Origin of the sequence: Gilliamella sp. B3367, from assembly GCF_026536825.1 — a bacterium.
Taxonomy (GTDB): Bacteria; Pseudomonadota; Gammaproteobacteria; order Enterobacterales; family Orbaceae; genus Gilliamella; species Gilliamella apicola_E.
In genome coordinates this window covers 1-57,671 of record NZ_JAFNNJ010000005.1, presented here as the reverse complement: position 1 = coordinate 57,671, position 57,671 = coordinate 1, and the positions used below count along the sequence as shown (strand labels likewise).

At 35.9% G+C, this 57,671-nt stretch carries 54 protein-coding genes, 1 tRNA gene and 1 pseudogene (1 of these 56 running past the window's edge); 29 read left to right on the top strand and 27 right to left on the bottom strand.

The features are described from left to right. The 5 genes from J3U23_RS08490 to asd form a co-directional block, all read left to right on the top strand. Positions 1-654 carry the 3' portion of an SIS domain-containing protein gene (locus tag J3U23_RS08490; RefSeq protein ID WP_267339014.1) on the top strand. It extends 432 nt beyond the left edge of the window, so only the last 654 of its 1,086 coding nucleotides appear in the window; the start codon falls outside the window, past its left edge; it ends in the stop codon at positions 652-654. Next, a complete protein-coding gene (locus J3U23_RS08485; protein WP_065562740.1) occupies positions 651-1,649 on the top strand; it encodes an SIS domain-containing protein in 999 nt (332 codons plus the stop codon). The genes J3U23_RS08490 and J3U23_RS08485 overlap by 4 nt, the downstream gene beginning before the upstream one ends. A gap of 11 nt (positions 1,650-1,660) precedes the next feature. Continuing rightward, complete coding sequence (locus J3U23_RS08480) at positions 1,661-2,092, top strand: PTS sugar transporter subunit IIA (protein ID WP_065733663.1); 432 nt, start codon at positions 1,661-1,663, stop codon at positions 2,090-2,092. Between the two features lie 146 nt (positions 2,093-2,238). Further along, positions 2,239-4,320: a prolyl oligopeptidase family serine peptidase gene (locus J3U23_RS08475; RefSeq protein WP_267339013.1), complete on the top strand. Its 2,082-nt coding sequence runs from the start codon at positions 2,239-2,241 to the stop codon at positions 4,318-4,320. 275 nt (positions 4,321-4,595) lie between these two features. Beyond that, a complete protein-coding gene (asd, locus tag J3U23_RS08470) occupies positions 4,596-5,699 on the top strand; it encodes an aspartate-semialdehyde dehydrogenase (RefSeq protein ID WP_267339012.1) in 1,104 nt (367 codons plus the stop codon). Between the two features lie 45 nt (positions 5,700-5,744). Here asd and J3U23_RS08465 read toward each other — a convergent pair whose 3' ends face one another. The 3 genes from J3U23_RS08465 to nagB are packed head-to-tail and all read right to left on the bottom strand — an operon-like array spanning position 5,745 to position 8,974. Then, complete coding sequence (locus J3U23_RS08465) at positions 5,745-6,977, bottom strand: ROK family protein (protein WP_267330803.1); 1,233 nt, start codon at positions 6,975-6,977, stop codon at positions 5,745-5,747. A 36-nt stretch (positions 6,978-7,013) separates the two neighbouring features. After that, positions 7,014-8,156 (bottom strand): N-acetylglucosamine-6-phosphate deacetylase, encoded by a 1,143-nt coding sequence (nagA, locus tag J3U23_RS08460; protein ID WP_220225425.1) that lies wholly within the window; start codon positions 8,154-8,156, stop codon positions 7,014-7,016. 11 nt (positions 8,157-8,167) lie between these two features. Beyond that, entirely contained in the window at positions 8,168-8,974 is an 807-nt protein-coding gene (gene nagB / locus J3U23_RS08455; protein WP_065562734.1) for a glucosamine-6-phosphate deaminase, read from the bottom strand. Between the two features lie 249 nt (positions 8,975-9,223). On the opposite strand from nagB, the gene nagE reads away from it, so the two are divergent. Further along, positions 9,224-10,693: an N-acetylglucosamine-specific PTS transporter subunit IIBC gene (nagE, locus tag J3U23_RS08450; protein ID WP_267330801.1), complete on the top strand. Its 1,470-nt coding sequence runs from the start codon at positions 9,224-9,226 to the stop codon at positions 10,691-10,693. A gap of 145 nt (positions 10,694-10,838) precedes the next feature. On the opposite strand, the gene tusC is transcribed toward nagE, so the two are convergent. The 3 genes from tusC to fkpA are packed head-to-tail and all read right to left on the bottom strand — an operon-like array spanning position 10,839 to position 12,589. Further along, positions 10,839-11,192, bottom strand: coding sequence for a sulfurtransferase complex subunit TusC (gene tusC, locus J3U23_RS08445; protein ID WP_065562732.1), 354 nt, complete (start codon positions 11,190-11,192; stop codon positions 10,839-10,841). A gap of 13 nt (positions 11,193-11,205) precedes the next feature. Then, positions 11,206-11,571, bottom strand: a complete 366-nt coding sequence (tusD, locus tag J3U23_RS08440) for a sulfurtransferase complex subunit TusD (protein WP_267339011.1) — start codon at positions 11,569-11,571, stop codon at positions 11,206-11,208. Positions 11,572-11,575: 4 nt separating this feature from the next. Next, a complete protein-coding gene (gene fkpA / locus J3U23_RS08435) occupies positions 11,576-12,589 on the bottom strand; it encodes an FKBP-type peptidyl-prolyl cis-trans isomerase (protein ID WP_267339010.1) in 1,014 nt (337 codons plus the stop codon). A 442-nt stretch (positions 12,590-13,031) separates the two neighbouring features. On the opposite strand from fkpA, the gene fabZ reads away from it, so the two are divergent. The 4 genes from fabZ to rnhB are packed head-to-tail and all read left to right on the top strand — an operon-like array spanning position 13,032 to position 16,036. Next, positions 13,032-13,478 carry a 3-hydroxyacyl-ACP dehydratase FabZ gene (gene fabZ, locus J3U23_RS08430; RefSeq protein WP_034882348.1) on the top strand — a complete coding sequence of 149 codons (447 nt, stop codon included), beginning with the start codon at positions 13,032-13,034 and terminating at the stop codon, positions 13,476-13,478. A gap of 40 nt (positions 13,479-13,518) precedes the next feature. Beyond that, positions 13,519-14,298: an acyl-ACP--UDP-N-acetylglucosamine O-acyltransferase gene (gene lpxA / locus J3U23_RS08425; RefSeq protein ID WP_065562729.1), complete on the top strand. Its 780-nt coding sequence runs from the start codon at positions 13,519-13,521 to the stop codon at positions 14,296-14,298. Continuing rightward, positions 14,298-15,452 carry a lipid-A-disaccharide synthase gene (gene lpxB, locus J3U23_RS08420; protein WP_267339009.1) on the top strand — a complete coding sequence of 385 codons (1,155 nt, stop codon included), beginning with the start codon at positions 14,298-14,300 and terminating at the stop codon, positions 15,450-15,452. Before lpxA ends, lpxB begins: the two co-directional genes overlap by 1 nt. Further along, positions 15,446-16,036, top strand: a complete 591-nt coding sequence (gene rnhB / locus J3U23_RS08415) for a ribonuclease HII (RefSeq protein WP_065733672.1) — start codon at positions 15,446-15,448, stop codon at positions 16,034-16,036. The genes lpxB and rnhB overlap by 7 nt, the downstream gene beginning before the upstream one ends. Here the strand turns inward: rnhB and J3U23_RS08410 are convergent. Then, entirely contained in the window at positions 16,033-16,641 is a 609-nt protein-coding gene (locus J3U23_RS08410) for a YiiX family permuted papain-like enzyme (RefSeq protein ID WP_267339007.1), read from the bottom strand. The two genes, rnhB and J3U23_RS08410, sit on opposite strands and share 4 nt — an antisense overlap. A gap of 100 nt (positions 16,642-16,741) precedes the next feature. Then, positions 16,742-18,031, bottom strand: a complete 1,290-nt coding sequence (locus tag J3U23_RS08405) for an NAD(P)/FAD-dependent oxidoreductase (protein WP_267339006.1) — start codon at positions 18,029-18,031, stop codon at positions 16,742-16,744. Positions 18,032-18,367: 336 nt separating this feature from the next. Here J3U23_RS08405 and J3U23_RS08400 point away from each other — a divergent pair, with 336 nt between their 5' ends. The 5 genes from J3U23_RS08400 (at position 18,368) to rraA (ending at position 23,214) form a co-directional block, all read left to right on the top strand. Further along, positions 18,368-19,339 carry an HlyD family secretion protein gene (locus J3U23_RS08400; RefSeq protein ID WP_065562724.1) on the top strand — a complete coding sequence of 324 codons (972 nt, stop codon included), beginning with the start codon at positions 18,368-18,370 and terminating at the stop codon, positions 19,337-19,339. Next, positions 19,321-20,460, top strand: coding sequence for an ABC transporter permease (locus J3U23_RS08395; protein ID WP_065562723.1), 1,140 nt, complete (start codon positions 19,321-19,323; stop codon positions 20,458-20,460). The genes J3U23_RS08400 and J3U23_RS08395 overlap by 19 nt, the downstream gene beginning before the upstream one ends. A 14-nt stretch (positions 20,461-20,474) precedes the next feature. Then, positions 20,475-21,662: an ABC transporter permease gene (locus J3U23_RS08390; protein WP_220225418.1), complete on the top strand. Its 1,188-nt coding sequence runs from the start codon at positions 20,475-20,477 to the stop codon at positions 21,660-21,662. Positions 21,663-21,730: 68 nt separating this feature from the next. Further along, complete coding sequence (locus tag J3U23_RS08385) at positions 21,731-22,633, top strand: 1,4-dihydroxy-2-naphthoate polyprenyltransferase (protein ID WP_267339005.1); 903 nt, start codon at positions 21,731-21,733, stop codon at positions 22,631-22,633. An 89-nt stretch (positions 22,634-22,722) separates the two neighbouring features. Then, positions 22,723-23,214, top strand: a complete 492-nt coding sequence (gene rraA, locus J3U23_RS08380) for a ribonuclease E activity regulator RraA (protein ID WP_220225416.1) — start codon at positions 22,723-22,725, stop codon at positions 23,212-23,214. Positions 23,215-23,306: 92 nt separating this feature from the next. Here the strand turns inward: rraA and dprA are convergent, their stop codons facing one another. Continuing rightward, positions 23,307-24,407 (bottom strand): DNA-processing protein DprA, encoded by a 1,101-nt coding sequence (gene dprA / locus J3U23_RS08375; protein WP_267339004.1) that lies wholly within the window; start codon positions 24,405-24,407, stop codon positions 23,307-23,309. Positions 24,408-24,570: 163 nt separating this feature from the next. Between dprA and def the strand changes: the two genes are divergently transcribed. After that, a complete protein-coding gene (gene def / locus J3U23_RS08370) occupies positions 24,571-25,083 on the top strand; it encodes a peptide deformylase (protein WP_267339003.1) in 513 nt (170 codons plus the stop codon). A 43-nt stretch (positions 25,084-25,126) separates the two neighbouring features. Here def and grpE read toward each other — a convergent pair whose 3' ends face one another. Continuing rightward, positions 25,127-25,711 carry a nucleotide exchange factor GrpE gene (gene grpE, locus J3U23_RS08365; protein WP_065562718.1) on the bottom strand — a complete coding sequence of 195 codons (585 nt, stop codon included), beginning with the start codon at positions 25,709-25,711 and terminating at the stop codon, positions 25,127-25,129. Positions 25,712-25,863: 152 nt separating this feature from the next. On the opposite strand from grpE, the gene nadK reads away from it, so the two are divergent. Continuing rightward, the gene (gene nadK / locus J3U23_RS08360) at positions 25,864-26,742 is read left to right on the top strand and encodes an NAD(+) kinase (RefSeq protein ID WP_267339002.1); all 879 of its coding nucleotides are present in this window, start codon (positions 25,864-25,866) and stop codon (positions 26,740-26,742) included. 47 nt (positions 26,743-26,789) lie between these two features. Here nadK and J3U23_RS08355 read toward each other — a convergent pair whose 3' ends face one another. Together J3U23_RS08355 and argF are read right to left on the bottom strand one after the other, a co-directional pair. Then, positions 26,790-27,287: a phosphatidylglycerophosphatase A gene (locus tag J3U23_RS08355; protein WP_267339001.1), complete on the bottom strand. Its 498-nt coding sequence runs from the start codon at positions 27,285-27,287 to the stop codon at positions 26,790-26,792. A gap of 98 nt (positions 27,288-27,385) precedes the next feature. Further along, the gene (argF, locus tag J3U23_RS08350; protein ID WP_267339000.1) at positions 27,386-28,393 is read right to left on the bottom strand and encodes an ornithine carbamoyltransferase; all 1,008 of its coding nucleotides are present in this window, start codon (positions 28,391-28,393) and stop codon (positions 27,386-27,388) included. A gap of 268 nt (positions 28,394-28,661) precedes the next feature. Between argF and carA the strand changes: the two genes are divergently transcribed. From carA to J3U23_RS08335, 3 genes are all read left to right on the top strand, one after another. Next, positions 28,662-29,816, top strand: a complete 1,155-nt coding sequence (gene carA / locus J3U23_RS08345) for a glutamine-hydrolyzing carbamoyl-phosphate synthase small subunit (protein WP_267338999.1) — start codon at positions 28,662-28,664, stop codon at positions 29,814-29,816. 1 nt (position 29,817) lies between these two features. Continuing rightward, a complete protein-coding gene (gene carB, locus J3U23_RS08340; protein WP_267338998.1) occupies positions 29,818-33,033 on the top strand; it encodes a carbamoyl-phosphate synthase large subunit in 3,216 nt (1,071 codons plus the stop codon). Positions 33,034-33,316: 283 nt separating this feature from the next. After that, a tRNA-Met gene (locus tag J3U23_RS08335) sits at positions 33,317-33,393 on the top strand. A 38-nt stretch (positions 33,394-33,431) separates the two neighbouring features. On the opposite strand, the gene metF is transcribed toward J3U23_RS08335, so the two are convergent. From metF to J3U23_RS08320, 3 genes are all read right to left on the bottom strand, one after another. Continuing rightward, complete coding sequence (gene metF / locus J3U23_RS08330; RefSeq protein ID WP_065562711.1) at positions 33,432-34,307, bottom strand: methylenetetrahydrofolate reductase [NAD(P)H]; 876 nt, start codon at positions 34,305-34,307, stop codon at positions 33,432-33,434. A 98-nt stretch (positions 34,308-34,405) separates the two neighbouring features. Then, positions 34,406-36,679 (bottom strand): 5-methyltetrahydropteroyltriglutamate--homocysteine S-methyltransferase, encoded by a 2,274-nt coding sequence (gene metE, locus J3U23_RS08325; RefSeq protein WP_267330787.1) that lies wholly within the window; start codon positions 36,677-36,679, stop codon positions 34,406-34,408. 184 nt (positions 36,680-36,863) lie between these two features. Next, positions 36,864-37,415, bottom strand: a complete 552-nt coding sequence (locus tag J3U23_RS08320) for a YagU family protein (RefSeq protein WP_065733689.1) — start codon at positions 37,413-37,415, stop codon at positions 36,864-36,866. A 183-nt stretch (positions 37,416-37,598) separates the two neighbouring features. Here J3U23_RS08320 and J3U23_RS08315 point away from each other — a divergent pair, with 183 nt between their 5' ends. The 6 genes from J3U23_RS08315 (at position 37,599) to J3U23_RS08290 (ending at position 43,049) form a co-directional block, all read left to right on the top strand. Then, entirely contained in the window at positions 37,599-38,063 is a 465-nt protein-coding gene (locus tag J3U23_RS08315; RefSeq protein ID WP_267338997.1) for an AraC family transcriptional regulator, read from the top strand. A 116-nt stretch (positions 38,064-38,179) separates the two neighbouring features. Further along, on the top strand, positions 38,180-39,841 hold the full coding sequence (recN, locus tag J3U23_RS08310; protein ID WP_267338996.1) for a DNA repair protein RecN: 1,662 nt from the start codon (positions 38,180-38,182) through the stop codon (positions 39,839-39,841). Between the two features lie 49 nt (positions 39,842-39,890). Continuing rightward, the gene (gene coaBC, locus J3U23_RS08305) at positions 39,891-41,120 is read left to right on the top strand and encodes a bifunctional phosphopantothenoylcysteine decarboxylase/phosphopantothenate--cysteine ligase CoaBC (protein ID WP_416380103.1); all 1,230 of its coding nucleotides are present in this window, start codon (positions 39,891-39,893) and stop codon (positions 41,118-41,120) included. Further along, a complete protein-coding gene (dut, locus tag J3U23_RS08300; protein WP_065733692.1) occupies positions 41,104-41,562 on the top strand; it encodes a dUTP diphosphatase in 459 nt (152 codons plus the stop codon). The genes coaBC and dut overlap by 17 nt, the downstream gene beginning before the upstream one ends. Positions 41,563-41,564: 2 nt before the next feature. Next, complete coding sequence (gene slmA, locus J3U23_RS08295) at positions 41,565-42,152, top strand: nucleoid occlusion factor SlmA (protein ID WP_255305725.1); 588 nt, start codon at positions 41,565-41,567, stop codon at positions 42,150-42,152. Between the two features lie 60 nt (positions 42,153-42,212). After that, positions 42,213-43,049 carry a mechanosensitive ion channel domain-containing protein gene (locus J3U23_RS08290; protein ID WP_065562705.1) on the top strand — a complete coding sequence of 279 codons (837 nt, stop codon included), beginning with the start codon at positions 42,213-42,215 and terminating at the stop codon, positions 43,047-43,049. A gap of 57 nt (positions 43,050-43,106) precedes the next feature. Here the strand turns inward: J3U23_RS08290 and cysE are convergent, their stop codons facing one another. Beyond that, the gene (gene cysE, locus J3U23_RS08285; protein ID WP_065562771.1) at positions 43,107-43,868 is read right to left on the bottom strand and encodes a serine O-acetyltransferase; all 762 of its coding nucleotides are present in this window, start codon (positions 43,866-43,868) and stop codon (positions 43,107-43,109) included. Positions 43,869-44,042: 174 nt separating this feature from the next. After that, positions 44,043-45,284 carry an oligosaccharide MFS transporter gene (locus tag J3U23_RS08280; RefSeq protein ID WP_218059968.1) on the bottom strand — a complete coding sequence of 414 codons (1,242 nt, stop codon included), beginning with the start codon at positions 45,282-45,284 and terminating at the stop codon, positions 44,043-44,045. A gap of 195 nt (positions 45,285-45,479) precedes the next feature. On the opposite strand from J3U23_RS08280, the gene J3U23_RS08275 reads away from it, so the two are divergent. Further along, on the top strand, positions 45,480-46,484 hold the full coding sequence (locus J3U23_RS08275) for a LacI family DNA-binding transcriptional regulator (RefSeq protein WP_065733694.1): 1,005 nt from the start codon (positions 45,480-45,482) through the stop codon (positions 46,482-46,484). A 36-nt stretch (positions 46,485-46,520) separates the two neighbouring features. On the opposite strand, the gene J3U23_RS08270 is transcribed toward J3U23_RS08275, so the two are convergent. Further along, a complete protein-coding gene (locus J3U23_RS08270; RefSeq protein ID WP_267338994.1) occupies positions 46,521-47,990 on the bottom strand; it encodes a glycoside hydrolase family 32 protein in 1,470 nt (489 codons plus the stop codon). Between the two features lie 273 nt (positions 47,991-48,263). On the opposite strand from J3U23_RS08270, the gene J3U23_RS08265 reads away from it, so the two are divergent. Then, positions 48,264-49,223 carry an aminoimidazole riboside kinase gene (locus J3U23_RS08265; protein ID WP_267332234.1) on the top strand — a complete coding sequence of 320 codons (960 nt, stop codon included), beginning with the start codon at positions 48,264-48,266 and terminating at the stop codon, positions 49,221-49,223. 4 nt (positions 49,224-49,227) lie between these two features. Continuing rightward, positions 49,228-49,779 carry a sugar O-acetyltransferase gene (locus tag J3U23_RS08260; RefSeq protein WP_267342338.1) on the top strand — a complete coding sequence of 184 codons (552 nt, stop codon included), beginning with the start codon at positions 49,228-49,230 and terminating at the stop codon, positions 49,777-49,779. Positions 49,780-49,785: 6 nt separating this feature from the next. On the opposite strand, the gene ispC is transcribed toward J3U23_RS08260, so the two are convergent. From ispC to J3U23_RS08215, 9 genes and pseudogenes are all read right to left on the bottom strand, one after another. Continuing rightward, positions 49,786-50,970, bottom strand: a complete 1,185-nt coding sequence (gene ispC, locus J3U23_RS08255; RefSeq protein ID WP_267338993.1) for a 1-deoxy-D-xylulose-5-phosphate reductoisomerase — start codon at positions 50,968-50,970, stop codon at positions 49,786-49,788. A 2-nt stretch (positions 50,971-50,972) separates the two neighbouring features. After that, the gene (deoR, locus tag J3U23_RS08250) at positions 50,973-51,734 is read right to left on the bottom strand and encodes a DNA-binding transcriptional repressor DeoR (protein ID WP_267338992.1); all 762 of its coding nucleotides are present in this window, start codon (positions 51,732-51,734) and stop codon (positions 50,973-50,975) included. 54 nt (positions 51,735-51,788) lie between these two features. Then, the gene (gene deoC / locus J3U23_RS08245; RefSeq protein WP_267337239.1) at positions 51,789-52,454 is read right to left on the bottom strand and encodes a deoxyribose-phosphate aldolase; all 666 of its coding nucleotides are present in this window, start codon (positions 52,452-52,454) and stop codon (positions 51,789-51,791) included. 495 nt (positions 52,455-52,949) lie between these two features. After that, a complete protein-coding gene (gene frr, locus J3U23_RS08240) occupies positions 52,950-53,507 on the bottom strand; it encodes a ribosome recycling factor (protein WP_065562696.1) in 558 nt (185 codons plus the stop codon). A 27-nt stretch (positions 53,508-53,534) separates the two neighbouring features. Continuing rightward, positions 53,535-54,269, bottom strand: coding sequence for a UMP kinase (gene pyrH, locus J3U23_RS08235; protein ID WP_065562695.1), 735 nt, complete (start codon positions 54,267-54,269; stop codon positions 53,535-53,537). 114 nt (positions 54,270-54,383) lie between these two features. Beyond that, positions 54,384-55,244 carry a translation elongation factor Ts gene (tsf, locus tag J3U23_RS08230; protein WP_267330774.1) on the bottom strand — a complete coding sequence of 287 codons (861 nt, stop codon included), beginning with the start codon at positions 55,242-55,244 and terminating at the stop codon, positions 54,384-54,386. A gap of 84 nt (positions 55,245-55,328) precedes the next feature. After that, positions 55,329-56,066 carry a 30S ribosomal protein S2 gene (gene rpsB, locus J3U23_RS08225; protein ID WP_034882419.1) on the bottom strand — a complete coding sequence of 246 codons (738 nt, stop codon included), beginning with the start codon at positions 56,064-56,066 and terminating at the stop codon, positions 55,329-55,331. A gap of 834 nt (positions 56,067-56,900) precedes the next feature. After that, the gene (locus tag J3U23_RS08220) at positions 56,901-57,236 is read right to left on the bottom strand and encodes a zinc ribbon domain-containing protein YjdM (protein WP_065733703.1); all 336 of its coding nucleotides are present in this window, start codon (positions 57,234-57,236) and stop codon (positions 56,901-56,903) included. 337 nt (positions 57,237-57,573) lie between these two features. After that, positions 57,574-57,671 (bottom strand): annotated as a pseudogene (locus tag J3U23_RS08215) (elongation factor Tu); the annotation flags it as partial.

Here is a 57,671-nt window from a genome sequence, read left to right as displayed (position 1 = left end):
TATGTCAGTGCCGGTTATAGTATCACTATTTTAGATTTGATCTTAATTAGCCTCATTATTGGACAAAAAACCGAAACCATTAATCAAGCCAAATTTGATGACTATATGAATCAGATTAAAACGATTACCCAATTATTACCACAAGTCATTGAGCGTTCACAAGCTTGGGTTAATCGCCTTGAAGATCAATATACTCTAGCTCAACGGGTAATATTGATCGGTTACGGTGCTACCTACGGGGTTGCAAGGGAAGGAGAAACTAAATTTACCGAAACCGTACGCAACACTGCGTTGGGTAAAGAGCTCGAAGAGTATATGCATGGCCCTTATCTGGGTTTGCATAGCGATGATCAAATCATTTTTATTGAACCGCAAGGAAGACTGGCGCAAAGAGCCGATTCCTTAAAACAATTCTTAAATCAGTATGTGAAAAATGTTGTAACAATTTATGCATATCAACAAGGCAACCGAACACAAAATGACTTATGTCTAGGTATCAGTTGTGATGAGCGATTAACTTCGCTGTTTATGACAATTCCTATTCACTTACTTAGCTATCAAGTATCACAGTTAAAAGGTCACAATCTGGAAAAATCAACATATCCGGAATTTGATGAAATTACTAAATCTAAAATTAAGAGGATTATAGCATGAGAAAATACGATGAAAAAAAAGAACTCGACAGCATGAATGGCGCATTAGCACTTCGTCCACAAATCAATGAATTTATCGATAAAATTCACTCCCGTGGTTACAGTAATGTGTGCTGGTTAGGTATTGGCGGAACTTACGCTTCATCGATGCAAGCAGTTGTCCATATGAAAGAAAAATCAGCCATTGAAACCTTTATTCAACATGCAGCGGAATATCTGGTGACCGGCAATAAGCGTATAACCAAAGACACCTTAATTATCATCTCATCTGTTACAGGCTCAACCCAAGAGGTCGTTGAGGCTATTAATAAAATTCAACAAGATGTGGGGGCAACAGTTTTAGCCTTTTTAGATAAAGCCGATTCACCATTAGGTAAAATGGCGCACCATGTGATTTCTTACCCAATGAATGAGCAATTGAAATTCTTTATGGCCGCTGATCGCTTAATGTATTTGGCCGGCGAATACCCTGACTATGATGAATTTTATCAACAAATGGATCAACATTTTGCTAAAAATATCGTCGAAGTGGCGAAAAAAGCTGATGCATTCGGGCAAGAAGTCGCATTGAAACATCATAACGATGCTATGCACTATTTTGTCGGCGCTGGCAACCAATGGGGTGCAACTTATTCTCATGCGATGTGCTACTGGGAAGAGCAACACTGGCTACGTTCAAAATCGATCGAGTCTGCTGAATTTTTCCATGGCACATTAGAAGTGATTGACCGTGATACAGCTGTAACTGTTTATGTTGGTGAAGATAGTCAACGTCCATTAAGTGAAAGAGTGGCGAAATTCTTACCACAAATTTGTGGTAACTACACCATTATTGATACCAAAGACTATCCATTACCGGGTATATCAGAAAAATATCGTGGTCATTTATCACCGTTTGTGTTTAGAACGATAAATAACCGAATTGATGCATACGTTGAACACTTAAATCGGCACCCAATGACTATTCGTCGCTACTATCGTTGCTTGGATTATTAAGGAGAGCAACAATGGTTGCGGTATTAATCAGTACTCATGGACCTACTGCTCAAAGTCTGATCGTAAGTGCCGAGATGATTTGTGGTAAACAAACCTTATGTGAAGCAGTGCCCTTTTTAATGGGGCAATCGTTAGATGAGTTTCAACAGCAGATTGAAAATCATTTAGCAAGCTTTGCTCAACAAGGTGAGGCAATATTGTGTTTGGTGGATTTAAAAGGCGGAACGCCTTTTAACACACTAACCAGATTAATGGCCAATTATCCAAATCTAGAAATTGTTACTGGGGTGAATATACCCATGTTATTGGCAACATTTATGCTAAGAACACAAATGGCGCTAGATGATTTACTATCAGAACTAATGCAAACAGCTCAACAAAGTATTGAGCACTATAATATGGTGTCAATGACGTCATCAATAATAGAAGATGAAGAGTTTTAATCTGGTCAGATATATAATCAATTAATTTAACTTTAATAAGGCAAATATATTTTTAACTCAAATAAAATTATATTTGCTTTTATTCATTACTAGTTATACCTTTTTATTTAAGCCTTGAATTATATAGAATTAATAGGTAGGTAAATTTGACAATATTTAAAGAGAAAACATTTATCATAATATTGATTCTCTTGTTAAGTAGTATTTGTTGCTGTTGTACAACTAATAATGAATTAACGTTAAAAAAAATCGAAGCGAACGATAAATACCGTTGGATGGAAAATCAGCCACAGTTAATCAGTAATTGGTTATTATCTGAGTCTGAACGAACCGTCAACATACTAGATGCATTACCATGGTCAAAAACTGTCAGTAAACGATTTAATCAATTAACTGATTTTGGTTCTGAACCTAGAATTTCTGATATTCAATATGTAGGCGATAATTGTTTTTATTTCAAACAAACAGCAGATTATCCGTATAATCGCCTTTTTGTTAGAGATCGCTACAATAATGAAAAATTGTTGATAGATCCTCCTATTGGCTATGGTATATATGATTTTTATCCGTCACGTGATGGGCAATATATTGCTTATAGCATTTATGAAAATGGTGCTGAGATATCATCAATAAAAATTATCAATGTAAAAACTAAATCACATCTTAATGATCATATAACAGGCATATCGGATCCAAGCATTATTTGGTCAAATGATAATTTATCTTTTTTTTATAAAAGAAATGATAAATATCAACAAAATAGCCCAAAATCGGGCACAGAAGAGTTATATTTCCACCATCTAAATACTAAGACAAAAGATGATGTCTTAATCTTTAGTAAAAATCAAATAACTGGTTATGACCCCGTTACCGATCAAAATATAGCCTTATCTTTTTCTAGTAATTGGGCTATTGCGTCTATCTCATCTTCTATATCTGGTTATAGTATCGATTTATACCTTACACATTATGATAATCTCAATAATACTAAAGTTCATTGGCAAAAAATCATCGATAGAAAACAAAAAGTTACCAATTTTATTCTAAAAGATGATTGGTTATATTTAGCTAAATACAATGCGTTGTCTGGTTATACTATTTCGCGCGTGAATTTGAATAAAAATAGCCAATTAGAAGAAAAAATTATGGAATGGCAAAATGGAGATTTGCTCCAATTTGCAGCAAGCAAAGATGCTATTTACTTAGCTTATCATGAGTCAGAAACACCCAAGTTTGTTGCTATTCCTTTTACTGACCCTCATTATGTTAAATCGATTTCTCTTACAAATAGTCAAGAAATAACAGCCATTTTTAGTGATACTGATCGCAAAGAAATATTATTTACTGCTCAAAATTGGACTGTTCCTCCGAAAATATTTACCTATAACCCCGATAATGGATCAATTCAAGATTCAAAAATGATTAATCCCAGTGCTTTTTCGTTTGCAAACTATGAGGCTGAACAACAATGGGTAAAATCAAACGATGGAACACTTGTTCCTATGACGATTATTCATCCTAAAGGGATCAAATATGATGGTACTGCTCCTACATGGTTAACTACCTATGGTGCATATGGTGTAAGTCAGCGCGCTTTTTTTGATGCTACACGTTTAATTTGGCTTGAAAGAGGTGGAATAATTGCAATTGCTCACGTTCGAGGAGGTGGAGAATTAGGCGAAGATTGGCATATTGGCGGTAGCTTAGCTAATAAACAAAACTCAGTTGATGACTTTATAACATGCGCACAATATTTAATTAATCATAATATTACTCAACCATCTAAGCTAGTTATCAGCGGTGAGAGTGCAGGTGGTATTATAATTGGAATGGCATTAGCTAAACATCCTGAACTTTTTGCTGCGGCATCTATTAATGTGGGTATGTTAAATATGAGTCGATTAGATAAAATCGCCATTGGTAAAGCAAACTTTGCTGAGTTTGGCTCGCCATTAAACTCAAAACAGTTAAAGGATTTATCTAAAATAGATGCTTATTTAAATTTAAAAGATTATGTTACGTATCCACCGGTTATGATTTCGGTAGGTTTGAAAGATGAACGTGTAGCACCATGGCAAAGTGCTAAATTTATCGCTCGTCTTAATGAGATAAACCATACCCAAAAACAGCAGGTATTAGTTGTAGCAGATCAATATGAAGGGCATTTTTTTGATAATTTTCTAAATACAGTCGAGTTTTTTATTTGGAAAACCATGCCAACACCATAATTAAAAAATAGTTAATATTAGAGTTAATATTATTTATGACAATCCTCATCATCAAATAAGTCATTTGGGTGTACTTATCATCGTGAAAAATTATCTGGAAAAGGAATATCAATAAAAACTAGCCAGCAATTTAAATAACGATAGTTTTATATAATTCGCTATTATCTTTTAATACTCTTAAAAAATAATTCTTATCTCACTTGTTTTATGGTGATATTTTGTTTTAATAGTCAATAAAGATTTCTTTATATAACATCTATCGTTGGAAATAAAATATGAAAAATGTTGGTTTTGTTGGTTGGCGTGGAATGGTTGGTTCCGTCCTTATGCAACGTATGGTTGAAGAGCATGATTTTGATTATATCAATCCTGTGTTCTTTTCTACTTCTCAAGCTGGTCAAGCTGCCCCTACCTTTGGTGGTAAAACAGGAACATTACAAAGTGCCGATAATATTGATGCTCTGAAAGCATTAGATATTATAGTGACTTGCCAAGGTGGTGATTATACTTCTGAAATTTATAAAAAATTGCGTGCAACTGGCTGGCAAGGTTACTGGATTGATGCGGCATCAACATTGAGAATGGAAGATGAAGCAATCATTGTTCTTGATCCAGTCAATAAAGCTAATATTCATGCAGCTTTAGATAGAGGTATCAAAACCTTTGTTGGTGGTAACTGTACTGTAAGTTTAATGTTAATGTCGCTTGGTGGATTGTTTGCTGAAAACTTAGTTGATTGGGTATCAGTATCAACTTATCAAGCTGCTTCAGGTGGCGGTGCGCGTCATATGCGTGAATTGCTTACCCAAATGGGCATGTTAAACGCCGAAGTAGCTAAAGAGCTACAAGATCCTAATTCTTCGATCTTAGATATTGAACGGAAAGTGACGCAAAAAATGCGTGTTGGTAGTTTACCAACAGATAATTTTGGTGTGCCATTAGCGGGTAGTTTAATCCCTTGGATTGATAAAGCTCTTGATAATGGTCAAAGTAAAGAAGAATGGAAAGGCCAGGCTGAAACGAATAAGATTTTAGGTACTAGCCAAATTATTCCTGTTGATGGACTTTGCGTGCGTATTGGTGCATTACGTTGCCATAGTCAATCATTTACCATCAAACTCAAAAAAGACATCAGTGTGCCAGAAGTTGAAAAATTACTTGCTGCACATAATGATTGGGTTAAAGTTATACCTAACGATCGTGATTTATCAATGCGTGAGCTGACTCCAGCAGCTGTTACTGGTACATTAACTACGCCAGTAGGACGTTTACGTAAACTTAATATGGGTAAAGACTATTTATCAGCCTTTACTGTTGGCGACCAGTTATTATGGGGAGCTGCCGAACCATTAAGAAGAATGCTTCGTATCTTAGCTTAATCAAAAAAAGCCCGGTAGCCGGGCTTTTTTTCTGATATACGCACATTATAATGTAATGTTGTTTTCTAACAATGTCATTAATAATGAACCATTAAATAACGCTTGTTGTATCAATGCAAATGCACCAATTGCTGAACGGTCATTAAGCGATGAACAATTGATAGTAAGATTTTTTCTCAACTCTTCTAAACTTTGTGCGTTTAACGCGCTGTTTACCGCATTTAACAACACTTCTGATGATTTAGTTAATTCACCCGCTAACACAATTCGTTGTGGATTAAAAATATTCACCATCATAGCAACAGCACGACCAAGATTTTCACCAGCATCTTTGACTAACTTAATTGCCAGCTCATCGCCTTGATTAGCATATTTACAAATAGTGGAAATATTACAGTTATCTAAACTTAATTTAGTTGGATAACCTTGCTCAATCATCTGTTTAGCTCGAAACTCGATTGCTTTATTAACTACACGATTTTCCAAACAGCCAAAATTTCCACAATGGCAACGCTCTCCTAACGCATCGATTTGGATGTGTCCAACTTCACAAGCACTTTGATTATGGTTTGTTAATAGTTGCTGATTGACAATTACACCCGATCCCACACCGCGATGTACACGAATCAAAATTGAGTCATCAACATCTTGAGTTGAGCCAAAATAACTTTCGGCTAAAGCTAAACTTTGAATATCATTGCCAATAAAAATCGAAATGTTAAATTTATTACGAAGAGCATCAGCTAGAGGCCAAGCTTTAACTTGAATATGAGGTGTATAACGAATAATCCCGCGAACAGAGTCAATCAAACCTGGTAATACCACTGATATAGCAACAAGATGTTTTATTTTTTTGCTATTTTGCTCTATGAACTGTTCAATTAATGCAATTAAATATTCTTCAGCTGATTCTTGGGTAAACGAGGTTAATGGATAAACTTCAGATACTAAACAGTTAGCACCAAGGTCATATAGTTCAATGGTAACATGGGAACGACTTAATTGAATGGCAATAGTCTGATAGTAACCAAATTTTGCTTGTATTGACACAGCCGGACGCCCACCAGTTGATTGCTGTGCATCAACTTCTTTGATTAAATTTTTTTTAATAAGTTGGCGAGTAATTTTGGTTATACTGGCTGGTGCTAATTGACTAATTTCGGCGAGTTGTATCCGTGAAACTGGGGCTTGCTGAACAATCAAACGGTAAATCATAGCGTAATTTAATTGTTTGATTAGCTCAGCATTGCCAACTAGGTGTAGATAATTAAAGGTCATATTTTATCTCAATATTTTCATTAACTATCTAACATTCTAGCGGGTCATTACTCCATTAACAACCGTTTTCACGTTTGAAAAATCACGATTAAAAATAACTAAGTTCGCAATTTTACTTTCACTAATTGTACCAAGTTGTTTATCAACACCAATTGCTTTTGCAGGATAAAGCGTTGCCATTCTTAGAGCTTCATCTAAAGCAATACCAACATATTCAACTGCATTTTTAACTGCTTCAATCATAGTTAATGCTGAACCACCTAAAGTGCCATTTTCATCAACACAACGGCCATCTTTATAATAGATAGTTTTATCAGCAAATACGCCAGAGGTTAGATTAGACCCTGCTAATAACATAGCATCGGTAATCAAGATTAAATGATCTTGTTTAATTTTATGACTATTACGAATATTAGCCCAACTTACGTGTTGACCATCAGCAATAATACCGACATAAACTTCGGGTTCATCATAAATTGCGCCAACAACACCGGGCTCTCGTCCAGTGATATAAGGCATTGCATTAAATAGATGCGTTCCTAAACGGATACCAGCATTAAAACCACGACGACAATCTTCATAATGACCGTTAGAATGACCGACAGAAACATGAATACCAGCATCAGCTAATTGCTTAATATAGTGAGATTCAACTTTTTCTGGGGCTAACGTAATGATTTTTATGACATCAGCATTTTCACAAAGAAAGTCGATCATTTTTTGTGAAGGTTGGCGGATGTAATTTACATTATGAATACCCTTCTTTTCTGGATTAATGTAAGGGCCTTCAAGATGCAAACCTAATGCCTGATTTGGATGTTTAGCCAAATACTCACGCATAACGTTTACTGCTTTAATCATAAATTCATCAGTTGATGTGATTAAAGTTGGTAAATAGCTTGTACAACCATAAACTAGGTTAGTTTTTTGCATTTTTTCTAATGTCTCAACACTTAACGCATCGAGGGTCTCATTAAATTGTACACCACCACAACCATTGACTTGAATATCAATAAGACCCGGTGCAACAATGGCACTTTGTAAATCTTCAGTAGTGATATTAGCTGGTAGTTCTTCTTGTTTACAAACTTTGGCAATCTTATCGCCGTCAATAATAACGGCGTGATTTTCAAGAATTTCATAACCAGTGTAAATACGACAATTTGTTAATGCGTACATTGAGTTATCCTTTATAAAACGGTCACTTTAAGGTTATCAGCTTCCATTTGTTTAAAATATTTTAGTGTTTTCACTTTAAGATCATCAGTACTTGGCTCATCACAAACAATAATTGATGCTGGATGCATTTGTAATGCGGTAACTGTCCATAAATGATTAACGCATCCTTCAACACCGGCTTGTAACGCTAAACTTTTGTTGTGTCCACAAACTAATAAGATCACTTCCTGTGCATCCATTAATGTTGCAACACCGATCGTTAACGCATGTTTTGGAACTTGTTTGATATCATTATCAAAGAAGCGTGAGTTAGCGATAATTGTGTCTTCAGTCAAAGTTTTAATTCGAGTTCTTGAACAAAGTGAAGAACCTGGTTCGTTAAATGCAATATGTCCATCTTGACCAACACCGCCAACGAAAATATTGATTTTACCGTAAGATTTAATCTTTTCTTCATATTCGCGGCATTCTTGATCGATATCTGGTGCATTACCATTTAATATATGGATATTGTTTTTATCAATATCAATATGGTTGAAGAAATTTTCATACATGAAAGTGTGATAACTTTGAGGGTGATCTTCTGGAAGACCGACATACTCATCCATATTAAAGGTAACAACGTGTTTAAAACTGACTTTACCTGCTTGATATTGTTTGATGAGTTGTTGATACATAACTAGCGGAGAACTACCTGTAGGTAAACCTAATAAAAACGGACGTTCCGCTGTCGGTTTAAATTGATTAATTTTGTTAACAATGCGCTGTGCTACCCAAGCGCCGACTTCTTGCGCATTTACTAAAGGAATAAGTCTCATAAGATACAGCCTCTTCTGATATAATTAAATAAAATCTTTTTTTTTAACGTAAAATATGTTGAGCATATTCTACTATATTAAACTAATTAATCAAAAATAAATCGTGATATAAATCACAAAAAGCAAACATTTAATTTGCGAAGTAAAATAATATAATGTGAAATATAGTTGACTTACTTACATTTACTTAAAGATGTGAAATTTCATTATTTTTTAAGTAACCCAAAATAATAATATGAGGTAAAACTTATGGGAATTTTAGCTTATTTACAACGCATTGGGCGCTCGTTGATGGTGCCTGTGGCAGTATTACCTGCTGCTGCAATTCTTCTTGGTGTTGGTTATTGGATTGATCCTGTTGGTTGGGGAGCAAATAGCAGAGTCGCCGCTTTTTTAATTAAATCTGGTGGGGCCATTATCGATAATATGGCTATACTGTTTGCTATTGGTATCGCATACGGTATGTCTAAAGATAAAGATGGTGCTGCGGCGTTGAGTGGATTGGTTGGTTTTTTGGTTATAACAACTTTATTATCTACAGATACAGTAGCATTATTAACTTCTACACCAAAAGCTGAAGTTTCAAAGGCTTTTGATAAAATCCATCAAAACCAATTCATCGGTATTTTAGTTGGAATAATTTCTGCTGAAATATATAACCGCTTTAGTAATATTGAGTTACATAAGGCATTTGCTTTCTTTAGTGGAAGGCGTCTGGTACCAATTATTGTTTCATTTGTAATGTTATTTGTTTCTTTTGGAATGCTTTATGTTTGGCCACATATTTATGAATTTTTAGTCACATTTGGTAAAGAAATTAAAGGACAAGGTGCAATTGGAGCGGGTATTTATGGGTTCTTTAACCGTTTGTTGATTCCGGTTGGTTTGCATCATGCACTTAATTCTGTATTTTGGTTTAATGTTGCTGAAATTAACGATATCCCTAATTTCTTAGCAGGACAAAATGCAATTGATAGTGGTAAAGCGATTGTTGGTATTACTGGTCGTTATCAAGCTGGTTTCTTCCCAATTATGATGTTTGGTTTACCAGGTGCTGCTTTAGCGATGTATCATACAGCGAAAGAAGGTAATAAAGACAAAACAGCTTCCATTATGTTAGCCGCTTCTTTTGCTGCCTTCTTTACAGGTATTACTGAACCATTAGAATTTGCCTTCATGTTTGTGGCTCCAGTGCTTTATGTTATCCATGCAATTTTAACGGGTATCTCTTTGTTTATTGCAGCAACATTGCAATGGATATCTGGATTTGCCTTTAGTGCTGGTTTACTCGATATGTTACTTTCAAGCCGCAATCCTTTAGCTGTACATTGGTATATGCTTATTCTTCAAGGTGTCGTATTTTTCTTTGTATATTATATTGTGTTCCGTTTTGTTATTGTTAAATTCAATCTTAAAACACCGGGACGTGAAGACGATGTGACCGATACTTCAGCTGAAGAGAACGTACCAACTGTAGGTGATACTTCTAAGCTTGCTGAACAATATTTAGTTATCGTTGGTGGTAAAGAAAATCTAACTAATATTGATGCTTGTATCACACGTTTACGTTTGAATGTTCATGATTCAGATTTGGTTGATGAACAAGCAGCTAAAGCACTTGGTGCAATGGCAGTGATAAAACTAGGTAAAACAGGCGTTCAAATTGTTGTTGGTCAACAAGCTGAGAAGATTGCCGATAAAATGAAAAAATTAGTTTAATATCAATTTTATTAAATAAGTTTTATCAATATTCTCCTCGTGGTAGTAATGATAAAAGCCACGAGGATTTTTATTATCTTTGGCAAGCATAGATTTTGTTTATAGAATTATAAAAAAAGTTGAGGAGCGGGGTTTTTGAAGCTAATTAAAAGCGTAAAATAGTGTCTTGATCCGCAAGTAACTGATGAAACTGGGTAATTTCGATTTGTTGGTTAGGAATGTTGAGGGCAATCTGGCTTAAATTCCGCTCATCTAAAGCTGTTTTACAAACATAAACATCTTCAATGTCATAAAGTTCTAACATATTAAAGGTTGCTATGTAATCTCGCATTAAAATCTCTTCTGGATGTTGATTAGGTAACAGATGAAAAACACCATCGCCCATAAAAAAGACAGAAATATGATTAAATGTTGATAAGGCTAAAGCGGTATCCAATGCTTCTCGGCCTTTTGCATTGCCGTGTGGTGGAGTACTAATAATAATTGCTACATTTTTCATCTAATCTACCTTTTTAAAATTGTAGAACTCGATCAGAACTTGCTACTGCCTCACTCAATTCACCAAGGCCGGTTAGTTCAAAATGTTCAGCAAGGTTTTCTATACTAATTCCCCTTCTTTGTGCTGCTGCTACGCAAACCTTAAGCTTTAAAGCATTTTGTTTTGCTAAGTCTTGCCATGCTTTGACGAGATCAAATTCATCATTGGCCGGATCAGTAAAATGATTAGCGTTATAGACACCGTCAGCATAAAAAAAGATGCTATTGATTGAATGATTTGTATTTGAAGATAATGTTTGAGCAAATTGATAAGCACAATAAGCAGATTGGGTCCCATAAGCGGGACCCATAATAACCAGCGTATAACTTAATGGTTTCATCAAATTAGTTTGGTGCTTGTACTGGCCGAGCAGTTGGAATAGCTTCTTCGGTGTTATCTTTATCAATACCAAGCAATTCAACTTCAAAAACTAAAGTTGACGCAGGAGTAATATTGGCATTGTCACCTTGGCTTGGCAAGCTTTTATCTTCATAAGCTAATTCTGGTGGGACAACTAATTTAATTCTACCGCCAACACCAATGAGTTGAATTCCTTCAGTCCAACCTTTGATTACACCGTCAAGTGGGAAGGTTGCTGGCTCGTTTCGGTCATAAGAACTATCGAATTTACGACCATCAGTTAAGGTACCAACATAGTGAACGATAACAGTATCTTTGGCAGTTGGGTGAGCTCCAGTACCTTTTTGAATAACTTTATATAATAAACCTGATTTAGTTTTTATTACTCCAGGCTCTTTGGCAAATGCTTCACGGAATTTTTCACCCGCTGCGGTATTTTCAGTTTTTTGCTTTTCAAATCGCGCTTGGCTTTCTTCTTGGATACGTTTACCGAAAGCTTCTAGAATTGTGTTCACTTCTTCTTGATTAAGTTGTGAATCACCTTTCATGGTTTCATTAAATCCGCTGATTAGATATTCTTGGTCTGCTTTTACTTCATTTTGTTCTAAGTTTGATTTTAGGTAGTTAGCAAATGAAGAACCTAGTGCATAAGACTCTTTTTGGGCTTCAGTGGTAATTTTTATTTTATTGTTCAAAGAATCAGCTTTTTCAGTTGAAGTTGAAACTGTGTTTTCAGCTTTATCATCGGTTTTAGCAGGCTCGGCTTTATTTTCTGCTGGTGCAGGCTCTGCTTTATTTTCTGCTGGTGTAGGCTCTGCTTTATTTTCTGCTTGCGCAGGTTCTGCTTTATTTTCTGCTGGTGCAGGTGCTGTTTCGGTAGCATTTGTCGTTGTAGTAGCAGGTGTTTTGTTTTCTTCGGTAGTTTTTTTATCATCACAACCTGCAAGTGCTAATACGATAGCACTACTTATCAATGTCATTTTAATAAATGATTTCATTTCACTCTCCAAGTTAAAAGATCTTTTAGCTAAATATTCACGGTATTATATATGATCTATTATATGATAATATAGTTTTTACGTATCTTTTATCTAATTAATTTATATAAAATTAGCTTTATTTGTTATTGAAAACTGTAAAAACACACAGGAAAATCACTACAGCCTGTAAGTGTTAATAAGATAGTACTGCTTATTAATGTCAATTTAATAAATGAGTTCAATTCACTCTCTAAGCTAAACGACCTTTTAGTTAAATATCAATCGTATTATATGATCTACTATAAGACAAAATATTTTTTAAGCATCTTTTATATAAAATTAGGTTTATTTGTTATTGAAAACTGTAAAAATACACTGAAAAATCACTCCTTGAGTGAAAGTGGTATCCTCAGTTATAATAGATCCAATTTATAGTAAATATTGTATAAGGATAGCTATTTTGACTACCGAACTTAATACCCTTGATATTGAAGAAATCATAAGTTTACTGCCTCATCGTTACCCATTTTTAATGGTTGATCGCGTACTTAGTTATGAAAAAGGCAAAACATTAAAGGCCATTAAAAATGTTACTTTTAATGAACCATTCTTCCAAGGTCACTTTCCAAATAAACCGATTTTCCCTGGTGTATTAATTTTAGAAGCGATGGCGCAAGCGACTGGAATTTTAGCTTTTAAAAGTATTGAAGAGTTATCGCCAGGACAGCTTTATTATTTTGCTTCAATCGATAAAGCGCGTTTTAAACGTCCTGTAGTACCAGGTGACCAAATCGTACTTGATGTTGAATATATTAAAGAGCGTCGTGGTATTGCATTGTTCCATGGTGTTGCAACAGTTGATGGTAAACTGGTTTGTGAAGCCGAAATGATGTGTGCTCGTAAATAATATTGATTTTGAAATATCCCAAATGTATTAAGGAATTGCTATGGCAACGGAAATACACCCAAGTTCAGTAATAGAAAAGGGGGCAAAGATTGGTGATAACGTCAAAATCGGGCCTTTTTGTTATATTGGTGAACATGTTGAAATTGGTGATGGCACTTTTTTAAAATCACATGTTGTCGTTAATGGCCACACCAAAATTGGTCAAAATAATCAAATCTATCAATTTGCTTCAATCGGTGAAGTTAACCAAGATCTAAAATATCGTGGAGAACCAACTCGCACTGAAATTGGTGATCGTAATATGATTCGTGAAAGTGTGACGATTCATCGTGGCACTGTTCAAGGAGGGGAGTTAACGCGTATTGGTAGTGATAATTTATTCATGATTAATGCACACGTTGCTCATGATTGTATTATTGGTAATAATTGTATTTTAGCGAATAATGCAACGCTTGGCGGTCATGTGCAATTAGACAATCATGTTATTATTGGTGGTATGACAGCTGTACATCAATTTTGTGTTATCGGATCTCACGTAATGGTTGGTGGTTGTTCTGGTGTTGCCCAAGATGTTCCTCCTTATGTTATTGCACAAGGCAATCATGCAACACCACATGGCGTTAACTATGAAGGATTGAAACGTAGAGGTTTTAGTAAAGAAGCACTACAAGCTATTCGTAATACTTACAAAATTCTTTATCGAAATGGGTTAACCCTTGACGATGCCAAAGTTGAAATTGAATCGTTAGCTAAACAGTACCCTGAAGTTCAACTGTTTACTGACTTTTTTGCTCGTTCGACTCGTGGCATTATTCGTTAATGACTGATAAAGCTTTAACTGTAGCACTTGTCGCTGGTGAAACATCTGGTGACATTTTAGGTGCAGGTTTAATTCGTTCTCTCAAAAAACACCATCCAAATATTCAATTTGTTGGAATTGCTGGACCACAAATGCAAGCTGAAGGCTGTAAAGCTTGGTATGAAATGGAAGAGCTGTCTGTGATGGGCATTGTCGAGGTATTAGGTCGATTACGTCGTATTTTAGCTATTCGTCGAGATATCACTAAACGTCTTATTGAACTAAAACCTGATATATTTATTGGTATTGATGCGCCTGATTTTAATCTTTCATTAGAAGGTAAACTCAAACAAGCTGGTATTAAAACTATTCATTATGTGAGCCCATCAGTCTGGGCTTGGAAACAAAAGCGCGTGTTTAAGATTAAACGAAATACTAATCTTATCTTAGCTTTTCTTCCTTTTGAAAAAGCCTTTTACGATAAATTTGATGTTCCTTGTCGTTTTATTGGTCATAAAATGGCTGATGACATTCCTTTAGAACCAGATCAAACCGCAATGCGTCAACAATTAGGTATCCCGCTTGATTGCCAATGCTTAGCACTTTTACCTGGCAGCCGTCATGCTGAAGTGACGTTATTATCTGAGCCTTTTTTAAAGGCGGCTCAATTGCTAAGTGACAAATTTCCTGATTTACATATTGTGGTTCCTTTAGCAAATGAGAAAAGGAGACAAGAGTTTGAGCGAATTAAAGCTGAAATCGCACCACAACTTAATGTGCAGTTATTAGATGGTCATGCTCGTGAAGCAATGATTGCCAGTAATGCGGCAATTTTAGCGTCTGGAACGGTTGCTCTTGAATGTATGTTAGCTAAATGCCCAATGGTTGTCGGTTACAAAATGAAAGCTTTTACGTTTTGGTTGGCTAAAAAGTTAATCAAAACGCCTTATGTGTCGTTACCAAATATCTTAGCAGGTAAAGAAATAGTACCTGAGTTGCTACAACATGACTGTACACCAGAAAATATCGCTAATCATGTTCTTCCTTTTTTAGAAAGTGATAATATCGAATTAAAAGCGACATTTTTAGCTTTGCATAAACAAATTCGTTGTAATGCAGATGAACAAGCAGCACAAGCTGTACTTGATGTATTAGAGGATACCCCTTGTTGTTAGAATTTACCTACCCTGATGCCACTTTAATTGCTGGAGTTGATGAAGTTGGACGAGGCCCTCTGTGTGGTGATGTTGTTACTGCTGCTGTGATTTTAGATCCAAATAAACCGATAGAGGGATTAACCGATTCTAAAAAGCTGACAGAAAAAAAACGTGAAGCTTTATTTGATATTATCAAGCAAAATGCATTAGCGTGGAGTGTTGCAAGAGCATCAGTCGATGAGATTGATAAGCTTAATATTCTTCATGCCACTATGCTGGCTATGCAACGGGCGGTGTCTGGCTTAAAAATCAAACCCAATTATGTTTTAGTGGATGGCAATCGTTGTCCTGAATTTGGTATTCAAACACAAGCCGTCGTTAAAGGCGATTTACTTGTTGCTGAAATTAGTGCTGCGTCGATTCTTGCGAAAGTGACTCGTGATCGTGAAATGGTTGAATTAGACAAATTGTATCCACAATACGGATTGGCAAAGCATAAAGGATATCCCACTAAAGATCACCTAATGGCTATAGAATCACACGGTATCAACCATTTGTATCGTAAGAGTTTTGCTCCAATTAAGAGATTGTTACTTATCTAATTCGACCAATGTTGATCTACCGTTATTAATAATGGTGAATTGAATATAGCGACTGGTGAAATAACGGTTTCTTGATAAGGGATCTTATCTCCATAGCGTTCAGTTAGTTTTTGTTTAACTGCTGGTGCTGACAGATTAAAATCTTTAATCTTTTGTAATTGTCCAATTTTCAAGTTAAGAGCTTTATTATAAATTTTCCAAACTAGTTCTGAGCAATAAATATACTTATCATCCCAGCCAAACCAAATATCGTAAGGCTTATTTTCAAATGAATGAGCAACTCGTTTTAAATTAGCAATTTCTTTTTGTGATAAAGCGTGATCTTTTAGGCGTTTAATTATATATTTTCTGTTTTTTCCTCGATTTACCCATTTATCAAACGGTGTATAGACCACTTTAGATGCTGCTTCAAAGACATAAGGTTTTCCATTTTTAATAAAAATTATTCCCATGTGACTATAAGGTGACTTGGTTGCTAGCTCAATCGCCTTGCTTTGGTTTGATTGAGAAGATTGGAAAATAATATCGCCATCAAGTGGTTGATAATCTGCTGTGGCCGCTGTGTAAGTAGCGAAGAGTAATGTAATAATTAAAATAAAACGCATAATTTTATAATTAAAAAAAAATCAAGGTAATATTATAAAATTATTAGCTAAAATAGCTACTTAAATAAATTTTAAGTAGCTTTTAGGCGTGTTTCAGTCATTAATCCCGATTACTGAAAATAGATGTCGATTTTGTTTTGTACATAACTTTACTGGCACGAGCAAAACGAATCGTTTTGAAAATACCTAACAAGCTAGCTTGATGCATTCGATACAACAATCGATGAATAATTAGCGCAAACCATCCCTTTACACCCATTTCACTTTTTCCTGCTATTTTAACCACACCTTGCGCGGTATCATGTAAAGAAATGATTGTGCCATTATCGGTATACTTAAACGATTTTAATGGTGTATTATCGAGCATGTTGATAATGTTCTCGTAACAAATTTTTGCCATTTGATGTGCGGCTTGAGCAGTAGGTGGTGAAGCATGACCATTGTCTTGCATAGCGTAAGCACAATCGCCGATAACAAAAATATTGTCATCACGAGAGGTTTGCAATGTTGGTTTTACCACCAATTGATTTGAACGACTTGACTCTAACCCAGCAATTTCTTTCAAATAATCAGGTGCTTTTACACCCGCAGTCCAGATCATAATATCGGCTTTGATAGTATCACCTTCTTTTGGATAAAATCCATCACTTTCAGCCTTAGTAATCATGGTCTTGGTTAATACATGGATACCTTGTTTTTCAAGTGTTTTAGTAATACTTGCCGCTGTCTTTTCTGGGAGGGCTGGTAAAATACGATCTGTTGCTTCAATAACCGATACATCTAGAAGATCGGAACACATCTTATTACGACCGCAGGCACCAAAGGCTTGCACCATATGTGGTAGTTCAGAAGCTAATTCAACACCGGTTGCACCACCACCAACGATAGCAATCCGAATTTTGTCTTCATCCGTGCTTTGATCATTATCGATGATTGAACAAAAACTGGTAAATTTATTAATTAAGGTTTCTCGCAAGCGAATCGCTGCATTTTGATCGTCTAAGAAGATACAGTGTTCTTTAACACCAGGTGTACCAAAATCGTTAGAAGTACTACCAATGGCAATCACTAAAATGTCATAATCAATAGCGACTGATTCATCTTGATGATTGATAATCGTGATTTGTTTTTGGTCCCGATTAAGGTCAGTAAAGGTACCTTGGATAAATTCAAAATTATGCTGTTGTCCTTGAGATGCATAATAAATATTATCAACTTGCTCATCAAGTACACCCGTTGCTACTTCATGTAATAATGGTTTCCATAAATGATAACTGTTTTTATCAATTAAGGTAATTTGAGCTTTGTCCGTTTTGCCTAACTTATCACCTAGGTCAGTAGCGAGCTCTAAACCGCCGGCACCACCACCAATAATAATTATTTTTTGCATATTTCAAGCCTTATTATTTCAATTGTAAAATATCATACTAAATAAGTAGGTTTTTATCTATTTCTTTTGACTGATAACATTTATAAATGAAATCTATTAAAATGGAGGTTTACAATTATTGAAATTTATTTAAGGGTGAAATAGAATATCAATCAATATAGTTGTAAATAATCCCGTTTAGCCTTATTTGGGCATAGAAATATAGCTTAGATTGTTTAAATAAAGCGTTATATCGTATGATATAGTAATCATTTTTGAAGTATGTTAATTCTTGATTGCATACAATTATCCTAGTTCTTTAGGCCTTATCTTACAATTGTCACTCAAAACAAATTTATGAATAAAAAAATTTTTATTGTTATTGCATTGATTGTTATTTTAATTTCAATGACGATCTTAATACGTGCTCATAGCAGCCAGCTTATTTTGCAAGGCGAAGTTGATGCACCTAATGTCAGCATATCCTCTAAAGCCAAGGGGCGAGTGCAAGTAATTCATGTCAATCGTGGCGATGATGTTAAACAAAATGATGTCTTAATTACGCTTGACAGTCCTGAGCTTTTAGCTCAAGTTAAAGCTGCTGAAGCTGGGCGAGATCAAGCAAAAGCGCAAGTTGAACTTTCTCAAAACGGTACTCGTGAAGAAAGTATTCGCTATTATGAAGCGTTATTGGAACAAGCAAAAGTTTCTTATGATAATGCTTCGAAAGAGTACAATCGTAATAAAGCCATTTCGGCAAAAGGTTTTGTTTCTCAATCAATATTAGATAATGCCCTTAAAACGCGTGATGCAGCTCATCAGCAGGTTTTGTCAGCCCAAGCCAATTTAGATCAAGCGAAAAACGGTGATCGTATTGAACAGCGTGAGATCTATAATGCTAAATTGCAAGAGGCTGAAGAGCAACTTAAACAATTACAGATTCAATATGATGATCTGCAAGTCAAGGCGCCTGTAGATGGTGAGGTTGGTTCAATCCCTGCCGAAGTAGGCGAGCTGTTTAATGCAAATAGCCCACTATTAACAGTTATTCGATTACCACAAGCTTATTTTGTGTTTAATATTCGTGAGAATATTATGCCGAATATTCACAAGGGGGACCATGTTAAGTTGGAAGTACCAGCGCTTGGCAATAAAGAAGTTGAAGCGGAAGTTCGTTTTATTTCACCAATGGGCGATTATGCAACTAAACGTGCTACTCGAGCAACGGGTGATTTCGATTTGAAAACCTTTGAAATTAGACTTTATCCAACTAAACCTGTTGAAGGCTTACGCGCAGGTATGAGTACATTATGGAAAATAGACAACTAATTTCAGATTTCTGGCATCGATTTAAAGAAGCATTTAACGATGAAATTCCTGTTATATTTAAGCGTTTTACTTTCCATTGGTTAATGTGGATTTTACCGCTGATTATTTTTGTGATCATCAGCAGTATATTTTATCGAGGTGTATTATTTGATCTTCCAGTAGGTTATGTTGATCAAGATAAAAGTACCTTATCTCGTGAAATTATTCGGGATCTTAACGCTGGCGCGCACGCAAATCTAATTAATTATGATAATCAGTTAAAAATGGCTGAACGTGATTTAGAAAAAGCTAAAATCTACGCCATTCTCTACATACCGCCTAATTTTGAAGCCGATGTATTAGCTGGTCGTCAACCAACGCCGATGCTTTATTATAATGCTTTATATTATAGTGCTGGCTTATACTCTATTATGGACTATTCCGGCCTAATTGCTTCATTAAATACGCAATATCGGACGACCATGGCAACCAGTATTGGTTTGCCCGTACCTAAGCTTTCTCAAGTTAATTTCAATTATGATGGGTTATTTAATGCCAGTGGTAACTCAATGTACTTCCAGCAATTTTCCGCGGTAGTTCATTTGTTACAATTATTTGTAGTGACCACAACAATTCATATTTTATCGCGATTACCTAAACGGACTCGGCCTAATTATCCATTTGTATTAGGTAAACTAGCTCCTTATACCATCTGGTATACCATGTTATTGATGTTTGAAATAGCTATGCTGGTTTTATTTTCTGATGCGCGCGTATCTGGTTCGCCATTTGCTATGATGCTGGTGGTATTCTTTTATGTTATTGCTGCGCAAAGTATTGGTATTTTGCTTTATACATTTACTAAAACAGTATTAGATGCATATACCTATATTGGGGTATTGGTGGGGCTTGCGTTGACCTATTCAGGAGTAGTGGTGCCTGAATTGTCGATGCCTTGGATAGCAAGATTTATTTCGTCACTTGAGCCTTTAACCTATGCACTGAATAAATTATTCGATCTCTTTTTACGACATTCCAGTTATCTATCTGTATTAAAAACATGTGGGATTTTAATGATCTATCCAATAATTATTACAGTGTTAGTTAGAAAACGTTTAGTCAAACGTTTACATTCACAGTAAGAGGCAATATTTGGATGCTTAAGCTATTTTTATCTTCAGCTATAAAAATGTTTTTTTATATGCTAATGCGACCAATGTGGTTATTGCTATTAGTTTCTGTTTCATTAATGAGCTTAGTTTATATTAATGGCACCATCACCAATTTGCCGGTTGCAATTGTTGATCAGGATCATAGCGCTACAAGTCGAAGTTTGATTCGATCTTTAAATACCAGCTCTAAAATCGATGTGCTTACTTATGAAAATTCATTAGAAGCTTATGATGATATTAACAGTCGTAAATTATTTGCGGTATTTACCATTCCAAGAAATTTCGAAAAACGTCTTTTAAACGGTGAAGAGGTGACAATTCCTGCTTATGGTGATGCCTCTAGCCGTCTAGCTAATGGTCTAATACAAGTTGATATTAGAGGAATATATCAACAAATATTAACCGAATATAATACGCGGGTAATGCGCAATGCTGGTTTTTCTGATCCGCAGATTAATATCATCTTATCGCCAATAAAAGGGCAAACGATGCCGCTTTATAATGCCGGGATTAGTTTTGCGGCGATAACTTTTCCTGGATTACTCGTCATGTTGTTGCAACACTCCTTTTTGATTGCCTCAACGCGTACCAATATCACCTTGCACTCCTTGCCCCAAGGTAAACCACCAAAGATTGTTATATTCGGAAGTTTATGCGGTCTTATACCAATATGGCTCTTTTTGTCTTTAGTCCTTTTTGGATTATGGCCTTGGGTTCTTGGCTATAGGCAATTAGCAAGCATACCCGAAATTATTATTATGACATTTCCGCTATTATTAGCGGTGTTGGGGTTGAGTAAATTACTCACTGAATGTTTACATCGAACCGAGATGATTTACCTAACCTTAGCCTTTTTGACTACCCCCGTATTTTACCTATCCGGTACTATATGGCCTCTTGATGCTATGCCGTTATGGGTACAAACGGTATCGCGAATGTTACCATCTACATGGGCAACAAATATGATTGCTGGTGTAAATCAGATGGGGTTAGGTTTGTCAGATAATGTATTTAATATATTTATGATTCTATTTCTCGGAGTCATATATGGTTCGCTAGGCTTTTTTATTGCAGCACTACGCGAAGGAAAGATGAGAAGATATTTCAAAAAAATAAAAAACTTTGTGCGTTCAAATACTAAAAAAGTTAATAATAAACCTTCAATTAGTTAATGCTAAAACGTGAATATACAATCAATAGCTGTTATGATGAATGCTTAAATTTTTCAAATAAATAACGTATGTCCAATAAATATTATCCATGGATTATTAGTTTACGCCCTAAAACGTTAGTATTATCGCTTTCGGCTATTTTGATGGGAAATTCGCTAGCATATTGGCAACGGTCTTTTGACCCATTGATTATGCTACTATCAATCATTACCGCATCGTTATTACAAATTTTATCCAATTTGGCTAATGATTACGGTGATGCAATTAAAGGCAGTGACCAACAAAATTTAACAGGGCATAAACGGGGATTACAATTAGGTTTAATCACGCTTAATCAACTAAAAATAGCGCTTTGGATTACCGTTTTATTATGTATTACTTCAGGGCTTGCATTACTTATTTTAGCCTGTAACAACTATCGACAACTTCTGATTTTTGTCTTGTTAGGATTATGCTCAATCATTGCAGCAATTACCTATACGATGGGGAAAAAACCTTATGGTTATATTGGATTAGGTGATTTCTCTGTCCTTATCTTTTTTGGGCTGGTTGGGGTAATTGGCAGTGATTACTTACAGACTAAAGTGTTATCGACACGACTCATCTTACCTGCAATTGCTAGTGGATTATTAGCGGTTGGAGTACTTAATATTAATAATCTACGCGATTATGAAAGCGATAAACAACATCATAAACGAACATTGATTGTGCTAATTGGTAAAACTTACGGTTGCTGTTATCACTTACTTTTATTAATTATATCATTGTGTCTATTTAGTTTATTTGCTTACAAAAATCTACATACTTTTTGGAGTGGACTATTTTTATTAACATTGCCACTATATATAAAACATATCAATGCGGTATTTAAATTTAAGACGGTTAATGACGCTGCACCGTTACTAATACAAATGGTCAAACTTGCTTTATTAACTAATTTACTTTATTGTTTGGGTATTATTTTGAGCTAGCTCACGTTTATTCTAAATTTATATCGTTTTACTTAATGTTAGCGTTATACTAGAATCGAATGAATATTACAGTTAAAGGAGACTCTACCATGGAGTTTGAAACATCAATTCTTTGTGATTACTACCCAGAAGATGTTAATGTCGTAGAACCGATATTTAGTAATTTTGGTGGTGTAGCTTCGTTTTCAGGCCAGGTCGTCACAGTGAAATGTTTTGAGGATAACGGTATATTGTACGAAGTATTACAATCCAATGGGGCAGGTAAAGTATTGGTTATTGATGGTGGTGGTTCTGTGCGCCGAGCATTGATAGATGCGGAATTAATCGATATTGCACTGCAAAACCAATGGGAAGGTATCATCGTCTATGGTGCTGTGCGCCAAGTTGATTATATTGCTGATGCTGAAATTGGTGTTCAAGCACTCGCAGCAATTCCTGTTGGCTCAGATGATCAAGGCGTTGGTGAAATTGATATTCGTGTTAATTTTGGTGGCGTGACTTTCTTTTCTGGTGACTTTATTTATGCTGATAATACCGGCATTATCTTATCTGAAATCGCTCTTGAAGTAGACGATAAATAAATCACTTATTATTTTCATAAACCGCTGTGGTTTTACAGCGGTTTTTTATGCTCAAAAACCCCGCTCCTCAACTTTTTTTGCAATACAATTTTCTATTTTGTCCGATTACGAATGTAACCACCAGTAACGGTGATAATCAATCCTGCTATCTCCATATCTAATAATTTAATAGTGAGTTCAGGAATGGGTAAATTAACCAGGGCCGCAATTGTATCAACTGGAATTGGGTGATGACGAATAACGGCAAAAATTTCAGGGTATAAAACTGTATTACTCTCTTTATTCTCAACACTATTTTGTCTATCTATTGTTGATAAAAAGCCACTATAGTGTTCTAAAATATCAGTTGGGTGAGTGACTAGATAAGCCCCTTGCTTGATTAAATAATGGGTTCCATGACTATTTTGATTATCGATATCACCCGGTAAGGCAAATACATCGCGATTTTGTTCAAGCGCATAACGAGCAGTGATTAGTGATCCACTTTTTTCAGATGCTTCAACCACAAAGGTTCCTAAACTTAATCCACTAATAATACGATTGCGACGTGGAAAGTATTCGGATCTTGCTTTTTCAAATGGATAAAATTCTGAAATGATGGCGCCATTTTGTGCCAAAATATCATTTGCCAATCGGAGGTTTGAGCGTGGTGAGATTTGAGCTAATCCACTACCTAAAACAGCTATAGTATTTCCTGATACCTCAAGAGCCCCTCTATGGCAAATAGCGTCTAAACCCAACGCTAATCCGCTAGTGACTGTTAAACCATTAATTGCTAATTCGCCAGCGAAATATCTTCCCCATTGTGCACCATATTCACTAAATTCACGGCTACCAACCATGGCAATTTGTGGTGAATGTAATAATTGCCTATTACCCATAACAAATAACAATAATGGTGGTGAACTAATTTGCTTAAGTAACATTGGATAATCGGAATCACAATACGCGATCAAATGTTTGGCTGGGTAAGGTGTTGCCAACCAATCGAGTATTGGCTCAAAATGAAGATAAGATGTTTCAAAAAAACGATCTTGGAGAGTTTTGGATAAACCTATTTTTTCTAATAATAGCGATACATCTCTTATTTTATTAGGTAGACCAGTACTAAAATAGTGAGCAATTTGCTCGAAATATCCCTTTCTTTTCTGACCAAGCATTGAAATTCGTAACAAAAACTCATATTTACTCATTACAGTCCTTTTTCCTCTACATTGTTGCTTTGTGCCATATCTAGAAGGATTGATTAGATATATTTTAGTAATAGTCAACTAAATCTATTCATAGGCATAATAAATGTTTACAATGTAGGCGAATTTGAAAAAATACAAAATTGAGGAGTAGATCGAAGAATTTATGGCTATTTTACCGGTATTACGTTTCCCAGACGAACGACTTCGCAAAATTGCAAAGCCTGTCTCTAATTTTACACCAGAGCTACAAAACATTATCGATAACATGACTGAAACCATGTATGCCGAAAATGGTATTGGACTTGCAGCTACACAAGTAGATGTACATGAGCAGATTATTGTGATTGATGTGTCGGAAGATAGAAGCCAACTTTATGTGATTATCAATCCTGAGGTGATAAGCCAAGAAGGTGAAACTGGCATTGAAGAGGGATGTTTGTCGATACCTGACTGCCGTGGATTTGTTCCAAGATCAGAAAAAATCAAAATCAAGGCATTAGATTGTAATGGTAAACCTTATGAAATTGATGCTGATGAACTATTGGCAATTTGTATCCAGCATGAAATGGATCACTTAAAAGGTAAACTCTTTGTCGATTATCTCTCGCCATTAAAGCGTCAACGTATTGAGCAAAAGATGAAAAAGCTAGCTCGTGAAGAGCAAAAGAATCGATAAATTAAACCGCCATTAATTTGGCGGTTTTTTATTTAAGCTTTCATTATTTAGCTACAATCACCATAGCAGGTCGGATAAGTCGACCATTGAGTGTATAGCCTTTTTGGATAGTATTGACGATCTGTCCTGATTGATGTTCTGGTGATTCAACCATACTAATCGCTTGATGTAGATCTGGGTTTAATTGTGAATCAGCAGTATTTATCACTTCAATACCAAATTTTTTGACCGTATCTAAAAACGATTTTAATGTTAACTCTAATCCTTCTACAGTTGCTTTGTGTTCTGGATTATTTTTATCTGTAGATTCTAATGCGCGTTCAAGATTATCAATTACAGGTAAAAGCTCATTTGAGAATTTCTCAAGAGCATATTTACGTGCTTTGTCCACATCTTGTTCAACACGTTTGCGCACGTTATCAATTTCAGCTCGAGCACGTATCATTGCTTCACTTTCATTTTTTTTAGCAATTTCTAATGCTTGTTCAAGTTCAGCAATACGTGTATCTTTGGCTTTTAACTGCTCTTCAACACTTGGTTGAGATGGCGTTTGTTCTTCAGTAGTTTGCTCAGCTGGGACTTCAATGTTTGTTTCATTTTCTGACATATTATTCTCTTGTTCAGTCATACGGTACTCCAAATTTAGTCGAAAACTTAATGAATAACAGTTATTATGGGGGCAATTTTTATTATTACAAGTTTAACGATAAGATGATATCGTGTTTTTTAATCGGTAACTAAAAAATCTTTATATTTAAGTTAAAAAAACAAGGATATTTTATGGGTATACCATTTAAATGTATTGGTTTGGTTGGGATTCCACGTAAATTAGAGGCGATTGAAACTCATCAGGTTCTATATGACTGGCTAGTTAACTTAGGTATTCAAGTTTTAGTTGAAGATCGGTTAGCGCAGTATATAAAATTTCCTAGTAGTGTATACGCAACTTTAGATACGATTGGTGAGCAAGCCGACTTAGCCATTGTTGTCGGTGGTGATGGTAATATGCTACGTTCGGCACGTCAATTGTCGCACTATAAAATTAAAGTGATTGGAGTAAATCGAGGTAATTTAGGCTTTTTAACCGATATTTCCCATGATCATGTTATTGAGCAATTAACCCCTGTTATCAAAGGGAACTATGATGATGATCCTCGGTTTTTATTGGAAGTGTCTATCTACAGTGATGGTCGGTTAATTAATTCTGGTTTTGCTGTAAATGAAATTGTAGTTACACCTAATACTGTTGCGCATATGATTGATTATGATGTGTATATCAATGAGCGCAATGCATTTTCACAACGAGCTGATGGTTTAATTATTGCAACGCCCACAGGATCGACTGCTTACTCGTTATCAGCTGGTGGACCAATCCTTGCGCCGCACTTAGATGCGTTAATTATCACACCAATGTTTCCACACTCTTTAGCGGTCAGACCATTAGTGATTAAGAGTGATAATCCTATCCATCTTAAATTTCCAACAACAGCTTTGGATCTTAATGTTGCTTGCGATAGCCAAATTATCTTGCCTGTTAAACCAACACAAGAGGTAATTATTCGTCGCTCAGATTATGAGTTTAATTTAATTCATTCTAAGGATTATGATTATTTTAATAATCTTTCAAGCAAACTAGGTTGGTCACAAAAGATGTTTTGAATTTAATCGTTATGTTAAGAAAATTATCATTTAAAGGTAAACTATCTTTAAATGATAAATGTTAATAAATAAACAGATAAAGAAGAGAATATGGCGGCGATAACATCGTCGACCATAATACCAAAACCGCCCGGCACACGCTTATCAAACCAACGAATAGGCCAAGGTTTGGCCATATCAAACAATCTAAATGCGACAAAAGCAATCGTCACCCATAGTATTGAAAATTGAGGAATGAAATACAGCGTTATCCACATACCGACAAATTCATCCCAAACAATATGACCCGAATCATGAGTATGGGTATCATCCGACGTTTTTTGGCAAATATAACAACCAAACACAAACGTCACTAAAATAAAAACCCAATATAAAGTAGGTTGTAAACCCAAAAATAAAAGCCACAGTGGTATCGCCATTAATGAACCCATAGTACCAGGCATAATTGGCGATAGCCCACTGCCTAATCCGACCGCTAAAAAATGAATTGGATTTGTGAGTTTTAGGTATTTTTTAAAATCTTTATTGCGCGCTTGTTTCGTCATTCTGATGATAATCGGTTGATAAAATTATGCCGACTTGAGGTCGGCAAAAAATTTGCTTAGCTAATTTTAGCCAGCACTAATAATATTTAGCTATATTATTAGTCTTTAGCTAAGGTTGCAACCATTACTGCTTTGATCGTGTGCAGGCGATTTTCGGCTTCATCAAAAACGATACTATGTTTAGATTCAAAGACTTCATTTGTTACTTCTAAACCATTTTTCAAACCATACTGGGCAGCCATTTGTTGACCTACTGTGGTATTCATATCATGGAAAGCCGGTAAGCAATGCATAAATTTAACATTTGGATGCTCTGTTAATTTGATTACATTTTGATTGATTTGGTATGGGGTTAATAATTTTACTCGCTCATCCCACACTTCTTTCGGTTCGCCCATGGAAACCCATACATCGGTATAAAGAAAATCAACGCCTTTCACACCTTCAGCGACATCTTCAGTTAAAACGATTTTAGCGCCTGTTGTTTTAGCTATCTCTTGGCACTTTTGAACAAGCTCTGATTCAGGTTGGCACGCTTTAGGCGCCACGAGTCGGATTTCCATACCCATTAAGGCTGCGCCTTCCATTAACGAATTGCCCATGTTATTACGAGCATCGCCTAAATAAGCAAATTTAACGCTATTAAGTGGGCGCTCACCGATATGCTCTTTCATGGTCATAAAATCTGCTAAAATTTGCGTTGGATGCGCTTCAGTCGTTAAACCATTCCAAACCGGCACACCGGCATATTTTGCCAAAGTTTCAACAATATCTTGCCCATAACCTCGATACTCAATACCGTCATACATGCGTCCGAGCACTCGAGCTGTATCAGCAATCGACTCTTTATGCCCAATTTGGCTACCACTTGGCCCTAGATAGGTGACTTGAGCGCCTTGATCATATGCACCGACTTCAAAAGCACAGCGCGTACGGGTGGAATCTTTTTCGAAAATTAAGGCAATATTTTTGCCAACTAAATGTTGTTTTTCGTTACCTTGTTTTTTTGCTTTTTTTAATTCAATAGCAAGTTGAATCAGCTGGTTAATTTCTGTTGGGGTAAAGTCGAGTAAACGTAAAAAATGACGTTGATAAAAACCGTACATATCAAGCTCCTAATAGCGGTAAGTATTGTTACGATTCTATTTGAATAATTATGCAATTTCAAGTTAAACGTTTTAAATTTATAAAATGTCCTTTTTAGTTATTGAATTGTCTAAAAAATTAGATTTTATTATTTAATTATTTTTTATAATAACGCTTTTTTTGTTTAAAAAATTGTAATAAAATGACCAATTAATGAGTTACTGAAAAAGCATTTATGTGAATTATTATTCATAAATAGTGTTTATTTAATCAAAAGGTCTCTTAGCCATGCAAACTTATGCCCTCCTTATATTACAAGACGGTTCACAATTTATCGGTAAATCAATCGGTGCTGATGGAGAAACTGTTGGTGAGGTTGTTTTTAATACCTCAATGACCGGTTATCAAGAAATACTCACCGACCCTTCCTATTGCGAGCAATTGGTCACGTTAACTTACCCCCATATAGGTAATGTCGGCACTAACAATGCCGATGCTGAATCTAATCAAGTTTATGCAAAAGGGCTGATTATTCGTGATTTACCACTATTAGCCAGCAATTATCGCAATGAGCTCGATCTATCGAGCTATTTAAAACAGCATAATGTTATTGCCATTGCCGATATCGATACTCGCCGTTTAACTCGAATCTTGCGTGAAAAAGGGGCTCAGCATGGCGTGATTATCACCGCAAACGATAGAGAAACTTTACTTGAAAAAGCCGATACCGCTAAACAAATAGCGATCGATTTTAAAGGATTATCCGGACTGGACTTAGCCCAAAAAGTCACCTGCACAAAAAGCTATTTGTGGACACAAGGTGTATGGACAAGAGAGCAAGAACAGCCAGCAGCAAAAAACGCCTTGCCTTATCATGTTGTGGCTTATGATTTTGGCGTAAAACGTAATATCTTACGGATGTTAGTTGAACGGGGTTGTAAATTGACCATTGTTCCGGCTAAAACCCCTGCGCAGGAGGTATTAGCATTAAATCCTGACGGTATATTCCTATCAAATGGTCCAGGTGATCCGGCACCTTGTACTTATGCCATTGATGCTATAAAACAGTTTTTAACGACAGATATTCCAGTATTTGGCATCTGTTTAGGGCATCAACTGTTAGCGTTGGCTTGTGGTGCAAAAACCATAAAAATGAAGTTTGGTCACCATGGTGGAAATCATCCTGTTAAGGATCTTGAAAATAATCGAGTCATGATTACCGCCCAAAATCATGGTTTTGCCGTTGATGAAATGAGTTTACCGACTCACTTACGTGTGACGCATAAATCACTGTTCGACGGTTCGCTACAAGGCATTCATCATAATCAAAAATCGGCTTTTAGCTTTCAAGGCCACCCCGAAGCGAGTCCCGGGCCTCACGATGCCGCCCCACTATTTGATCACTTTATCGAATTAATTAAAATTTATAAGCAGGAGCAATAACATGCCTAAGCGAACAGATATTCATAGCATTCTCATTATTGGCGCTGGCCCAATTGTTATTGGTCAAGCTTGTGAATTTGATTATTCCGGCGCTCAAGCTTGTAAGGCTCTGCGTGAAGAAGGTTATCGGGTTATTTTAGTCAATTCTAACCCTGCTACCATTATGACCGATCCGGAAATGGCGGATGCAACCTATATTGAGCCGATTGATTGGACAACGGTGAGTAAAATTATTGAACAAGAAAGACCTGATGCCATTTTGCCCACCATGGGCGGACAAACAGCGCTCAATTGTGCGTTAGAACTAGATAAAAGAGGCATTTTAAAACAATATAATGTCGAGATGATCGGTGCTACCGCTGATGCAATTGATAAAGCTGAAGATCGCAAACGTTTTGATCAAGCCATGAAAAAAATTGGTCTTGATACTGCCCGTTCCGGCATTGCTCACTCATTAAAAGAGGCTTATGCCGTACTTGAACAAGTTGGCTTTCCTTGCATTATCCGCCCTTCTTTTACTATGGGGGGAACCGGTGGCGGGATTGCTTATAACACTCAAGAATTTGATGAAATTTGTACCCGAGGACTTGATCTGTCGCCCACCAATGAACTCCTCATTGATGAGTCATTAATTGGTTGGAAAGAGTACGAAATGGAAGTGGTACGAGATAGAAATGATAACTGCATCATCGTCTGTTCGATTGAAAATGTTGACCCTATGGGCATTCATACCGGGGATTCCATTACCGTTGCGCCAGCTCAAACACTAACTGATAAAGAGTATCAAATCATGCGTAACGCATCGATAGCGGTACTTCGTGAAATTGGCGTTGAAACAGGTGGTTCGAATGTACAATTTTCGGTTGATCCTAAAACCGGACGCTTAATTGTGATTGAAATGAATCCAAGGGTATCACGCTCATCAGCATTAGCATCTAAAGCAACCGGTTTTCCAATCGCAAAAATTGCGGCCAAACTTGCGGTCGGCTTTACCCTTGATGAGCTATCTAATGATATTACCGGAGGTAAAACGCCAGCGTCATTTGAGCCTTCGATCGACTATGTGGTGACAAAAATACCCCGCTTTAATTTCGAAAAGTTTGCCGGGTGTAATGATCGTCTAACAACCCAAATGAAATCAGTGGGTGAAGTGATGGCTATTGGGCGGACTTTTCAAGAATCATTACAAAAAGCGCTACGAGGGCTTGAAGTCGGTGCCTGTGGTTTTGATCCGAAAATTGACAATTATGATGATGAAAAAAATCTCAGCAAAATACGTTATGAACTGCAAGAAGCGGGCGCTGAACGAATTTGGTATATTGCTGACGCTTTTCGAGCCGGCTTTAGTTTAGATGAAATTTTCACATTAACGAATATCGATCGCTGGTTTTTAGTGCAGATTGAAGAACTTATCAACCTTGAAAACCAACTGAAATCGCAATCATTCGCTCGCCTTAATTCAGAATCGTTATGGCAACTTAAGCGCAAAGGTTTTTCAGATTTACGTATTGCTAAACTGTTGAATGTTGAAGAACAAGACGTTCGTGATCGACGAAACCAATACGATATTCATCCTGTATATAAACGAGTTGATACCTGCGCGGCGGAATTCTCGACCGATACAGCTTATCTTTACTCAACCTATGAACAAGAGTGCGAAGCTAAACCACAATTCATTCGCCCTAAGATTATGATATTAGGCGGTGGACCGAATCGAATTGGACAAGGTATTGAGTTTGATTACTGTTGTGTACATGCAGCGCTGGCGCTCCGTGAAGACGGTTATGAAACAATTATGGTTAACTGTAATCCGGAAACGGTATCTACCGATTATGATACCTCAGATCGACTCTACTTTGAGCCAGTCACACTGGAAGATGTGCTTGAAATTGCTCATGTGGAAAAACCAAATGGCGTAATCGTACAATACGGCGGGCAAACACCATTAAAATTAGCCAGAGCGCTTGAAGTCGCTGGGCTACCGATTATTGGTACCTCGCCAGATGCGATAGATCAAGCTGAAGATCGCAAACGTTTTCAGTCGATTGTCGATAAGTTAAAGTTAAAACAGCCAGTTAATGCAACGGTTACCGATATTGAAGATGCGGTGATTAAAGCAGAACAAATTGGCTATCCATTAGTGGTTAGACCGTCTTATGTGCTTGGTGGTCGAGCAATGGAAATTGTGTATAACGAGCAAGATTTAAGACGTTATTTTAAAAACGCAGTCAGTGAATCGAATAATGCTCCCGTACTACTTGATCACTTTTTAGATGATGCTATTGAAGTTGATATTGATGTGATTGCCGACGGCGAGCAAATCGTAATTGGCGGCATTATGGAGCATATTGAACAAGCGGGTATTCACTCGGGTGACTCAGCTTGTTCATTACCAACATATACTTTAAGCCCGGAAATTTTAGATCAACTGCGCAAGCAAGCTAAACAGTTAGCGTTAGAACTTAATGTAAAAGGGCTTATGAATGGGCAATTTGCCGTCAAAGATAACCAAATTTATTTGATTGAAATCAACCCTCGAGCCGCTCGCACCGTGCCATTTGTGTCGAAAGCTACCGGTTTGCCATTAGCGAAAATTGCTGCACGAGTTATGACCGGGCAATCACTGGCTAAACAAAATATCACCAAAGAAGTCATACCGCCTTATTACTCAGTCAAAGAGGTGGTTTTACCGTTTAATAAATTTAGTGGCGTGGACCCAATTTTGGGGCCTGAAATGCGTTCAACCGGTGAAGTGATGGGAATTGGTAAAACCTTTGCCGAAGCCTTTGCCAAAGCACAACTTGGTAGCTTATCAAGTATGAAAAAATCAGGAAAAGCTCTGCTATCTGTTCGTGATCAAGACAAAACTCGCTTATTAGAGATCGCTAAACGATTAATTGCGCATGGTTTTAGTATTGATGCTACTTTGGGCACCGCTAAGGCATTACAACAAGCTGGCATACCCTGCCAAATGGTCAAAAAAGAGAACGAAGGACGCCCCAATATTCATGACCATATTAAAAATGGCGAATATAGCTATATTCTCAATACCACATCTGGACGGGCTGCTATTGAGGCATCGAAAATCCTACGCCGTAGTGCTATTCAATATAAAGTTCATTACGATACCACGATGAATGCGGCTTATGCCACAACGTCGGCGCTTAATTATGATCCAGCTCATAGCGTGAAACCATTACAGGCACTTTATCAATAGAGACGAGTAAAGCTCGTCTCTTTTCACTAATCTGGTTTACGGTGTCGTACAAATAAGATCTCTTATTCACTTGAAAAAATATTTCTTTTTCCTTTGAACTATTTTATCTAATTAGGAGAGTTTGAGCATAATCAACGATAATTAATGTAAAAAATATTGAGGAGTGTATACCGTTTCGTACAAAAATCGTCCTTATTTGTTAAGGAATGTGTAAAAATAGGCCGTTTAGGCTAGAAGGGTATTGCTTTATTATTTTATTACTATAATATAGCCACCTCTTTGACGCGGGGTGGAGCAGCTTGGTAGCTCGTCGGGCTCATAACCCGAAGGTCGTTGGTTCAAATCCAGCCCCCGCAACCAATTCTTCTAAAATCTATTTTAAATTATTCTTAATAAAACTATTCTGACTTTGGTACTGCAAGTAGCGTTGATACAGCTTCACTAATTCTTCTAGCGATATAGCTATTATTCATGGTGTACAAATGGATACCGTCAACATTTTGTGAAACTAAATCAACAATCTGATCGATAGCATAAGCAATACCGGCATCACGGAACGCATCAGGGTGATGCTCGTATTTCTCCATCATCTGTTTGAATTTCTTCGGTAGATTTACGCCACACATCGATACCATACGTTCAATTTGGTTTTTGTTCGTTACCGGCATAATCCCTGCTTCAATTGGTACATTAATTCCCATATCACGGGCTTTGTCTAAGAAAGTATAAAAATAGTCATTATCAAAAAATAGCTGTGATATCAGTTGATCTGTTCCGGCACTCACCTTTTCTTTTAAATGTATTAAATCTTGTTTTAGCGTTGATGCTTCAAGATGTCCTTCAGGATAACAGGCCCCAATCACATTAAAATCACCATTTTCTTTAATAAATGAAACCAGCTCGCTGGCATAGCGAAAATCATCTTTAGGTGTAACTGTCGGGCTAATATCACCTCGCAAAGCAAGCACATTATCGATACCGGCACATTTAAGATCATGAAGAATTTTCTGCATTTCTGCTTTATCAAAATTAATTCCCGGCAAATGAGCAACACTTTCAATGCCATAAGTATGTTTGACAGCGTGGGCGATATCAATTGTCGTTTGACCATTCAAACTACCACCAGCGCCATAAGTAACACTGATAAAATCAGGTTTGAAGTAACCAAGTTCACGCAATGTGCTATAGATTGTCTCTAAAGGTGACGTTTTTTTAGGGGGAAAAACTTCAAAAGAGAACACGGTTTTTTTATTAAAGAGTAAATTTGTTTTCATCTGTATCATCCATTGGTGTGATTACTATTATCCTTACTGACATTTCCGCCGCCAAAATCGGCGGCGGAAATTAAGGTAAAGCAAACTAATTAACGCTGTTAATTAAGTGTTTTTCGAACTTCTAATGTTGCTTGAACTAAATGTTCTAAACTTGCAACAACTTCTTTCTCACCACGAGTTTTTAAACCACAATCCGGATTAATCCAAAGTTTTTGCTTGTCAATTTTTGCCAGTAACTTCTCAATTGTTGCTTTGATTTCAGCAACCGGTGGTACACGTGGTGAATGGATATCATAAACACCCGGTCCAACTTCAGTTTTAAAATTATTGGCTTTAAGCACATCAATCAATTGTAGATTAGAACGTGATGCTTCAAATGAAATCACATCAGCATCCATGGCATCGATATCTTTGATAATGTCAGCAAATTCGCTATAACACATATGTGTATGAATTTGTGTATCAGCTTGTACTTTGCTGTGCACTAGTCTAAATGCCGGAATAGCCCAATCCAGATATTCACTATTCCAATCAGCTTTACGTAATGGTAATTTCTCTTTTAACGCTGCTTCATCAATTTGGATGACTTTAATGCCGGCCGCTTCAAGATCTAACACTTCATCACTGATTGCTAAACCAATTTGGAATACAGACTCTTTTTGTGAAATATCTTCACGAGGGAACGACCAGTTAAGGATCGTCACTGGACCAGTTAGCATACCTTTAACTGGTTTGTCAGTTAGGCTTTGTGCATATTGTGAATATTCAACGGTAATTGGTTTAGATCGTGAAATATCACCCCATACAATTGGTGGCTTAACACAACGAGTACCATATGATTGCACCCATGCTTTTTCAGTAAAGACAAAACCATTTAAGCTTTCACCAAAATACTCAACCATGTCATTACGTTCAAATTCGCCGTGAACTAACACATCAATACCAATCTGTTCTTGAAGCTTGATACATTCTGCAATTTTTTGTTTGTTAAACTCGGTATATTCATTTAAGCAAATTTCGCCTTTCTTGAATTTTGCACGGTTTAAACGTACATCAGGTGTTTGCGGAAATGAACCAATCGTTGTTGTAGGTAATAATGGCAAATTAAAGGCTTTTTTCTGTGCTGCTTCACGTACTGAAAATTCCGGTAGACGGGTAAAATCAGACGCTTTTAAAGCCGAAACTTTTTGACGTACCGCTTGATTTGCTCCTTCACGCTCACGCGTAAATAGGGTTTGATTTGCTTTGTAAGCCGGACTATTTTCAAAATTTGAATCTTTGACTAATTCACCCAGTTCAGCTAACTCTTGTAGCTTTTCTTGAGCAAAAGCAAAATAAGCTCGTTGTTGAATCGTTAATTTAGTTTCGTTTTGTAATGTATAAGGTACGTGGAGTAAAGAACACGAAGTATTAATCACAATATTTGCCGCTTTTTGCTTAATTTTTGCGACTAATTCCAATGTTTTTTTATAATTATTTTTCCAAATATTTTTACCATTTACCACACCAGCAAATAACACTTTATCAGCCGGGAAACCATGACTTTCAAGTAATGCTAAGGATTGTTTACCTTCAACAAAATCAAGTCCGATACCGTCAAATGGTAACGCCACTAATTGTTGGTAACAATCACGCACATCGCCAAAGTAAGTTTGTAAAACCACTTTGGTTGTACCTTTAACTGATAAAATTGACTGATAAAGCTCATTGAATAAAGCGATATCTTCATGAGTTAAATCAGTCACTAAAATTGGCTCATCAATTTGTATCCACTGCGCACCAAGTGCAGTAAATTTTTGAATAATTTCTTGATAGGCTTTAATAATATCGGCTTTAAAATCAACTAGCTGTTTATTACCTAAATACTGTGCTAATTTGAAAAAGGTTAATGCGCCAATCACAACCGGTTTGGTTTGAATACCTAATGCTTTGGCTTCTTGATATTCGTCAAAAGGTTTGGTGCTGGCTAGTTTTATTTGTAGTGAATCTTCAATTTCAGGCACTAAGTAGTGATAGTTGGTATTAAACCATTTTTTCATTGCCAGCGCTCGCACATCACCTTTTTCACCTTGATAACCACGCGCCATGGCAAAATAACGATCGAGTTCAGGTAAGCCTAAATCTTGATAACGTTTTGGGATAACATTCAGTAAACAGGCCGTATCTAATACTGCATCATAAAATGAAAAGTCATTAGATGAGATTAAAGCAATTTTATGTGATGCTTGTTGTTGTAGATGTTCAGCACGTAGGGCTTTTGCTTCATTTAATAATTCAGCTTGGGTTTTGTTACCTTTAAAATAAGCTTCGGTTGCAAATTTAAGCTCACGAAGTTTACCAACACGAGGATATCCAATAACTGCAGTATTCATTTTCTTTTCCTTATTTAGCATTTAGCACTTTTCTTTAGTGGTTAAAAAGATAGCAAAAAAAAATGTTATTGAATAATTCTAGTTTTTTATCAAAAGATATAGTTTTTAACTATATCAAAAGGTATAAAAAAATCCCTCTGTTTTTCAACAGAAGGATTGAAATAGATGAAAATTAATAAATTAACTACTGGCGCCATTCGCCACGGATTGGTCTTGAAAAATGAGCAAGCACAGCGATCATACAGATTTCGATTGATACGCCCCAATAGATATGCCCTAAAATTTCACTCCAAAGTTCATAACCATTTAGGTTCCATAACCAACCAACGGTGCCTTCCGGATCATAAGCGGGATGACGAAAACCTAATAGCGGAATTAAAAAACCGTGCATCATAACGGTAATGATAATGCCATAAAATGCACCATACCATAATCGAATATTATTCCAAAAGTAGGCAATAAATACATAAACGAAGGCAAAGGCAAAACTAAACAACCAGTGATAAAGTGTTACTGCGCCCGAAACGATTGCCGTTTGGTAAACATAATCAAGTGAATGAGAATTAATGCCTAACCAACCGAGCCATGCATCAATGTGTGCCGCAGGTGGTGAAATTTCCCCAGGAACACGAGGAGGCATATTAACTTCAGAACCCCATTTAACCAGTGCGCTAATGAATCCACCAATCAGAGTAGTCCAAACAATAATTTGTCGATTTATTTTATTTCCAAACATTTAATAATACCTTTATAGTTTAAAAGCTTGTAAATTATATCCGTAAGCAACCGTGGAAGAAAGGGGAATAAGCTGAATTGACCGAGTGTAAAAGTTATTGTTATAATTGGTAAAAATTATTTATTAAGCGTCTTTTAATAGCATCCTAAAAGGTAGCAAATAAATTATCCATGGATTTAGGTTATGAATGTCGAAATTGTACAATTTCCTGCTACACAATTAGCCGTCATTGAACATTATGGTTCACCTTTATTAGAGAATAACACTCTAAATAAATTCATTAAATGGAGACAAGAAAACAATTTTTTAGATAGTCAAAAGTATCAAAGTTATGGTATTCATTATACCAATCCCAACACGACGCCTCTCAGTGAGCATCATGTCGATTTTGCAATATCGATAAATTGCACAATTCCCCCAAATGATTACGGAATCATCAATAAAAAAATACCACAACTTCGTTGTGCCAAGGCAAGGGATATTGGCTCTAGAGAAAATAATCAAGCCATTATTTACTTACTTGAAACATGGCTTCCACAAAGTGGCGAGCGAATAGGGAACTTTCCTCCAATTTTCCATTATGTAAATGTCGGTTTAAACATTCAACCACAAGAGATGATCACTGATGTTTATTTGCCTTTAGCGTAAATTAATTATTATCTTTTTAAAAATTAACGCTTATAAAAATAATTAACTGTATTTATTTACAGTGTTTTTGCTGTTATACTGCCAATATGGTAACCAACCTTATGTATTAATTTATTATGATAACGCAATTGACTATTAATAATTTTGCTATCGTCGATCAGTTGTTAGTTGATTTTACAACAGGGATGACCGCAATTACGGGTGAAACAGGCGCAGGTAAATCGATTGCGATCGATGCATTAGGGCTTTGTTTAGGAAATCGTTCTGATGCTTCAGCTATTCGTAATGGAGCTGATCGGGTTGATATTTCAGCCAGTTTTGTTCTTGATGATACTCCAGCAGCATACTCCTGGTTAACCGAAAATCAACTTGATGAAGGTAATGAATGTATTTTAAGAAGAGTTATCAATCAAGATGGGCGTTCGAAAGCATTTATTAATGGGCGTGCTGTTCCTATCTCACAATTAAAAGATTTAGGACAAATGTTAATACAAATTCATGGCCAACATGAACATCAGCGTTTATTACGAAGTGATTATCAACAAATTTTACTTAATCATTATATGAATGAGCCGACACTATTGTCGAATATGCAACAAGCTTATAAACAATGGAAATCAGCAAGCCAAGCTTATCAACAATATCTTTCTTCCAAACAAGAGCGTGATGCTCATGTTCAGTTATTACAATATCAATTAAAAGAGTTAAATGAATTTTCACCAATTGAAGGTGAATATCAACAAATCGATGAAGAATATAAAAAATTATCCAATAGCGAACAGCTAATTAATCTTAGCCAACAATCTATCATGCTATTAGATGAAGCAGACGAATATAATGTCAGCAACATGCTTAATAGTGTTAAACAAAGTATTCATGAGTTGGTCGCATTAGATCCTTCACTGAATGATGTTTTAGTTATGTTAGAAGATGCCGCTATTCAAATTAAAGAAGCTAGCTATGAATTACGCCATTATAGTGAGAGCTTAGAGCTCGATCCGGCAAGAGTGATGCAACTTGAACAACGCTTGTCTAAACAAATTGCTTTAGCGCGAAAACATCATGTTTCTCCTGAAGCATTACCTGAGTTACATCAAAATTTACTTAATGAATTTAAGCAGATTAATCAACAAGATGAACAAGGTGAACAGTTAAAAGAAGAGATCAAAAAGTATCAACAAATTGCGATAGAACTGGCTGCAAAATTGCATCAAAAACGATTAACGGTGAGTAAAACGTTGGCTAAAAAAGTAATGGCTATTATGCACGATTTATCTATGCCGAACGGTCAATTCAGTATAGATGTTATATTTGATGAAAATCGATTAAGTGAAGATGGCGCAGACCAAGTTTCTTTTTTAGTGAGTACTAATGCTGGGCAAGTGGTGCAGCCATTAGCCAAAGTTGCATCTGGTGGTGAATTGTCTCGTATCGCACTAGCCATACAGGTTTTGACCGCGCAAAAAATGGATACCCCAGCGTTGATTTTTGATGAAATTGATGTCGGTATTAGTGGACCAACAGCGGCTAAGGTTGGGCAACTGTTAAGGCAACTTGGTGAGTCAACACAAGTCATTACGGTAACGCATTTACCACAGGTAGCAGGTCAAGCTAATCAGCACTATTTTGTCAGTAAGCAAACGAATGGTAAACAAACATCGACAGATATGCAAAGATTAGATGAAAATGGACGTTTAAATGAACTAGCTCGGTTGTTAGGTGGGGATAAAATTACAGATGCAACGCTTGCCAATGCGAAAGAGTTACTTATTATCTAATTTAATTATGGTAATATATCGCCTTTAATTGGGATCGGAGAATAACGAGATCATGAGTCTATCTGGTAAACATATTTTATTAGGGATAACTGGTGGCATTGCTGCTTACAAATGCCCTGATCTTGTCCGCCATCTAAAAAAAGCAGGTGCGCAGGTACATGTGGTATTAACTGAGTCAGCGAGCCATTTTGTCACGCCAATGACATTGCAAGCATTGTCTGGTAATACGGTATCAAGTGATTTATTTGACCCTTCTGCTGAACTATCGATGAGTCATATTGAATTAGCTAAATGGGCTGATTTGGTATTAATTGCTCCCGCTACGGCAAATATCATTGCGAAAATGGCAAATGGTATTGCTGATGATCTTTTATCAACAGTGTGTCTTGCAACACCAGCTAAAATTGCCATAGCGCCAGCTATGAACCAACAGATGTATAAAGCTGCTGCAACTCAACAGAACTTAGCGGCATTAGCTTCGCGAAATACCTTAATTTGGGGTCCGGATGATGGTTTTCAAGCTTGTGGTGATTTTGGCCCAGGGCGAATGGTTGAACCTGCAACTATTGTTAAGCATGTTGAGAAGTATTTTTCAGCAACGTCAACACTTGCTGGAACCGAGATTACTATTACTGCGGGCCCAACCATTGAAGAGCTTGATCCAGTACGCTATATCAGTAATTACAGTTCAGGTAAAATGGGTTATGCTATTGCTCAGGCAGCGGCTGAAATTGGAGCAACAGTAAACTTAATCAGTGGCCCAGTTAATTTAGCAACTCCAAATAATGTGAATCGCATTAATGTAAAAAGTGCTAATGAGATGTATGATGTGGCATTAAAGTTTGCTAAAAAATCATCAATTTTTATTTCTTGTGCTGCTGTTGCTGATTATAGAGCTGAAACTATTGCCACGAAAAAAATTAAAAAAACCGATGATAGTGATGAACTTGTTATTAAATTAGTTAAAAATCCTGATATTGTTGCCAACATTGCTTCATTAAAGAAAGGACGTCCGTTTGTTGTAGGCTTTGCCGCTGAAACCAATAACATAAAGGCTTATGCCCTTAAAAAATTAACCACTAAGAACTTAGATTTGATTTGTGCTAATGATGTGTCTGACAAGAAAATAGGCTTTAATTCTGATCAAAACGCATTAACCCTTTATTGGCAAAATGGTGAACAAACGTTACCATTAAGCAATAAGCAAGAATTAGCAAAAGAATTACTTCAAGCAGTTATAACACGATATAAAGCGAGTCATGATGAAAAGAAAAATTGATATAAAAGTATTAGATAAACGTTTAGGTAACGAGTTTCCACTGCCAACTTACGCAACTGAAGGTTCCGCAGGTATTGATTTAAGAGCGATGTTTGATAAAACAACCGAAATCAAAGCAGGCGAAACAATCTTAACCCCAACCGGATTATCAATGCATATTGCTGACCCTAGTTTAGCTGCATTAGTATTACCTCGTTCAGGCCTTGGTTCAAAAAATGGTATTGTCCTTGGTAATTTAGTCGGTTTAATTGATTCCGATTATCAAGGACAGTTGTTTGTTCCCCTTTGGAACCGAAGTCAAAACCCATTTGTTATTGAGCCAGGTGATCGTATTGCTCAATTAATTATTGTGCCAGTCGTGCAAGCAGAATTTAATATTGTTGATGATTTTATCGAATCAGCGCGTGGCGAAGGTGGATTTGGGCATTCAGGTAAGAAATAATCGTGAGTAGCAAAAATAAAAATCGTAAAGAAGATATACTTCAAGCATTAGCAACAATGCTTGAATCCAATGAGGGAACACAACGAATAACTACTGCTAAATTAGCTGCAACTGTTGGTGTTTCTGAAGCGGCATTGTATAGGCATTTTCCAAGTAAAACTAAAATGTTTGAAAGTTTGATCGTTTATATTGAAGACATTTTGCTTTCTCGCATCAATGTGATTTTGCAAGATGAACCAAAAACATTTACGCGGCTTCAACTTATTTTGGCTTTAATCCTTGGTTTTTCTGAAAAGAATCCTGGGTTGACTCGGATTATGACTGGTCATGCGTTAATGTTTGAGCAAGACCAATTGCAAGAACGAATCAGTCAATTATTTGAACGTATCGAAACGCAGATAAAGCAAGTTATACGAGAAAGAAAAATCCGTGAAGGTGTGGCCTTTACCACTGATGAACGTATTTTATCTAGTCAGTTACTTGCTTTTTGCGAAGGAATGATGGCTCGTTATTCCCGTTCTGGTTTTAAATATCTACCAACAACAAACTTTGAAACCCGTTGGGCTTTATTAGCAAAACAGTTAGTTTAAACCAATTTAATCGCAATTATTCAATTAACTATTTCTGTTATTTTTACAGAGGATAATTTCATGAGTTTTGAAAATATAGTAAACCAGATTTGGTTGTTTATTGAGAAATATGATGGCGTAGTAATCAGTTATATTGCTCATTTTTGTTTTGCCATTCTTATTTTTTTAATTGGTCGAACAATTGCTAAATTTGTTGCTCGTCAATTAAGAAGAATTTTAACTAATCGCCATGTCGATCCGACTGTAGTTAAATTTGTTAGTTCTTTATCTTATTATGCCATTATTGTTATGACGCTAGTTGCCGTGTTAGGTCAACTTGGTGTGCAAACCGCATCAATTGTTGCGGTAATTGGTGCCGCCGGCTTAGCCGTAGGTTTAGCTCTGCAAGGTTCGTTGTCTAATTTTGCAGCTGGTGTCATTTTAATTATCTTTCGCCCATTTAGAGTTGGTGAAACAGTCATTATTAATAATCAGCAAGGTGTTATTGATTCGATTCAAATTTTTTCAACAACTATTGTCACGCCAACGAATGAAATGGTCGTCATTCCAAATGGACAAGTGGTTAGTGCAAATATTATTAACTATACTCGTTTGCCAGAAAGACGTTTAGATATAGTTGTTAATGTGGGATATGATTCTGATATTCAGAAAGTTTATAAAGTATTAAGAGAAGCTGTAAATAAAACTGATAATATTTTAACGAGTAAAGAACCGATTATACGTTTGGATTTGCTGGATGCTTCATCCATGAATTTTAATGTTTTAGTCTGGACGTTAAATGCTAATTATGGACCAGTAAAAGCTGTATTACTTGAGAATATTAAAAATGGGCTAACTGAAAATGGCATTAATATTCCTTACCCAACTATGGATGTAAATCTTAGTTCTCCGTCGTAATTTTCAACTACATTATGTATTCCGTTGTCATTGAACAACGGAATCATTTTTCAAAAATTAGATATCTTGATCCATGTTTAAAGCTGGTTTATCACAATCAGGACAACCAACAATTTTAGCAGGAACACCAGCTACTGTTGTATGTTCAGGAACAGGCTCTAAAACGACTGAACCAGCTCCAATTTTTGCTCCTTTACCTATTTCTATATTTCCTAAAATCGTTGAGTGCGCACCAATCATTACTCCTTCACGAATTTTAGGATGACGATCGCCATTTTCTTTTCCGGTTCCACCTAATGTCACTGATTGTAAAATAGAAACATCATTTTCAATAACTACGGTTTCACCAATGACTATCCCTGTTGCATGGTCAAACATAACACCACAGCCAATTTTAGCTGCTGGATGGATATCAACGCCAAATACAATAGCAATTTGACTCTGTAAAAAAGTTGCTAGTGATTTACGGTTTTGTTTCCAAAGCCAGTGTGCAATTCGATAAGCTTGTAGTGAAAGAAAACCTTTATAATAAAGTAGCGGTGTGGAATAGTAATTGGTTGCTGGATCTCGAATGTAAACAGCAAGTATATCGGTAATCGCGGCATTGATTATGTTGTTATCTGCTTGATAAGCTTGTCTAGCAATTTCTCGAATCTCAATTGCCGGTACAACTTGGGTTGCAAGCTTGTTAGCTAAAATATAACTTAATGCACTACCTAAATTTTCATGATTAAGTAAAGTTGCATGGAAATAGCTTGCTAACATTGGCTCACTTTCAACGAGCTTTGATGCTTCTTCTCGGATTGTCTGCCATAACATGTCCGGTTTAACCACTTTTTTGCTTGTATTCACACCAAGTACCTATATAGATTTAAACGTCAGTCTCAACAATTTATATTGTTTCGCAAACTAAGAATAGAAGCAAGCTTTCTCTATAGATATTATAAAATGGGAACAATTTGTTCCCATTTTTACAACATTTAAGAATGATGGTTATTTTTCTGTTTTTTGTTTATTGTCACTTAAAGTAAATGTTGCAATAAATAAAATGACAAATACTATTGCTGCTAGTACATAGAAAGTAGTTGAATATCCTGTTTTATCAAATAACTTACCTACAATCCATGACAATACAATAACACCTACATTTGATGAGATGTTAAATCCAACTAAGTATAGTGTGGATGATAGTCTCGCATCAAAGTTGGCTACAGCGTATTTAAATACTGCTAGAATAAATAGTGGTGTTTCAATTGCGTGGAAAAGTTTAACTAATGAAATTAGATAAACATTATCTAACGTTGCAGATAATGAGATTCGGCATACCATTACCAACGCTGCTGCTAGTAAAGCTTTTTTTGCACCAATTTTATTAATAAAATAGGGTACTAAAATCATACAAGCTGCTTCTAAAAAAACTTGGAAAGAATTTAAATATCCATAAACTTGATAGCCACTTTCTGGTTTATCAAAGAAGCTGGTATAGAAATTTGGGAATAGTTGCTGATCATATATGGTATAAAAGCTATTAGTACCGATTATAAAAAAGACAAATAACCAAAACTTTTTCATACCAAATAGTGAAAAAATTTCACTCATGGTAGGGATAGATGGTTTTTCCATGACGGCTTGTGTTTTACCGTTTGCCAAAGACTCTTGTTTAGGTTTAAAAACTAAATTGATGGTGAAATAGATAGCTGCAACGCCAGATGCCATCCAGAAGTTAATGTGGGGGTTAATGCCAAATAAAATACCAGCAACAAAAGTTGCAGCAGCATAACCAAATGATCCCCAGAATCTTGCTGGCCCAAATTCAAAACCAAATAGACGACTAATTCGCTCGATAAAAGAGTCAATCAAAGCACATCCAGAAATAAAACCAGCACTTAATACTGGGGCACCAATACAGACACCCAAAATAAAATCATTTCGAAGTAAAGGCTCATAGACATAAATTAAAAACGGGCCAATAAGTAACATGATAATACTTTGGAAGGTAATTACCGCTTTACCTATCTGCAATTTATCTTGGATAATGCCATAAAAAATCATAAAAAACATGGCTGCAGCAGAGTTAGCAGAATAAACAACCCCTAATTGTTCACCAGATAAACCAATTTGGCTTTTGAGCCAAATGGCATAAAAAGACCACCAAAGTGACCATGCTGCATAAAAGGTAACAAGATAGCCTGACGAGAACCAATAATTTCTATTTTGTATTATATCTATATTCATTTTCATTCTCTTTTTATGTTGAAGTTTAACGTTAACATGTTAATGTTAACATTATTGTCATAATTGGAATAAAATAGAAACAACCAATTATCATAAATGTTACTTTCCTCACACTTTTTATCATTTTTATTTGTGGTATCATCATACAAAGCTAAAATTTATTATTATTTTTAATGTGAGTAAAAGGATTCAACTATGGCTTCACTCAAGGATGTTGCTAGATTGGCATCAGTTTCATTGATGACGGTTTCTCGAGCAATCAATAATCCTGACAAACTCAATAAAGAAACATATAAAAAAGTGAAGAAAGCTATTGAGGAGCTTAATTATGTGCCGGATTTATCTGCACGAAAGATTCGAGGGGATAATTCTGGCCCTTATGCTATTGGTGTGCTGGCATTAGAAACGGCGACAACGCCATTCTCAGTTGAATTACTTCAAGCAATAGAAAAAACAGCTCAACAACATGGTTGGAATACGTTTATTGTTAATTTATTTGATGATAAAGATGCTGATCATGCGATTAATACTCTTTTATCTTATCGACCTAATGGTATTATTTATACAACAATGGGGTTAAGAAAAGTTCAACTGCCAGATAAATTGCTCGGTAAAAATGTGGTATTAGCAAACTGCATTAGTGATTCTGAGCAGCTTGCTTGTTACATCCCTGATGATTATTCTGGTCAATATCAAGCGATGCAGAATGTAATAAATAAGGGATATAAAAAACCATTATGTATCTATTTATCAGAAAATACTTTAGCGGGTAAAATTAGGCGTAAAGCTGCTGAGCAAGCATGGTTAGATGCTGGCAACGATTTAAACGATATCAAGAGTTATCATACTTTAATGTCACCTGCAAACCTTTCCCTAGAATATATGATGACGATAGAAATTTTGGCAAAACATTGTGTTAAAAAACCAGATTTTGATGTATTAATTTGTGGTAACGATAGAATTGCTTTTGTTGCTTATCAATTTTTACTTGGTAAAGGATTTCATATTCCCAACGATGTTGCGGTTCTCGGTTATGACAATATGGTTGGTACTGGTGAACTTTTTTATCCTTCACTGACTACTGTACAATTACCACATTATGAAATAGGTCAAAAAGCAGCTCTGCATATAATCAATAGTGAAAGTAAAAAAACTATCACTCACATACCATCACCATATTTAGAACGAGAATCTTTATAACAAAAAAACCACCTTAGTTGGTGGTTTTTTTATAAATTATTCATAAATTGATTTTAATTGCCAGCTATCTAATTTGGTAATTTTTGCTTGTCCATTTTCGGCAAATAAGTTAATTAACCTTTTTGCTGGTAATTTAGGATAAATACGGCTTGAGAGGCTATATAAATCTTTATTTATGAAAACTTCGACTGATGATGCATCAACAAAAATATGTAATGTTAGTTTTTTGGTTTTTGGTAATGGCACACTTCGATAACCTTTTAAGTCAATTCCAGAAAGACTTCGGTCTAGAATGATGCGGTTAGCTTGCCGATCAATGTACAATAAGGTTGCTTGCTTACCATCTGGTGTCGCAGCAAGTTGTAATCCAAAACGTTCAGCATTACTATTGACTAAATCAATTTCAACATTAATTTCACAACTAATTGATTCAATTTTGGTATTTTTTAATTCACTATTTAATTCAATATTAGTTAATGATTGTGGTTTTTCGCGAAGTGCCACAAGTTCTTTAATTGGTCGATTACGAACTCTATTTTGTCGATCTAGGATTAATTCGCGTGGTAAAGTAAATGCTCCCATCCATTTATCATGTTTACTTGGCATTTTTGATTCCCACATATCCATCCAACCAAACATAATACGACGACCATCTGCTGCGAGGAATGATTGAGGCGCATAAAAATCGTGACCAAAGTCCATCTCTTGGAATGATTTGATTATTGAAAATGGCTTACCTGGCTGCCAATCTCCAACGATATAGCCAGATTGGAATCGATTTCGATATTGATAACCTTTTGCTTGCATACCTTGTGGTGAGAACATTAATATCCATTTATTTCCTAATGGGAAAAAGTCTGGACATTCAAGCATATAAACATTCGGATCGATATCACTGATAAGAACTTGTTCAAACTTCCAATCTTTTAAATCAGTTGAACGATAAAGTAACACTTGACCAACATCATTGGTTTCTCGCTGACCAACTACCATCCACCATTTACCATTTTGTTTAAACACTTTAGGATCACGAAAATGCATAATCCCTTCTTTTGGTGAAAGTACAGTTCCATGTTTTTTAAAATTAATACCATCTTTACTTGTGGCAAGACATTGAGTTTCTCGGATATGTTCATCATTACCTTGACCATTTAACCATATATGGCCTGTGTAAATTAAGCTCAATTCGCCATTATTATCTACAGCTGAACCTGAAAAACACCCACTCTTGTCATAATCATGATCTGGCGCAATTGCAATTGGTAATCTTCGCCATGTAATAAGATCATCACTTACTGCATGTCCCCAGTGCATTGGTCCCCAATTCTCATTATAAGGATGGTGTTGATAGAAAGCATGATATTGTCCTTTATAATAGACTAAGCCATTTGGATCATTCATCCAACCAGCTTGAGGTGATAAATGGAAATGAGGATAATATTGCTTATTCATTTCTTTTTCTAATTTTTTTATAGCTTGGTTAGCTTTATCAATTGCATTTGTCATAACATTCCCTTCTTTTATCATGAGTTAGGTTAATACGATTACATACTACATTAATTTTTTTGTTAACGTTAACTCATGGTGAAATAAACGTTAAAATATGTGATGATAGTCACATATTTTTAACGTTAACAATGATTTTTTTTATAAATGATTTAGTTTATAGTTAATATTGATTATCAATACATCAGCTAATCAATGCTTAATGAATTAATTTGAGTATGCTGAGATAGTAATGACACAAAAATTTAACCTATTAATAATATGAGTGACAAAATGAATAATACAAAAGTATGGTCTCTTGGTGATGCTGTTATCGATTTATTACCATTTGGTGAAATGAACTACCGAGCCTGTGCTGGAGGCGCTCCTGCAAATGTTGCTATTGGTATTGCTAAGTTAGGACTGCCCTCTGGTTTTATTGGTAGAGTTGGTAATGATCCATTTGGTCACTTCATGGAAAAGACTTTTTGTGAGCATCATGTTGATTGCCAAAGTCTTGAAAAGGATGAGGAGCATAGAACAAGCACTGTTGTTGTTGATTTAGGTGAAAATGGTGAACGAAGTTTTACCTTTCTTGTTTCACCTTCGGCCGATCAATTTTTGTCAGAACAAGCACTTCCTGATTTTAATCAAGATATTCTTCATTTTTGTTCTTTAGCATTAGTTGGAACAACTTGTCGACAAACGCTCAAACAAGCTATTGAGAAACTCAGTGATAAAAATGGTTTAATTAGTTTTGATATCAATTTACGTGAACAAATGTGGCAAGATAAAAATGAAATGCGCACAATTATCACTCAATTCTGTCATGATGCTGACATTCTTAAACTCTCTGATGAAGAGTTGTTTTGGTTAACTGAGAGCCAAGATTGGCATGTAGCACTCGATAAATTGCAACAACATTATAATGCACCACTTAAGTTAGTTACCAAAGGCAGAGATGGTAGTATTGTGTTATGGCAAGGTAAAACTTTTACTTTTGACTCATTTCATGTCAATAGCATTGATACAACTGGAGCTGGAGATGCATTTGTTGCAGGATTACTTAGCAGTATTGCTTTATCAGGTATGCCTGAGGATAAATTAATGTTAGAAAGTATGATGACTATAGCCAGCGCATGCGGAGCACTAGCTACCACCAAAAAAGGTGCATTAACGGCATTACCAGACAGTGGTTTTTTACAATCATTTATTAGTGATAATCCTGCACTAATAGCAAAACAGATGGGATAGTAAAATGACTGAAAAGGAGAAAATGTTAACAGGTTTACTTTATAATCCTTGTATTAATGAGCTTGAAAAAGAGCGAATTTATGCACAAGATCTCTGCTTTCAGTTAAACCAACTATCACCTTCAGCAGTGGATAAACGGCAACAACTTTTTAGAAAGCTATTAGGTAAAACACCGAAGCAATTTACAATTATGCCCGGTTTTCAATGTGATTATGGCTACAATGTTGAAATTGGAGAGAATTTTTTTGCTAATTTTAACTGCATCATGCTTGATGCGGCCAAAATTACATTCGGAGATAATGTCCTTGTTGCACCCAATTGCGGTTTTTATACCTCAGGTCACCCACTTGATAGCCAAATACGCAACAGTGGGCTTGAGTTTGCCAAACCGATTACGATCGGTAATAACGTTTGGATTGGTGGTAACGTAATTGTACTACCCAATGTGACTATCGGCGATAATACGGTTATTGCAGCTGGCAGTATTGTAGATCGAGATATTCCTTCAAATGTCGTTGCCATGGGTACGCCATGCCGAGTGTATAAAACACTTTAATGCCATTTAAACTATCTGTTTGCTACATTGTGCTCTAGCCCATGCATCAATGGTGAACACATCATCAATAGTGGCAGGTTCCGGAAAATTAAGTTGATCTAACGTGGTTGCAACCTGTTTGGCAATATCCATAAAACCAATTTTATGTTGTAAAAATGCTTCAACTGCCACTTCGTTGGCAGCGTTAAGCGCTGTTGTTGCCGCTTGCCCTTCACCACAAGCCTCAATGGCTAATTTTAAGCATGGATAGCGAATAAAATCAGGTTGATTGAAGGTTAATGATGAGATTTGAGTAAAATCTAAAGCAGGAACACCGGATGAAATACGTAATGGATAAGACATTGAATAAGCAATTGGCGTACACATATCTGGCACGCCTAATTCTGCAATAATACTGCCATCTAGATAACGAACCATTGAGTGAATAATCGATTGAGGATGTACAATAATCTCCATTTGCTCAGAACTAGCATTAAACAACCAACGAGCTTCAATATATTCCAAGCCTTTATTCATCATCGTTGCCGAATCAACAGAAATTTTTTTACCCATTGACCAGTTAGGATGTAAAGTCGCTTGCGCAGGTGTGACTGAAGTTAATTGATTTAACGGTAGCTCCCGAAAAGGTCCGCCAGATCCGGTTAATACAATTTTGGCGATACCATGATCAGTCAGATTAGCAAACCCTATATCATGCTGCACTGCGGTAGGTAAACTTTGAAAGATCGCATTATGTTCACTATCGACCGGCAGTAGCTCGGCGCCATATTGCTTCACCGCTTGCATAAATAAATGCCCACAAGTGACTAATGACTCTTTATTAGCGAGTAAAATGCGTTTACCTTTTTTAATTGCAGCAAGAGTCGGCCTTAATCCCGCAGCACCAACAATTGCAGCCATAACTTGGTTAACTTCGGGAAGCTGTGCTAAATCACACATAGCTTGCTCCCCACTCAGTACTTCTATATTCAATTTTAGGTTAGCTAAATTTGCTTTAAGCTCTTGCGCTGCTTGTTTGCTCGCCATAGCAACATAGTTTGGTTTAAACTCCTGACACTGCTCTGTCATTTTTGCAACATTAGTGCCACCTACTAGCAGATAAGCTTTGTATAAAGTTGGATTTTGCCGAATGACGGCTAATGTGCTACAGCCGATTGATCCTGTTGAACCTAAAATTGCGATATTTTTCATAATTAATAAATTAAACCAATGTTATTTTCTTCAAAGTAAGCGACGTAGCCTAAATCCGGTGCTCTATCGGTCATCACCAAATTAAACTGATCAAGGTTACAAATAAAAGCCGGTTTAACTTGATTAAACTTAGTATGATCGGCAATTAAAATATTTTGATTAGATTTTTTCATCGCCTGATGCTTCATATTCAGTTCATCAAAATGATAACAAGTTGCACCTTGAGTGAGATCAATACCTGCTGCCGAAATAAAAGCTTTATTTGGACAGATAAAATCGAGCGGATTATGGGAACTAATGCCGGTAAAAATTGCATTATTAAGCTGATACTGCCCACCGCATAAAATGATTTTACATTTTGGTTTGTTTTGTAACGCTAGAAAGGCATTGAGTGAATAGCAGATTGCAGTAAAGGCAATATCATCACTAATTTCATCAATGATAAATTGCATGGTTGTACCGCAATCAAAAAAAATAGTATCGTTCTCGTCAACAAATTGGCTAACTAGTTTGCCAATATAACGCTTTTCATCTACATGTTTATCTTTTTGATCTGAAACAAAATATTGCGATATGGTATGGCGTGCTTGGTTAACAATATAACCGCCTAAAACAGCTAAACATGATGATTGATTGCTAAGATCTCGACGAATTGTCATTTCAGAAACAGCAAGCATTTGCGCTGCTTGCTTTAAATGAATTTTATCGGTAGTTTTTAATTGCTCAATAAGTGCATTAACTCTTTTTTGCGGTTGCGTTTCCATTGCCATTCCATAAATAGCAATAAGCTACTATACAGTAGCTTATAAAAGGATGAATTAATAGCCGCTAGATGATGCTTTATCGCCTGATACAATTGCAATACCAGCACTAGCGCCTAACCGTGTTGCACCAGCTTGAACCATTTTTTCAGCAGTTTGACGATCTCTAATGCCACCTGATGCTTTAACACCCATTTTATCACCGACTGTTTCCCGCATCAATTTAACATCTTCAACTGTTGCCCCTGATAAGCTAAAACCAGTTGAAGTTTTAACAAAAGCAACGCCAATTTCTTTACAAATTGTACAAACTGTAACGATTTCTTCTTTAGTTAATAAGCAAGTTTCTAAAATAACTTTTAACGGCACTGAACCACAAGCATTAAATACTGTTTGAATATCTTCTTTAACCGCCGTTAAATCATTGCTTTTTAGCCAGCCGACATTGATAACCATATCGATCTCTTCTGCACCAGCTTTGACTGCCATTTCAGTCTCAAATGCTTTAGCAGAAGTCAGCATAGCACCTAAAGGAAAGCCAACGACTGAACAAACCTTTACATCGCTACCTTTAAGCAAGCTAGCAACTAAAGGCACATAGCCTGAATTAACACATACAGAATAGAAATGATACTGCTTTGCTTCTTCACAAAGTTTACGTATTTGATCTTCTGTGGCATTCATCGCCAGTAAAGTATGATCAATATACTTTGCATAATCCATAATGATGTCCTTTAATTTTTGTTAGTAATGTCTAGTAAATGATTTTAGTATTAAGTAAATGATGTTATAAAAATAACATATATAGCCCTATAATGTTATTTCCGTAACATTATATACTTAAATTTTGATAATTAAAAACTAAACTATTTAATAAACTTAAACAATTGAATCAAACCAGACTGGAAACCATGATTTTGACAAACTTGATTATTTTTAGTGGCTAATAATGCGCTAATACGGACACATTGCTTACCCTTTAATTTTGCATAAGCGCATTATCTTCATTGAGCAACTGTAGATAAACTCAGTTAGACTTTATATCGCTTAAATAGAAGGATAGCTGTTTATTTTATTGAGTGATTTTTTATTTTTGATCTATTCGCTTACTGATAAAACTAATATTTTGTATTTTTCAGCGGTAATTAAATGATTGATAGTTGATTGGTAAAAATCAAAAAAACCTAGTTTTATCAACTAGGCTTTTTAGCCAAGAGATTAAAATTCCATTAACTCTTTTTCTTTATCTGCAAGCACTGCATCTAATTTTTTGATAGCTGCATCTGTTGCTTTTTGAATTAAATCTTGTGATTTACGTTCATCATCTTCTGAGATTTCTTTATCTTTTAACAAAGCTTTGATTTGATCGTTAGCATCACGACGAATATTTCGAATTGACACACGACCTTGTTCTGCTTCATTACGCACTATTTTAGTTAAATCACGACGACGTTCTTCAGTTAATGGTGGTAGAGGTACTCGAATAACTGTCCCTGCTGAAGCAGGATTAAGTCCTAAATCAGAGGTTAAAACTGCCTTTTCAATCATTGGCGTTAATGATTTATCAAATACCGTAATGGCTAGAGTTCTTGCATCTTCAGCAACAACGTTAGCTAGCTGACGCAGTGGTGTAGGACTACCGTAGTATTCAACCATAATACCGTCTAATAAGCTTGGTGAAGCACGTCCAGTTCTGACTTTAGAAATATGATTTTGAAACGCTTCAATACTTTTTTCCATGCGCGTTTGCGCTTCTTTTTGAATCTCATTTAGCATAATAAAAACCTTTTTAAATAATTAAGACTAACAGCTCACTGTAGTCTGATTATTGATTAATGTTCCCTCTTGCTCGCCTAAAATGACACGACGTAATGCACCAGGTTTATTCATATTAAAAACACAAATCGGTAGATTATGATCTCGTGCTAATGTAAATGCGGCTAAATCCATGACTTTTAATTCATCATCCAACACTTTCTCATAGTTAAGTGTTTTATATAGTGTAGCATTGGGATTTTTTACTGGATCGGCAGAATAAACACCATCAACTTTGGTTGCTTTTAAAACGACATCTGCTTCAATTTCAATACCACGTAAACAAGCCGCAGAGTCAGTTGTGAAAAATGGGTTGCCTGTTCCTGCAGAAAGAATAACGACTTTACCATGTTTAAGCAAGCTAATTGCTTCAGTCCAGCGATAATCGTCGCAAACTCCGTTTAATGGGATTGCCGACATCAAACGTGCATTAACTTCAATTCGGTGCAAAGCATCACGCATGGCAAGGCCATTCATAACCGTTGCTAGCATCCCCATATGGTCACCAACAACACGGTTCATACCCGCTTTAGCAAGTCCTGCACCACGAAATAGGTTACCACCTCCAATAACAACAGCAACCTGAACTTCCATGTCGATAAGTTCTTTAATTTCTTGTGCCATACGATCAAGAACGGTTGGATCAATACCAAAACCTTCATCACCTTGTAATGCTTCACCACTGAGTTTAAGAAGGATACGTTTATAGAAAGGGGTTACCATATGAAATCTCACTATATTTTATTACTTAAAAATCTAGAATAACTAGCTGGCAATCATTTTAAAATATTTTGCAGATAAACAAAACCGCCATTACGGCGGTTTCGATAAAAACAATTAAGATTGTTTTGATATCGCAGCAACCTCGGCTGCAAAGTCAACTTCGACTTTTTCGATACCTTCACCCACTTCGAAGCGGATAAATGTTGCAATTGTTGCTTTTTTCTCAGCAAGTAAATCACCAACTGTTTTACTTGGATCCATTACAAATGGTTGACCAGTAAGTGATACTTCACCTGTGAATTTACGCATACGGCCTTCAACCATTTTTTCTGCGATTTCACGAGGTTTACCTGATTGCATTGCAATATCGATTTGAATATTACGTTCATGTTCAACCACATCAGCAGGTACATCACTTGGGTCAACATATTCTGGTTTGCTTGCTGCAATGTGCATTGCAATGTGTTTAACTAATTCCTCATCACAACCATTATTAGCTGCAACTAAAACGCCAATGCGCGCGCCGTGTTGATAACTACCAACTACATCACCAGCAATTTCTTTAATACGACGGATGCCAATATTCTCACCAATTTTAGCTACTAGTGCAGTACGTTCTTCTTCAAATTTTGCTTGTAGCGTTGCAAGATCAGTGATTCGATCATTTAAAGCTGCTGTTGCTACTTTTTCACTAAATGCTAAGAATCCAGCATCTTTAGCTACGAAGTCAGTTTCACAGTTGATTTCTAAAATAACACCTACTTTTTTATCAGCAGAAATTTTTGAAATGATTACACCTTCAGCTGCAACACGACCAGCTTTTTTAGCTGCTTTTGCTTGACCTGATTTACGCATGTTGTCGATAGCAAGATCGATATCACCATTTGCTTCAACTAATGCTTTCTTACATTCCATCATACCTGCGCCAGTTCTTTCACGCAGTTCTTTTACCATAGAAGCGGTAACTTCAGCCATTTTTAAATCCTCTATTTAACCATTTTGATGATTTTCATTAGAATGGGTCGATGATATTATCGACCCTGAAAATATTTGAGTTTATTACTCTGCTGCTGGAGCTTCTTCAACAAAGCTTTCTTCAGATACTGGAGATTGATTTTGTTCACGACCAGAACGAACTGCTTCAGCAACCGCATTTGCATATAATTGTATTGCACGGATCGCATCATCATTACCAGGAACGATGTAATCAATACCATCTGGATCTGAATTAGTATCAACAACAGCAATGACTGGAATACCTAAATTGTTAGCTTCTTTGATTGCGATATGTTCATGGTCTGCACCAATTACAAAAATCACATCGGGTAAGCCACCCATATTTTTAATTCCACCCAAGCTATTTTCTAATTTAGCCATTTCACGAGCACGCATAAGTGCTTCTTTTTTGGTTAATTTATCAAATGTACCATCATTAGCTTGTGTTTCTAAATCTTTAAGACGTTTGATTGATTGACGTACTGTTTTCCAGTTAGTCAACATACCACCTAACCAGCGGTGATTAACGTAATATTGTCCACAGCTTTCAGCTGCTTGTTTAATTGCTTCACTTGCAGCACGTTTTGTACCAACAAATAAAATTTTACCTTTACGCGCAGCAATCTTGTTTAATTCAGCTAATGCTTCATTGAACATAGGTACTGTTTTTTCAAGATTGATGATGTGTACTTTGTTGCGTGCACCAAAAATAAATGGTTTCATTTTTGGGTTCCAATAACGAGTTTGGTGTCCAAAGTGTACACCTGCTTGTAACATATCGCGCATTGATACTGTAGTCATGATTTCCTCATTTTGACGTTGGGGTTATGCCTCCACATATCCGCTTTATCCGACCTTTATACACAAAGTAAAAGGCACCCCGGAAAAGAGTAATGATATGTGTGTGTTATAACGTTAATTAAGTTTTAAATTTGTGCTTTATTTCACAATTATTTTTGAAAAATGAATGTGAAAAGTAGCGCGCGTTTTATACCATATTTAAGAGAGATTTGCTAGTTTTTTCTTACGGAAAAAGAATAATGCATATTTTTTAGAAAAAAATAATGTTAGTGAAGAATAAAAACTTTATAAAATCAATAACCGTGTTGAGTGGTTTTGAAGATTATCAATAAGGCAATTGATGTTCTTATTGATGAATTAGATATATCGTTTTCACCTGTAGAGGAAATAATAAATAAACTTCAAAAAATGATTTATCACCTAATGTAAAATAGGTGTCAAGTATGGACAATTCAAATGTTGCTACGCAGTATTTTAATGCTTTACATATGGTAAATGTTTATACAGCTTCCCATCGTAAAACTTTTCTATTCCTCAAAGTGATTGAAAAATATTAATCATCTATTTCGTTAAAAGCTATAATTAATAAACAAGCTAAAATTTTCGATCAAGATAAAACTCAACATTATTGTGTAAATTATATATAAGGTATTTTGTCTACTAAAAGATACTCAAAAAGTATTAAACGAACGTAGATGTTTTTATTTGTGTGTGAATTGATTTATATTGTAAAACCATTAAATAATTTTTTGTTATTAAATGGTTTTAACAAAGGTTTAACTAAAGATGTTTTTTCATTAATTTATATAAAAAGTTGAATATTGATTAATACAATTACGCTTTTTTAACAAAACAAGCTTTCAGCATTACTTTCATTCCATCAACCTTACAATCGATTTCGTGATCGCCGTCTACAAGACGAATGCCTTTAGCTTTAGCTCCTTTTTTGAGAACAGTTGATGAACCTTTTAATTTTAGATCTTTTATTAAAATAATATCATCACCATCAACAAGTGTATTGCCATTACTATCTTTAACTTGTAATTCATCATTGGTTGAGGTTTCTTGATTTGGATCCCATTCATGTGCACATTCAGGGCAAACATAAAATGTGCCATCATGGTAAGTATGTTCTGATTGGCAAACAGGGCAATTAGGTATCGATTCCATAGCTTTTCATTATTCCACGTTAAATAAAATAGTGATTACTATAGCAAAAAAAGGCTGTTTAGTCATTGTATTCTCTTTTTAAGAGGTGGTTATGCCAAATTTATTATTTTTTTCAATTGCACACTGCAATATAATTGAGGTCATTTTTTATAACATTTTGTTTGGCTTTTTTTAGTGTATTTTTATCCATATCTATGCCGATAATATGACAAAAATAAATAAAATGCAGTTTGGATAAAAAAGTGGTCAACGACTATAACTTATTTAATTAACATTGAGAACAATAAAAAAAGGTGCACATAGTGCACCTTCTTTTCTTGAGCTGATTAAGCTTAAATTATTTAATAACTTTAGCAACAACACCAGCACCAACAGTACGACCACCTTCACGGATAGCGAAACGTAAGCCGTCTGCCATTGCGATTGGGTGAATTA

Coding starts and splice junctions, on each gene's coding strand:
- nadK (WP_267339002.1), top strand. CDS start 25,864: ATGGGTATACCATTTAAATGTATTGGTTTGGTTGGGATTCCACGTAAA.
- J3U23_RS08410 (WP_267339007.1), bottom strand. CDS start 16,641: ATGCGTTTTATTTTAATTATTACATTACTCTTCGCTACTTACACAGCG.
- grpE (WP_065562718.1), bottom strand. CDS start 25,711: ATGACTGAACAAGAGAATAATATGTCAGAAAATGAAACAAACATTGAA.
- J3U23_RS08315 (WP_267338997.1), top strand. CDS start 37,599: ATGAATGTCGAAATTGTACAATTTCCTGCTACACAATTAGCCGTCATT.
- J3U23_RS08290 (WP_065562705.1), top strand. CDS start 42,213: ATGAGTTTTGAAAATATAGTAAACCAGATTTGGTTGTTTATTGAGAAA.
- J3U23_RS08400 (WP_065562724.1), top strand. CDS start 18,368: ATGAATAAAAAAATTTTTATTGTTATTGCATTGATTGTTATTTTAATT.
- dut (WP_065733692.1), top strand. CDS start 41,104: ATGAAAAGAAAAATTGATATAAAAGTATTAGATAAACGTTTAGGTAAC.
- lpxB (WP_267339009.1), top strand. CDS start 14,298: ATGACTGATAAAGCTTTAACTGTAGCACTTGTCGCTGGTGAAACATCT.
- tsf (WP_267330774.1), bottom strand. CDS start 55,244: ATGGCTGAAGTTACCGCTTCTATGGTAAAAGAACTGCGTGAAAGAACT.
- carB (WP_267338998.1), top strand. CDS start 29,818: ATGCCTAAGCGAACAGATATTCATAGCATTCTCATTATTGGCGCTGGC.
- nagE (WP_267330801.1), top strand. CDS start 9,224: ATGGGAATTTTAGCTTATTTACAACGCATTGGGCGCTCGTTGATGGTG.
- deoC (WP_267337239.1), bottom strand. CDS start 52,454: ATGGATTATGCAAAGTATATTGATCATACTTTACTGGCGATGAATGCC.
- def (WP_267339003.1), top strand. CDS start 24,571: ATGGCTATTTTACCGGTATTACGTTTCCCAGACGAACGACTTCGCAAA.
- dprA (WP_267339004.1), bottom strand. CDS start 24,407: ATGAGTAAATATGAGTTTTTGTTACGAATTTCAATGCTTGGTCAGAAA.
- rpsB (WP_034882419.1), bottom strand. CDS start 56,066: ATGACTACAGTATCAATGCGCGATATGTTACAAGCAGGTGTACACTTT.
- J3U23_RS08395 (WP_065562723.1), top strand. CDS start 19,321: ATGGAAAATAGACAACTAATTTCAGATTTCTGGCATCGATTTAAAGAA.
- J3U23_RS08485 (WP_065562740.1), top strand. CDS start 651: ATGAGAAAATACGATGAAAAAAAAGAACTCGACAGCATGAATGGCGCA.
- tusC (WP_065562732.1), bottom strand. CDS start 11,192: ATGAAAAATGTAGCAATTATTATTAGTACTCCACCACACGGCAATGCA.
- recN (WP_267338996.1), top strand. CDS start 38,180: ATGATAACGCAATTGACTATTAATAATTTTGCTATCGTCGATCAGTTG.
- nagB (WP_065562734.1), bottom strand. CDS start 8,974: ATGAGACTTATTCCTTTAGTAAATGCGCAAGAAGTCGGCGCTTGGGTA.
- deoR (WP_267338992.1), bottom strand. CDS start 51,734: ATGGAAACGCAACCGCAAAAAAGAGTTAATGCACTTATTGAGCAATTA.
- fkpA (WP_267339010.1), bottom strand. CDS start 12,589: ATGAAATCATTTATTAAAATGACATTGATAAGTAGTGCTATCGTATTA.
- J3U23_RS08260 (WP_267342338.1), top strand. CDS start 49,228: ATGACTGAAAAGGAGAAAATGTTAACAGGTTTACTTTATAATCCTTGT.
- J3U23_RS08390 (WP_220225418.1), top strand. CDS start 20,475: ATGCTTAAGCTATTTTTATCTTCAGCTATAAAAATGTTTTTTTATATG.
- metF (WP_065562711.1), bottom strand. CDS start 34,307: ATGAAAACAAATTTACTCTTTAATAAAAAAACCGTGTTCTCTTTTGAA.
- tusD (WP_267339011.1), bottom strand. CDS start 11,571: ATGAAACCATTAAGTTATACGCTGGTTATTATGGGTCCCGCTTATGGG.
- J3U23_RS08465 (WP_267330803.1), bottom strand. CDS start 6,977: ATGACCTTTAATTATCTACACCTAGTTGGCAATGCTGAGCTAATCAAA.
- J3U23_RS08280 (WP_218059968.1), bottom strand. CDS start 45,284: ATGAATATAGATATAATACAAAATAGAAATTATTGGTTCTCGTCAGGC.
- cysE (WP_065562771.1), bottom strand. CDS start 43,868: ATGTTATGGCAGACAATCCGAGAAGAAGCATCAAAGCTCGTTGAAAGT.
- J3U23_RS08265 (WP_267332234.1), top strand. CDS start 48,264: ATGAATAATACAAAAGTATGGTCTCTTGGTGATGCTGTTATCGATTTA.
- J3U23_RS08320 (WP_065733689.1), bottom strand. CDS start 37,415: ATGTTTGGAAATAAAATAAATCGACAAATTATTGTTTGGACTACTCTG.
- pyrH (WP_065562695.1), bottom strand. CDS start 54,269: ATGGTAACCCCTTTCTATAAACGTATCCTTCTTAAACTCAGTGGTGAA.
- rraA (WP_220225416.1), top strand. CDS start 22,723: ATGGAGTTTGAAACATCAATTCTTTGTGATTACTACCCAGAAGATGTT.
- J3U23_RS08355 (WP_267339001.1), bottom strand. CDS start 27,287: ATGACGAAACAAGCGCGCAATAAAGATTTTAAAAAATACCTAAAACTC.
- carA (WP_267338999.1), top strand. CDS start 28,662: ATGCAAACTTATGCCCTCCTTATATTACAAGACGGTTCACAATTTATC.
- metE (WP_267330787.1), bottom strand. CDS start 36,679: ATGAATACTGCAGTTATTGGATATCCTCGTGTTGGTAAACTTCGTGAG.
- J3U23_RS08405 (WP_267339006.1), bottom strand. CDS start 18,031: ATGCAAAAAATAATTATTATTGGTGGTGGTGCCGGCGGTTTAGAGCTC.
- lpxA (WP_065562729.1), top strand. CDS start 13,519: ATGGCAACGGAAATACACCCAAGTTCAGTAATAGAAAAGGGGGCAAAG.
- J3U23_RS08270 (WP_267338994.1), bottom strand. CDS start 47,990: ATGACAAATGCAATTGATAAAGCTAACCAAGCTATAAAAAAATTAGAA.
- J3U23_RS08220 (WP_065733703.1), bottom strand. CDS start 57,236: ATGGAATCGATACCTAATTGCCCTGTTTGCCAATCAGAACATACTTAC.
- J3U23_RS08385 (WP_267339005.1), top strand. CDS start 21,731: ATGTCCAATAAATATTATCCATGGATTATTAGTTTACGCCCTAAAACG.
- frr (WP_065562696.1), bottom strand. CDS start 53,507: ATGCTAAATGAGATTCAAAAAGAAGCGCAAACGCGCATGGAAAAAAGT.
- nagA (WP_220225425.1), bottom strand. CDS start 8,156: ATGTACGCATTAACAAATTGTCGTATTTACACTGGTTATGAAATTCTT.
- J3U23_RS08275 (WP_065733694.1), top strand. CDS start 45,480: ATGGCTTCACTCAAGGATGTTGCTAGATTGGCATCAGTTTCATTGATG.
- ispC (WP_267338993.1), bottom strand. CDS start 50,970: ATGAAAAATATCGCAATTTTAGGTTCAACAGGATCAATCGGCTGTAGC.
- argF (WP_267339000.1), bottom strand. CDS start 28,393: ATGTACGGTTTTTATCAACGTCATTTTTTACGTTTACTCGACTTTACC.
- J3U23_RS08480 (WP_065733663.1), top strand. CDS start 1,661: ATGGTTGCGGTATTAATCAGTACTCATGGACCTACTGCTCAAAGTCTG.
- asd (WP_267339012.1), top strand. CDS start 4,596: ATGAAAAATGTTGGTTTTGTTGGTTGGCGTGGAATGGTTGGTTCCGTC.